This is a genomic window from Streptomyces sp. NPDC018045 (assembly GCF_044327445.1).
Taxonomy (GTDB): Bacteria; Actinomycetota; Actinomycetes; order Streptomycetales; family Streptomycetaceae; genus Streptomyces.
This window is the reverse complement of record NZ_JBIRFL010000013.1, coordinates 111527-169017: the sequence shown is the minus strand read 5'-3', so window position 1 is coordinate 169017 and position 57491 is coordinate 111527. Positions and strand designations below refer to the sequence as shown.

Annotated in this window: 48 protein-coding genes and 1 pseudogene (2 of these 49 running past the window's edge); 23 read left to right on the top strand and 26 right to left on the bottom strand. The window is 73.3% G+C overall.

The annotated features are described in order from the left end of the window. On the bottom strand, window positions 1-1092 hold the 5' portion of the coding sequence (locus tag ACH4EB_RS26085) for a cytochrome P450 (protein WP_398350146.1). The gene continues 147 nt to the left of window position 1, outside the view; only the first 1092 of its 1239 coding nucleotides appear in the window; its start codon is at window positions 1090-1092; the stop codon falls past the left edge of the window. Window positions 1093-1837: 745 nt separating this feature from the next. Between ACH4EB_RS26085 and ACH4EB_RS26080 the strand changes: the two genes are divergently transcribed. From ACH4EB_RS26080 to ACH4EB_RS26070, 3 genes are all read left to right on the top strand, one after another. Further along, entirely contained in the window at window positions 1838-3391 is a 1554-nt protein-coding gene (locus tag ACH4EB_RS26080) for an FtsW/RodA/SpoVE family cell cycle protein (RefSeq protein ID WP_398350125.1), read from the top strand. Then, the gene (locus tag ACH4EB_RS26075) at window positions 3388-4842 is read left to right on the top strand and encodes a penicillin-binding transpeptidase domain-containing protein (RefSeq protein ID WP_398350123.1); all 1455 of its coding nucleotides are present in this window, start codon (window positions 3388-3390) and stop codon (window positions 4840-4842) included. The genes ACH4EB_RS26080 and ACH4EB_RS26075 overlap by 4 nt, the downstream gene beginning before the upstream one ends. A gap of 269 nt (window positions 4843-5111) precedes the next feature. Continuing rightward, complete coding sequence (locus tag ACH4EB_RS26070; protein ID WP_398350121.1) at window positions 5112-5948, top strand: ABC transporter ATP-binding protein; 837 nt, start codon at window positions 5112-5114, stop codon at window positions 5946-5948. 95 nt (window positions 5949-6043) lie between these two features. Here ACH4EB_RS26070 and ACH4EB_RS26065 read toward each other — a convergent pair whose 3' ends face one another. Next, window positions 6044-7162, bottom strand: a complete 1119-nt coding sequence (locus ACH4EB_RS26065; protein WP_398350120.1) for a ferritin-like domain-containing protein — start codon at window positions 7160-7162, stop codon at window positions 6044-6046. A 171-nt stretch (window positions 7163-7333) separates the two neighbouring features. Between ACH4EB_RS26065 and ACH4EB_RS26060 the strand changes: the two genes are divergently transcribed. From ACH4EB_RS26060 to ACH4EB_RS26040, 5 genes are all read left to right on the top strand, one after another. Continuing rightward, window positions 7334-8281, top strand: a complete 948-nt coding sequence (locus ACH4EB_RS26060) for a diiron oxygenase (RefSeq protein ID WP_398350119.1) — start codon at window positions 7334-7336, stop codon at window positions 8279-8281. 164 nt (window positions 8282-8445) lie between these two features. Then, window positions 8446-9186, top strand: coding sequence for a TetR/AcrR family transcriptional regulator (locus ACH4EB_RS26055; protein ID WP_398350118.1), 741 nt, complete (start codon window positions 8446-8448; stop codon window positions 9184-9186). A gap of 84 nt (window positions 9187-9270) precedes the next feature. Next, a complete protein-coding gene (locus ACH4EB_RS26050) occupies window positions 9271-9534 on the top strand; it encodes a hypothetical protein (RefSeq protein ID WP_398350117.1) in 264 nt (87 codons plus the stop codon). 323 nt (window positions 9535-9857) lie between these two features. Continuing rightward, window positions 9858-11234, top strand: a complete 1377-nt coding sequence (locus ACH4EB_RS26045; RefSeq protein ID WP_398350116.1) for an NlpC/P60 family protein — start codon at window positions 9858-9860, stop codon at window positions 11232-11234. A gap of 148 nt (window positions 11235-11382) precedes the next feature. Then, window positions 11383-12957 (top strand): alpha/beta hydrolase, encoded by a 1575-nt coding sequence (locus tag ACH4EB_RS26040; protein ID WP_398350115.1) that lies wholly within the window; start codon window positions 11383-11385, stop codon window positions 12955-12957. A 153-nt stretch (window positions 12958-13110) separates the two neighbouring features. Here the strand turns inward: ACH4EB_RS26040 and ACH4EB_RS26035 are convergent, their stop codons facing one another. Genes ACH4EB_RS26035 through ACH4EB_RS26015 form a run of 5 tightly spaced genes read right to left on the bottom strand, consistent with a single transcriptional unit; the run spans window position 13111 to window position 19226 of the window. Further along, complete coding sequence (locus ACH4EB_RS26035; RefSeq protein WP_398350114.1) at window positions 13111-14361, bottom strand: styrene monooxygenase/indole monooxygenase family protein; 1251 nt, start codon at window positions 14359-14361, stop codon at window positions 13111-13113. 39 nt (window positions 14362-14400) lie between these two features. After that, window positions 14401-15060 (bottom strand): GTP-binding protein, encoded by a 660-nt coding sequence (locus ACH4EB_RS26030; protein ID WP_398350113.1) that lies wholly within the window; start codon window positions 15058-15060, stop codon window positions 14401-14403. 4 nt (window positions 15061-15064) lie between these two features. Further along, a complete protein-coding gene (locus ACH4EB_RS26025) occupies window positions 15065-15466 on the bottom strand; it encodes a DUF742 domain-containing protein (RefSeq protein WP_398350112.1) in 402 nt (133 codons plus the stop codon). Then, on the bottom strand, window positions 15463-15960 hold the full coding sequence (locus tag ACH4EB_RS26020; protein WP_398350110.1) for a roadblock/LC7 domain-containing protein: 498 nt from the start codon (window positions 15958-15960) through the stop codon (window positions 15463-15465). The genes ACH4EB_RS26025 and ACH4EB_RS26020 overlap by 4 nt, the downstream gene beginning before the upstream one ends. Continuing rightward, entirely contained in the window at window positions 15957-19226 is a 3270-nt protein-coding gene (locus ACH4EB_RS26015) for a nitrate- and nitrite sensing domain-containing protein (protein WP_398350109.1), read from the bottom strand. The genes ACH4EB_RS26020 and ACH4EB_RS26015 overlap by 4 nt, the downstream gene beginning before the upstream one ends. Before the next feature lie 667 nt (window positions 19227-19893). Between ACH4EB_RS26015 and ACH4EB_RS26010 the strand changes: the two genes are divergently transcribed. From ACH4EB_RS26010 to ACH4EB_RS26000, 3 genes are all read left to right on the top strand, one after another. Next, complete coding sequence (locus tag ACH4EB_RS26010) at window positions 19894-20739, top strand: protein phosphatase 2C domain-containing protein (RefSeq protein WP_398350108.1); 846 nt, start codon at window positions 19894-19896, stop codon at window positions 20737-20739. Window positions 20740-20889: 150 nt separating this feature from the next. Further along, on the top strand, window positions 20890-21600 hold the full coding sequence (locus ACH4EB_RS26005; RefSeq protein WP_398350107.1) for a TetR/AcrR family transcriptional regulator: 711 nt from the start codon (window positions 20890-20892) through the stop codon (window positions 21598-21600). Between the two features lie 36 nt (window positions 21601-21636). Then, window positions 21637-22998 (top strand): cytochrome P450, encoded by a 1362-nt coding sequence (locus tag ACH4EB_RS26000; RefSeq protein WP_398350105.1) that lies wholly within the window; start codon window positions 21637-21639, stop codon window positions 22996-22998. A 99-nt stretch (window positions 22999-23097) separates the two neighbouring features. Here ACH4EB_RS26000 and ACH4EB_RS25995 read toward each other — a convergent pair whose 3' ends face one another. The 3 genes and pseudogenes from ACH4EB_RS25995 to lon form a co-directional block, all read right to left on the bottom strand. Then, window positions 23098-23589 carry a MarR family winged helix-turn-helix transcriptional regulator gene (locus tag ACH4EB_RS25995; protein WP_398350144.1) on the bottom strand — a complete coding sequence of 164 codons (492 nt, stop codon included), beginning with the start codon at window positions 23587-23589 and terminating at the stop codon, window positions 23098-23100. A 287-nt stretch (window positions 23590-23876) separates the two neighbouring features. Further along, window positions 23877-24434: pseudogene (locus ACH4EB_RS25990) on the bottom strand (Uma2 family endonuclease). 170 nt (window positions 24435-24604) lie between these two features. Continuing rightward, window positions 24605-27049, bottom strand: coding sequence for an endopeptidase La (gene lon / locus ACH4EB_RS25985; protein WP_398350104.1), 2445 nt, complete (start codon window positions 27047-27049; stop codon window positions 24605-24607). Between the two features lie 306 nt (window positions 27050-27355). Here lon and ACH4EB_RS25980 point away from each other — a divergent pair, with 306 nt between their 5' ends. After that, window positions 27356-27625 carry a hypothetical protein gene (locus tag ACH4EB_RS25980; protein WP_398350103.1) on the top strand — a complete coding sequence of 90 codons (270 nt, stop codon included), beginning with the start codon at window positions 27356-27358 and terminating at the stop codon, window positions 27623-27625. A 114-nt stretch (window positions 27626-27739) separates the two neighbouring features. Here the strand turns inward: ACH4EB_RS25980 and ACH4EB_RS25975 are convergent, their stop codons facing one another. Beyond that, complete coding sequence (locus ACH4EB_RS25975) at window positions 27740-27883, bottom strand: hypothetical protein (RefSeq protein ID WP_398350102.1); 144 nt, start codon at window positions 27881-27883, stop codon at window positions 27740-27742. Between the two features lie 89 nt (window positions 27884-27972). Here ACH4EB_RS25975 and ACH4EB_RS25970 point away from each other — a divergent pair, with 89 nt between their 5' ends. Then, window positions 27973-28272 carry a hypothetical protein gene (locus tag ACH4EB_RS25970; RefSeq protein ID WP_398350100.1) on the top strand — a complete coding sequence of 100 codons (300 nt, stop codon included), beginning with the start codon at window positions 27973-27975 and terminating at the stop codon, window positions 28270-28272. An 87-nt stretch (window positions 28273-28359) separates the two neighbouring features. Here the strand turns inward: ACH4EB_RS25970 and ACH4EB_RS25965 are convergent, their stop codons facing one another. Both ACH4EB_RS25965 and ACH4EB_RS25960 read right to left on the bottom strand, forming a co-directional pair. Beyond that, the gene (locus ACH4EB_RS25965; RefSeq protein ID WP_398350098.1) at window positions 28360-28749 is read right to left on the bottom strand and encodes a VOC family protein; all 390 of its coding nucleotides are present in this window, start codon (window positions 28747-28749) and stop codon (window positions 28360-28362) included. A gap of 102 nt (window positions 28750-28851) precedes the next feature. Beyond that, the gene (locus ACH4EB_RS25960; RefSeq protein ID WP_398350097.1) at window positions 28852-29505 is read right to left on the bottom strand and encodes a rhomboid-like protein; all 654 of its coding nucleotides are present in this window, start codon (window positions 29503-29505) and stop codon (window positions 28852-28854) included. 498 nt (window positions 29506-30003) lie between these two features. Between ACH4EB_RS25960 and ACH4EB_RS25955 the strand changes: the two genes are divergently transcribed. The 4 genes from ACH4EB_RS25955 (at window position 30004) to ACH4EB_RS25940 (ending at window position 36803) form a co-directional block, all read left to right on the top strand. Continuing rightward, window positions 30004-30738 (top strand): spermidine synthase, encoded by a 735-nt coding sequence (locus ACH4EB_RS25955; protein WP_398350096.1) that lies wholly within the window; start codon window positions 30004-30006, stop codon window positions 30736-30738. 78 nt (window positions 30739-30816) lie between these two features. Beyond that, the gene (locus ACH4EB_RS25950) at window positions 30817-31557 is read left to right on the top strand and encodes a response regulator transcription factor (RefSeq protein ID WP_031001263.1); all 741 of its coding nucleotides are present in this window, start codon (window positions 30817-30819) and stop codon (window positions 31555-31557) included. Continuing rightward, window positions 31554-32771: a sensor histidine kinase gene (locus ACH4EB_RS25945; RefSeq protein ID WP_398350095.1), complete on the top strand. Its 1218-nt coding sequence runs from the start codon at window positions 31554-31556 to the stop codon at window positions 32769-32771. The genes ACH4EB_RS25950 and ACH4EB_RS25945 overlap by 4 nt, the downstream gene beginning before the upstream one ends. 237 nt (window positions 32772-33008) lie before the next feature. After that, window positions 33009-36803: a multifunctional oxoglutarate decarboxylase/oxoglutarate dehydrogenase thiamine pyrophosphate-binding subunit/dihydrolipoyllysine-residue succinyltransferase subunit gene (locus ACH4EB_RS25940; RefSeq protein ID WP_398350093.1), complete on the top strand. Its 3795-nt coding sequence runs from the start codon at window positions 33009-33011 to the stop codon at window positions 36801-36803. Window positions 36804-36883: 80 nt separating this feature from the next. Here the strand turns inward: ACH4EB_RS25940 and fxsT are convergent, their stop codons facing one another. From fxsT to ACH4EB_RS25905, 7 genes are all read right to left on the bottom strand, one after another. Next, on the bottom strand, window positions 36884-39889 hold the full coding sequence (gene fxsT / locus ACH4EB_RS25935) for an FxSxx-COOH system tetratricopeptide repeat protein (RefSeq protein WP_398350092.1): 3006 nt from the start codon (window positions 39887-39889) through the stop codon (window positions 36884-36886). A gap of 160 nt (window positions 39890-40049) precedes the next feature. Then, entirely contained in the window at window positions 40050-41204 is a 1155-nt protein-coding gene (locus ACH4EB_RS25930; RefSeq protein WP_398350091.1) for an FxsB family cyclophane-forming radical SAM/SPASM peptide maturase, read from the bottom strand. Between the two features lie 168 nt (window positions 41205-41372). Further along, complete coding sequence (locus ACH4EB_RS25925) at window positions 41373-41627, bottom strand: YxD-tail cyclophane-containing RiPP peptide (protein WP_398350089.1); 255 nt, start codon at window positions 41625-41627, stop codon at window positions 41373-41375. Window positions 41628-41708: 81 nt separating this feature from the next. Further along, the gene (locus tag ACH4EB_RS25920) at window positions 41709-45011 is read right to left on the bottom strand and encodes an SAV_2336 N-terminal domain-related protein (RefSeq protein WP_398350087.1); all 3303 of its coding nucleotides are present in this window, start codon (window positions 45009-45011) and stop codon (window positions 41709-41711) included. Window positions 45012-45017: 6 nt separating this feature from the next. Beyond that, the gene (locus tag ACH4EB_RS25915) at window positions 45018-46076 is read right to left on the bottom strand and encodes an AAA family ATPase (protein WP_398350085.1); all 1059 of its coding nucleotides are present in this window, start codon (window positions 46074-46076) and stop codon (window positions 45018-45020) included. 186 nt (window positions 46077-46262) lie between these two features. After that, entirely contained in the window at window positions 46263-48452 is a 2190-nt protein-coding gene (locus ACH4EB_RS25910) for a trypsin-like peptidase domain-containing protein (protein ID WP_398350083.1), read from the bottom strand. Continuing rightward, window positions 48452-48928, bottom strand: a complete 477-nt coding sequence (locus ACH4EB_RS25905; RefSeq protein WP_398350082.1) for a CU044_2847 family protein — start codon at window positions 48926-48928, stop codon at window positions 48452-48454. Before ACH4EB_RS25905 ends, ACH4EB_RS25910 begins: the two co-directional genes overlap by 1 nt. A 151-nt stretch (window positions 48929-49079) precedes the next feature. Here ACH4EB_RS25905 and ACH4EB_RS25900 point away from each other — a divergent pair, with 151 nt between their 5' ends. The 4 genes from ACH4EB_RS25900 to ACH4EB_RS25885 all read left to right on the top strand — a co-directional run bounded on the left by ACH4EB_RS25900 (window position 49080) and on the right by ACH4EB_RS25885 (window position 53211). After that, a complete protein-coding gene (locus tag ACH4EB_RS25900) occupies window positions 49080-49259 on the top strand; it encodes a DUF6104 family protein (RefSeq protein WP_030017204.1) in 180 nt (59 codons plus the stop codon). 740 nt (window positions 49260-49999) lie between these two features. Then, entirely contained in the window at window positions 50000-50974 is a 975-nt protein-coding gene (locus ACH4EB_RS25895) for a DUF4097 family beta strand repeat-containing protein (protein ID WP_398350080.1), read from the top strand. Between the two features lie 5 nt (window positions 50975-50979). Beyond that, on the top strand, window positions 50980-52122 hold the full coding sequence (locus tag ACH4EB_RS25890) for a helix-turn-helix transcriptional regulator (RefSeq protein WP_398350078.1): 1143 nt from the start codon (window positions 50980-50982) through the stop codon (window positions 52120-52122). 204 nt (window positions 52123-52326) lie between these two features. Then, complete coding sequence (locus ACH4EB_RS25885; protein ID WP_398350077.1) at window positions 52327-53211, top strand: hypothetical protein; 885 nt, start codon at window positions 52327-52329, stop codon at window positions 53209-53211. A gap of 76 nt (window positions 53212-53287) precedes the next feature. On the opposite strand, the gene ACH4EB_RS25880 is transcribed toward ACH4EB_RS25885, so the two are convergent. Together ACH4EB_RS25880 and ACH4EB_RS25875 are read right to left on the bottom strand one after the other, a co-directional pair. Next, on the bottom strand, window positions 53288-53851 hold the full coding sequence (locus ACH4EB_RS25880) for a Clp protease N-terminal domain-containing protein (RefSeq protein ID WP_398350075.1): 564 nt from the start codon (window positions 53849-53851) through the stop codon (window positions 53288-53290). Continuing rightward, window positions 53851-54060: a helix-turn-helix domain-containing protein gene (locus ACH4EB_RS25875; protein ID WP_398350074.1), complete on the bottom strand. Its 210-nt coding sequence runs from the start codon at window positions 54058-54060 to the stop codon at window positions 53851-53853. Before ACH4EB_RS25875 ends, ACH4EB_RS25880 begins: the two co-directional genes overlap by 1 nt. A gap of 125 nt (window positions 54061-54185) precedes the next feature. Between ACH4EB_RS25875 and ACH4EB_RS25870 the strand changes: the two genes are divergently transcribed. Continuing rightward, a complete protein-coding gene (locus tag ACH4EB_RS25870) occupies window positions 54186-54905 on the top strand; it encodes an antibiotic biosynthesis monooxygenase (protein WP_398350073.1) in 720 nt (239 codons plus the stop codon). 25 nt (window positions 54906-54930) lie between these two features. Here ACH4EB_RS25870 and ACH4EB_RS25865 read toward each other — a convergent pair whose 3' ends face one another. Continuing rightward, window positions 54931-55710 carry a TetR/AcrR family transcriptional regulator gene (locus ACH4EB_RS25865; RefSeq protein WP_398350072.1) on the bottom strand — a complete coding sequence of 260 codons (780 nt, stop codon included), beginning with the start codon at window positions 55708-55710 and terminating at the stop codon, window positions 54931-54933. Window positions 55711-55846: 136 nt separating this feature from the next. Between ACH4EB_RS25865 and ACH4EB_RS25860 the strand changes: the two genes are divergently transcribed. Then, complete coding sequence (locus tag ACH4EB_RS25860) at window positions 55847-56116, top strand: hypothetical protein (protein ID WP_398350071.1); 270 nt, start codon at window positions 55847-55849, stop codon at window positions 56114-56116. 25 nt (window positions 56117-56141) lie between these two features. Here ACH4EB_RS25860 and ACH4EB_RS25855 read toward each other — a convergent pair whose 3' ends face one another. The 3 genes from ACH4EB_RS25855 to ACH4EB_RS25845 form a co-directional block, all read right to left on the bottom strand. Continuing rightward, window positions 56142-56435, bottom strand: coding sequence for a hypothetical protein (locus ACH4EB_RS25855; RefSeq protein WP_398350069.1), 294 nt, complete (start codon window positions 56433-56435; stop codon window positions 56142-56144). 70 nt (window positions 56436-56505) lie between these two features. Further along, a complete protein-coding gene (locus ACH4EB_RS25850; RefSeq protein ID WP_398350143.1) occupies window positions 56506-57129 on the bottom strand; it encodes a HutD family protein in 624 nt (207 codons plus the stop codon). A 33-nt stretch (window positions 57130-57162) separates the two neighbouring features. Further along, window positions 57163-57491, bottom strand: the 3' portion of a protein-coding gene (locus tag ACH4EB_RS25845) for a zinc-binding dehydrogenase (RefSeq protein WP_398350068.1). Its footprint extends 634 nt past the window's final position; the window shows 329 of its 963 coding nt (coding positions 635-963); its start codon lies beyond the right edge, outside the window; it ends in the stop codon at window positions 57163-57165.

Below are 57491 nucleotides of genomic sequence, written 5' to 3'. Positions count from 1 at the left end.
CAGCTCGGCGCCGACGCAGCGGTGGATGCCGTAGCCGAAGGCGAGGTGCGAGGGCACGTTGCGGGACGGGTCGAAGCGCTCCATGTCGGGACCCAGCTTGCCGTCCCGGTCGGCGCCGCTCAGCGAGCACAGCACCACGTCGCCCTTGGAGATCGACACCCCGGCGATCTCCAGGTCCTCCCGCGCGAACCGGGGGAAGGCCACCTGTACGACGGTGAGGTAGCGCAGCAGCTCCTCGACGTAGCGCTCGGCCGCCTCGTCGTCGTCCTTGAGGGCCGCGAAGTGCGAGGGGTCCTGGAGGAGCACCAGCGCGCCCAGCGCCAGCATGCTGGCGGTCGTCTCGAAGCCGCCGGTGAGCACGCCGTCGGCCAGGCCCGCCAGCTCCTCGTCGCTGACCGAGTCGCCGTGCTCCTTGACGATCATGCCGAGCAGGCCGTCACCCGGATTCTGGCGCTGCTTCTTGACCACCTCACGGAAATACGAGAGCGATTCCGATATGGCACCGAAGGACGCGTTGGCGCCGCTGAAGAGGTCGAAACGCGCGGCGCTCAGCCGCTCGAAGTCCGCGCGGTCCTCGTACGGCACTCCGAGGAGTTCGCAAATGACCAGCGACGGAATGGGCAGGGCGAAGGTCTCGACGATGTCGACCGGGTCACCGGAGCAGCCGGCCTTCTCCATGGCGTCCAGCCGCTCCTCCACGATCTCGTGGATACGGGGCGTGAGCCGGCTGAGGCGGCGCATGGTGAATTCGGGCGTCAGCAGGCGGCGCAGCCGGGTGTGCACCGGCGGGTCGGCGAAGCCGAGGCCGCCGGGGTTCTGGTCGGTGCTGGCGCCGGCCTGTCCGATGAGGTTGGTGAAGTCGGAGCTGAAGGCGTTGCCCTTGCCCAGGACGGCCTTGACCTCGTCGTAACCGGTGACCAGCCACACGTTGGCGGCGATCGGCACCGGCAGCTTGCTGATGGGCTCCTGCTCACGCACCGTCGCCAGCTCACCCACCGGGTCCAGTCCGTCACGCCGCAACGGCATCAGGACGGACTCGGGCAAGAAAGACATCCGAGACAGGTCGAAGCCCTTCTTCCGCGTCCTTGCCATATACAAACGGCCGGCCCAGGCGATGATCCGGGAACGGAGAGTCGTCATGACGCTAATACTGCCTTTCGTCGAGGGGGACGGTCACCCGCCCTCGGCGGGCCCCGGTCAGGGCCGCCGAACGCCGGGACATCCGCTCGGCGTTCGCGGATGTGACGTGCGCCATGGACCGGTCGGCCGCATCCAGCGTGACGAGCTCAGCCTTGTACATATGTGTGCGCGTGGTCTGAGGGCGAGTTTACAAACTGCCATTGCGCGCAATCACGGAACAACCCTTGTTCGCCCCCTAGGGGCTCTCCCCGAGACGGCCGCGGCGCGGCCCCGTGCCCGCGAACCGGCCCCGCTCGCGGGCCAGTAGGCCACCGTGGCACGCCACGGCGCCGGAACTGTGGAGGTACCGGTCGTCATGGGCGAAAGCCAACCGTACGCGGGGAACGCGGCCCAGCGTTTCCGTCACGGGCGAACGAGGCAACCCGTACGCCGCCTTCCGCGTCCGCCCCCGCCGGCACCCCGCCCGGCCCGCCCGCCCGGAACGGCGCCGGGGCGCCGCGAGGGCCGTCCGGCGCCGCCCGGCTCCGGAAACCGTGCCCGCCCGACCCCGGAAGCCTGCCCGCCCGCCCCTCGGGCGGGGGCGGCAACCACCCCGTCCGCCCGGCGGCCGTACCCGTACGCCCCTTGCACCACACCGCCCACTCCGCTCACACCGACATAAAGGACATATGCCCCGACACTTGCTACGTTGCCTGTCATGACCGCATCCATGGCGGACGCTCCCCCACCGGGCCTGAGGATGCCCGGACGCCGGGGCACCGAACTGGCCCTCCTCGCCGGCGCCGTCCTCATCAGCGTCTGCGGGTACATCGACGTCGGGCTCGCCCGGCAGAACGCCGTCCCGGGCGACGCGGCGAGCTACGGGGCGGGCCTGGCCGCCCTGGCCCTCCTCGGCCACCTCGCCGTCAGGTTCCGCGCCCCCTACGCCGACCCCCTCTTCCTGCCCATCGCCATCCTGCTGAACGGGCTCGGGCTGCTGCTGATCTTCCGGCTCGACCTGGAGACGCCCAAGGACCAGGCGGCGCCCACCCAGCTCGTCTGGTCCGCGCTCGGCGTCGGGCTGTTCGCCGCCGTCGTCCTGCTGCTGCGCGACCACCGCATCCTGCAGCGCTACGCCTATGTCTCGGTCGCCGCCGGCCTCGCCCTGATGGTCGTCCCGATCTTCTTCCCTGCCGTGAACGGGGCGAAGATCTGGATCCGGGTGGCGGGCTTCTCCTTCCAGCCCGGCGAGTTCGCGAAGATCCTGCTCACCGTCTTCTTCGCCGCGTATCTGGCGGCCAACCGCAACGCCCTCGCCCACACGGGCAAGCGGATGTGGAAGTTCCACTTCCCCACCGGCCGGGTGCTCGGCCCGGTCGTCGCCGTCTGGCTGGTCAGCGTCGGCGTCCTGGTCATCGAGCGCGACCTGGGCACCTCGCTCCTCTTCTTCGGCGTCTTCGTCGTCCTGCTGTACGTGGCCACCGGCCGCACCGGCTGGATCGCGGTGGGCCTGCTGCTCGCCGCCGCCGGAGCCGCCGCCGTGGGCCTGCTCGAACCCCACGTGCACAGCCGGGTCGCCGACTGGCTGCACCCGTTCGCGAGCATCACGGCGGGCCGGGGCGCGAGCCAGCTCGCCCAGTCGCTGTTCGCCTTCGCCGCCGGCGGCCTGCTCGGCACCGGCCTGGGCGAGGGCCACTCCGCCCTCATCGGCTTCGCCATGAAGTCGGACTTCATCCTGGCCACCTACGGCGAGGAGCTGGGCCTGACCGGCCTCACCGCGCTCTTCGTCCTGTACGCGCTGCTGGTCGCCCGCGGCTACCGGGCCGGCCTGGCGCTGCGCGACCCGTTCGGCCGGCTGCTGGCCGTGGGGCTCGCCTCCCTGCTGGCCGTCCAGGTCTTCGTCATCGCGGGCGGGGTGATGGGCCTGATCCCGCTGACCGGCATGGCGATGCCGTTCCTCGCCCAGGGCGGCTCGTCCGTCGTCACCAACTGGGTGATCGTCGCGCTGCTCATCCGGATCAGCGACAGCGCCCGCAGGCCCCACCCGGACGCCGCGGAGACCGGGGTGATCGCGGCGGCGGGCCCCGGCGGCGCCCGCTCCGGGTCCTCGGCCCGGCCGTACGAGGAGGAGGACTTCCCGTACGGATACGGGGGCCCGCACGCGACCGGGGACGGAGGCGGCCCCGGCGCCCGCGGCGAACACGACACTCCCGGCGCCCCCGACGGCCACGGGACTCCCGGCACCCCCGACGGCCAGGGCGGGAGCCGGTGAACCGCTACATCCGCCGCGCCAGCGTCTTCTGCCTGGTCCTGCTCGTCGCGCTGCTCCTGAACGCCGCCCGCGTCCAGGTCTTCGAGGCCGACGGCTACGACGACAACCAGGCCAACCGGCGCTCCGCACTGATCCGTTACGGCCAGCCGCGCGGCGACATCCTGGTCAGCGGCGAACCGGTCACCGGCTCGCGCGACAGCGGCGGGCGGCTGCGGTACGAGCGGACGTACGCCGAGGGGCCGAAGTACGCGCCCGTCACCGGCTACGCCTCCCAGATCTACGGCACCACGCTCCTGGAGAACGCCGAGGACGACGTACTGTCCGGCACCGACCCCCGGCTCGCCCGGTTCCCGCTGTGGACGGACATCAGCCGCGAGCAGCAGCCGGGCGGCGACGTGGTCACCACCGTCGACGCGGCGGTGCAGCAGGCCGCGTTCGAGGAGCTGGGCGGCAAGAAGGGCGCGGTGGCCGCCGTGCAGCCGCGGACCGGCAAGATCCTCGCGCTGGTCAGCACGCCGTCGTACGACCCGGGCGCCCTCGCCGGCACCGGGCAGTCGGTGGTGAGCACCTGGAGCCGGCTCAACGGGAGCGACGGCCAGCCCATGATCAACCGAGCCCTGAAGCAGACCTACCCGCCGGGCTCCACCTTCAAGGTCGTCACCGCCGCGGCGGCGCTGGACCACCACAAGGTCACCGACATCGACGCGGACACCGACACCCCGAGCCCGTACACCCTTCCCGGGACGTCCACCCGGCTCACCAACGAGGCGGGTGGCTGCGCGAACGCGTCCCTGCGGCGCGCCTTCGAGATCTCCTGCAACACCGTCTTCGCCCACCTGGGCGTCGACGTCGGCCTCGGCGGCATGGTCGGGACCGCGGAGAACTTCGGCTTCAACGATCCGGAGCTCAAGGTCCCCTCCACGGCTGCCCGCAGCGTCTTCGACACCGACATGGACGCGGCGCAGGTGGCCCTCTCGGCCATCGGCCAGTACGACACCACCGCCACCCCGCTCCAGATGGCGATGGTCGCCGCCGCCGTGGCCAACGACGGCGTGGTCAAGTCCCCCTATCTGGTGGACAAGCTGACCGACGCGCACGGCCGGACGGTCTCCACCACCCGGCCGAAGACCCTGCACCGGGCCATGAGCCGCGGCACCGCGCGGCACCTGAAGGAGATGATGACCGGCGTGGTCACCCGGGGCACCGGCACCGGCGCCGCGATCGACGGCGCCACCGTCGGCGGCAAGACCGGCACCGCGCAGCACGGGGTGGACAACAAGGGCACGCCGTACGCGTGGTTCGTCTCCTGGGCGCAGAAGGACGGCGCGGACGATCCGGCGGTGGCCGTGGCGGTGGTCGTCGAGGACGCGGCCGCCCACCGCGCGGACATCAGCGGCGGCGGCAGCGCGGCGCCCATCGCCCGCGCGGTGATGCAGGCAGCGCTACGGTGACGTACGGCACGGCGCCGCGCAGGGGGACGCAGGGGACAGCCGGAACACGATCTCCGGGCCGGTGGCCCGGGGCTGCTGCCCCTCGCCGAGGCCGAGGCCGAGGCGCCGGCCCGGCGCGGCTCGCGGTGCCGGACGCGGCGGCGCGGGAGCGGCTGACCGTGAAGTACGCCCGGGTCCGCGGCCTGCTGGGGCTGCCGGGGCACGCCGGCCGGCGGTCCACACCCCGGACACCGCCCCACAAAGCTGCCCCGTACAGCTAACGTGCCGCCATGACGACCTCGGAGCCCTCGGACCCCACCGCCCCCGCGGCCCCTGGAAGCCGTGTGATCGCGGCCCTCCACGACGCGAGCGTCCGCCGCTTCACCACCGGGCAGGTCATCCTCGACAGCGTCGACTGGACCGTACGCACCGGTGAACACTGGGCGCTCCTGGGCGCCAACGGAGCGGGCAAGACCACCGTCCTGCGGCTGGTCGGCGCACTGATGTTCCCCACGACCGGCACGGTCGAGGTGCTCGGTCACCGCCTCGGCACCGTCGACGTACGCGAACTGCGCGCCGCGATCGGCCTGGTGTCCAGCGCGCAGAAGGTGCCCCAGGACGCGACCGGCCACACGGTGGTGCTGACCGGCGCGACCGGCACCGTGCAGCCGCTGTGGGGGAAGTACGACGACGCCACCCGCGAGCGCGCCCACGAGCTGCTGGCCGAGCTGGAGTGCAAAGAACTGGCGGACCGGCCGTACGGCGTGTGCTCCGGCGGCCAGCGGGCCCGCCTCCTCATCGCCCGTGCGCTGATGGCCGATCCGTCACTGCTCCTGCTGGACGAGCCGTTCAACGCGCTCGACCTGCCGTCCAGGGAGGATCTGATCGACACCATGCACCGCCTGGCCGAGGGCCGCCCCGGCCTGTCGACGGTGACCGTCACCCACCACCTGGAAGAGCTGTCCCCCGCCATCGGCCACGCGCTGCTGCTGCGCGAGGGCCGCGTGCAAGCGCTGGGCGCGGTGGCGGACGTCCTCACCGGCGAGCGTATGACGGCCTGCTTCGGCCGGCCCATCGAGGTGACCCGCCACGACGGCCGCTGGCTCGCGCGCTCGGGGCGCCGCTGACCGTCCGGCCGGCCTGGCAGGGCGCACCCGGCCTGGGCAGGACGTACGAGCGAGCGGGGGGACGGGCGCGCGGCCCGGGGCTCGGGCGCAGGCGCTCAGGCCGGCTCCCCGTCCTCCGTCCCCGCCGCGATCGTCTCCGCCACCTCCGCCGTCCGGGCGCGCTCCTCCCGCGCGAAGCGTTCCGCGTCGAGCTGGTCGGCCAGTTCCTCGTCCTGGGCCATGAGCCGGTCCAGGCTGGAGTCACCGAGGTCGAAGACGCCCATGTCCACGTACGCGCGCTGGAGGCGTTCGCCCCACAGACCGATGTCCTTCACGCACGGGACGATGCGGCTGAAGAGCAGACGGCGGAAGAGGTGCAGGAATTCGGAGTCCTCGGTGATCTCGGCGGCCTCCTGGCGGGGGACGCCGAAGTTCTCCAGGACCTCCAGGCCGCGCAGCCGGTCGCGCATCAGGTAGCAGCCCTCGATGACGAACTCCTCGCGTTCGCGCAGTTCGGCGTCGGAGAGCTGTTGGTAGTAGTCGCGCAGCGCCAGCCGTCCGAAGGCGACGTGCCGGGCCTCGTCCTGCATGACGTAGGTCAGGATCTGCCGGGGCAGCGGCTGGGTGGTGGTGTCGCGGATCATGCCGAAGGCGGCCAGCGCCAGCCCCTCGATCAGGACCTGCATCCCGAGATAGGGCATGTCCCAGCGGGAGTCCCTGAGGGTGTCCCCCAGGAGCGCCCGGAGGTTGTCGTTGACCGGGTAGAGCATCCCGATCTTGTCCTTGAGGAAGCGGCTGTAGATCTCGGCGTGCCGGGCCTCGTCCATGGTCTGGGTCGCGGAGTAGAACTTCGCGTCGAGGTCGGGGACGGTCTCCACGATCCGCGCCGCGCACACCATCGCGCCCTGCTCGCCGTGCAGGAACTGGCTGAACTGCCAGGCCGCGTAGTGCTGCCGCAGTTCGCCGCGCTCCTTGTCCGACATCCGGTCCCAGTACGGCGTGCCGTACAGGGAGACCGACGCGTCCGGGGTGCCGAGCGGGTCGTACGGGTCGACCTCCTGCGCCCAGTCGATGCGCAGATTGGCGTCCCACTGCTTGTCCTTGCCCTTCTGGTAGAGGGCCAGCAGCCGTTCCCTGCCGTCGTCGTACTCCCAACTGAGGCGGGCCGGGCTGCCCGCCGGCACGGTCCATGCGTACGCGCCCGGATCCTGTGTGTACAGCTCACGGCTCGACACCAGCGCCTCCTCGCCTCGCACCCGATCCCCGTACCGGAGACGGTCGTTGGCAGGCTCACACGGGACTTACCGGCGGGTCAACATTTCGCGCGCAGGGGATTGACGAGCTTGCTGACAAGCAGTCTCATAAGACGTGACCGCGGGTAACCCACGAGCGAGGTAACCACAGCCATGACGACCGTGACGACAGCGACGACCGTGACGGAGCCGGAAGTCCTCCGGGACGCCCTCGGGCTGCTCAAGGACCGCGAGCAGGTGGCGGAACGACTGCTCGACTCCTCCGCCAAGCACTCCTTCGACCCGGACACCGAACTCGACTGGGACGCACCCCTGGAAGAGGGCAAGTGGTTCTGGCCGCCGGAGCTGGTGTCCCTCTACGACACCCCGCTGTGGAAGAAGATGTCCGAGGAGCAGCGGATGGACCTGTCCCGGCACGAGGCCGCCTCCCTGGCCTCGCTGGGCATCTGGTTCGAGATCATCCTGATGCAGCTCCTGGTCCGGCACATCTACGACAAGTCCGTCACCAGCGCGCACGTTCGCTATGCCCTCACCGAGATAGCCGACGAGTGCCGGCACTCCAAGATGTTCGCGCGCATGATCCAGAAGGGCGGGGCGCCCACGTACCCCGTCTCCCGCCTCAACCACAACCTGGCGCGCGTCCTCAAGACGGTCTCCACCACACCCGGTTCGTTCGCCTGCACGCTGCTCGGCGAGGAGATCCTGGACTGGATGCAGCGGCTGACCTTCCCGGACGAGCGGGTCCAGACGATCGTGCGCGGCGTCACCCGCATCCACGTCGTCGAGGAGGCCCGCCACGTCCGGTACGCCCGTGAGGAACTGCGCCGCCAGATGGTCACCGCGCCGCGCTGGGAACAGGAACTGACCCGGGTCAGCAGCGGGGAGGCGGCCCGCGTCTTCTCCATCGCCTTCGTCAACCCGCAGGTGTACACGAACGTCGGGCTGGACCGGCGGGAGGCGGTCGCCCAGGTGAAGGCCAGCGGCCACCGCCGCGAGGTGATGCAGTCCGGCGCGGGCCGGCTGACCGAGTTCCTGGACGACATCGGCGTACTGCGCGGCGTCGGCCGCAAGCTCTGGAAGAGTTCGGGGCTGCTGGCGTAACCGGCGGAACGCGGGTGCGAGCCGGGCCCGGAGCGTCCGGCTCGGCACCGTCCGGGGCCGGACCCGGGACGCACCGGCGCAGCGCGGGGTCCGTGCGCACGTACGCGCCCCGGGCCCCCGAACCCGCCCCGGCGCTTTCCCGGCAGGCCGGTTACGCTGCTGGGATGAACGGCAGCGGCACCGCCCCAGCAGTACCCCGACCCGCCTATCGCAGGCTCAGCGTCGAGGAGCGCCGCTCCCAACTCCTGACCGCGGCCCTGGGGCTTTTCGCCCAGCGCGCTCCCGAGGACGTCTCGCTGGACGACGTCGCGGCCGCCGCGCAGGTGTCCCGGCCACTGGTCTACCGCTATTTCCCCGGTGGCAAGCAGCAGTTGTACGAGGCCGCCCTGCGCAGCGCGGCCGACATACTGGAGGGCTGCTTCGACGAGCCGGAGGACGGCCCGCTGACCCAGCGCCTCGGCCGGGCGCTCGACCGCTACCTGGCGTTCGTCGACGAGCACGACGCGGGGTTCAGCGCCCTGCTCCAGGGCGGCAGCGTCGTCGAGACGGCCCGTACGACCGCGATCGTCGACGAGGTGCGGCGCACCGCCGCCGAGCAGATCCTGCACCACCTCGGCGCCGCCGCCCCGTCCCCCCGGCTGCGGATGGCGGTCCGTACGTGGATCACGGCCGTCGAGGCCGCCTCCCTGATCTGGCTGGACGAGGACAAGCAGCCGCCGCTGGACGAACTGCGGGACTGGCTCGTCGACCACTTCGTCGCGCTGCTGACCGCCACCGCCGCGACCGACGAGCAGGCCGCGCAGGTGGCGCGGGCGGCGCTGGCGATGGAGACCTCCGAGGGTCCGGTCGGCGTGCTGGCCCGGCGGATCCTGCCGGTCGTCGCCGACGCGGCCCACCTCCTGTGACCCGGGCCCGCCCGGCCCCCCTCCCGGCCCGAGTGGCCTGACCTGCGCTTTCGCCCCACTGTGTATCGATGTGAGACTGATGGGGTGAGAAGCGAGAACACCCCGTTCGTCGGCGGCCCGCTGGACGGGCGGGTCCTGCCGGTCCTCGTCGGCGCGACCGGTCAACCGCCGAAGACGTACGAGATCCCGGTGCCGAACGACGACGGCAGGCCGCCGACGGTGCATCTGTACCGGCGGGCCCCGGGCCGCGTGGGGCGGCTGGGACTGCCCCGCGGCTGGAAGTACGAGTACGACCCGGAGGGCAGGCCGCGGAGCGGCCCGAAGTGGCCGTGGCCGAAGCGGCGTTGATCACCCCGGCGCGAGAACCGGCATGCCGCTGACCGGCTTCCCGGACACCGGCAACCGGGACAACGCCTTCCCGGCACTCAGGCCGACCCGGGTCGCCGCCGGGGGAACTCCGACGCGTGGCACAGGAGGTGACTGGGCCTCAGCAGCACGACGGGGCCGCCGGCGGGTGCCGGGACACGCCCCCGGCCGCCGATCGGGTGACCGTACCGCTCCGGTGGCCGCACCCCCACGGTGAAGATACGACCACCGTGGCACGATCCGAACGAACCGGGCGGCGGACCGCGGGTCCGCCGAGGCCGTAGCTGTCCGTCGGAGGTGGGTTCGTGTCGCAGCGGTGCACGCCGGGTCGGTCCCGGCCGGGGCGGATCGTACGGTCGGTCTGCGCGACGGCGCTGGCGGGTGCGGTCACCCTGACCCTGCCCGCCGGGTTCGTGCACGCCGTCCCGGAACCGGACCCGGCCGCGACCGGGGCGCTCCGGCTGCCGGACGGGCCGGACGGGTCCGGCCTGCCCGACGGGTCCGGGCTCCCTGACGGATCCGGACTCCCCGGCACGGACGACCCCGGCGTCTCCGACAGCACCGACAGCACAACCGATACGGCTGACGCGGGTGGCCCCGGCGACGGCCCGGCCGCGGCCTCCGGTGACGCGCCCGGTTCCGGTGACGCCTCCCTCCGCCGGCTGCTGGCCCGCCTCCAGGACCTCTACCGGCGGGCCGAGCAGGCCACCGAGGCGTACAACGCCACCGAGGAGGACCTGAAGGCCCAGCGCGCCACGTCACGGGACCTCAACCTCCGGCTGGCCCGGGCCCGGACCCGGCTCGCCGACGGGCAGGCGGACGCGGGGCGGCTGGCCCGCCTCCAGTACCAGGGCGGCGGCGCCGCCGGGCTCTCCACGTACCTGCGCATGCTGCTCTCCGCCGACCCGCGGGCGGTACTGGAGGAAGGGCACCTCCTCAAGGAGGCGGCCGGCAACCAGGCCGCCACCGTCGCCCGGCTCACCGGCAACGAGAAGCGGGCCGGCGAGCTGGCGAAGGCGGCACGGGCCGCGCTGGACGAGCAGCAGGTGCTCACCGAGCGGCGCCGGCAGCAGCGGGACGCGGTCGAAGCCCGCCTCAAAGAGGTCGAGGAGCTGCTCGCCACCCTCTCCGAGGAGCAGCTCGCCGAACTGGGCCGGCTGGAACAGCGGGGCATGGACGACGCGCAGCGCGGCCTACTGGCCTCCGGCGAGCTGAGCGGGTCCCGGGCGCCTTCGGCGAGCGGCGACCGGGCCGTCCGGTACGGCCTGCGGCAGGTCGGCAAACCGTACGTCTGGGGCGCGCAGGGGCCCGGCTCCTTCGACTGCTCCGGCCTGACGTCGCAGGCGTGGTCACACGCCGGGCGGCCCATCCCGCGCACCAGCCAGGAACAGTGGCGGCGGCTGCCGCACGTGCCGCTGCGGGCGCTGCGCCCCGGTGACCTGGTGATCTACTTCCCCGGCGCCACGCACGTCGCGATGTACCTCGGGTCCGGCATGGTGGTCCAGGCGCCCCGCCCCGGCGCCCGGGTCAAGGTCTCCCCCATCGCGGCGAACCCGCTGCTCGGAGCCGTCCGCCCGGACCGGGACGCCACCTCTCTGCGCGGCTACGTCCCGCCACCGCTGCCGGACGACGCGACGGCGGGCGCCGACACGGGCTACGGATCGGCGGCGGGCCCGGCGTGACCGGGGTGGTCCTGGTGCCACCCCCACAAGTGAAACCTGGGTGATCGATTCGCCCGGCCCCGCACCGCAGCATCGTTCCCGTACGGCCACACGGCCACACGGCGTACGGCACACGGCCGTACGCACGCCTCGGGGAGGAACGACGACGATGCGGATATGGGCGAAGCGGCGGCGCGGATGGGCCGTCGCGGGACTGGTGACCGCGACGGTGGCGGCCCTGCTGCCGGCGGCCGGCGGACCGGCGGCAGCGACGACGGGGACCGCGACGGCGGCAGGCGGTACCCGCCTGCCCGCCCGCTACACGGAGCAGCGGCTCGCCTGGCAGCCCTGCGCCGGTGCGCCGTCGCTGGAGTGCGCGACGATGACGGTGCCGCGCGACTGGCACCACCCCGCCGAGGGGCCGGACCTCAGCGTCTCCGTGTCCCGGCACCGGGCGGCCGGCCCGGCGGGGGCCCGGCGCGGCGTCCTGATGACGGCGGCGGGCGGGCCGGGCGGCCAGGGCCTGTCCAGGCCGGCGAGCTTCGCCGAGGACTCGCCCGCGGTGGCCGCCGCCTACGACATCGTGGGCTTCAACCAGCGCGGACTGCCCCAGAGCACACCCCTGACCTGCCAGACCCCGGCGGAGTTCGACGCGTTCTTCGGCGCCGACGCGCGGGACCGCTCGCCCGCGGCGGTGCGCGGCGTCGTACGGCGTGCCCGGAAGCTGGCCCGCGCCTGCCAGGAGCGCGGCGGCGGCCTGGCGCCGTACATCACCACCGACCAGACCGTGCGCGACATGGACCTGTTCCGCGCGCTGCTCGGCGCCCGCACGGTCTCCTTCTACGGCCCCTCGTACGCCACCATGATCGGCGCCTACTACGCGACGGAGTTCCCGCGCCGCGTCGACCGGCTCGTCCTGGACAGCCCGGTCGGCTTCGACGGCACCTGGCAGACCTTCGAGGAGGGCCAGCCGCGCAGCTTCCAGCGCCGGTTCGAGCAGGACTTCCTGCCCTGGCTCGCCGCTCGCGACGGCACGTACCACTACGGGCGTACCGCGGCGGCGGCGCGGGCGAAGTGGGAGGCGCGCCGCCGGGCCCTGCGCGACCGCCCGGCCGACCTGGGCGACGGGCGGCAGGTGACCCCCAACCGCCTGGACTTCGGCACCAGCCAGGCTCTCTACGACGCGGCCCAGGGCTTCGCCCCGCTGGCCACCGCGCTCGCCGCCCTCGACCACTGGGACACCGCCACGGCGGCCGAACGCGGCATGGCCGGGAAGGTCTTCGGCGGCTACCTCAGCCCGGGGTTCCTCGCCGAGTTCACCGCGGTGACCTGCAACGACACTCCCTGGAGCCGGGACATGGACGCCTGGGTCCGCCGCACCGCCAGGTACACCGCGAAGTACCCGCTGCTCGGGGCGCGCTCCCTGGCCTTCTCGGCCACCTGTGCCGCCTGGCCCGCCTCGCGCGCCCCGCGCGTCCACGTCACCGGCAAGGGCCTGCCGACGACGCTCATGCTCGCCTCCCGGCACGACCCGGCCGCCCACTATGAAGGCGCCCTGCGGGCCCACCGGGCGCTGCGCGGCTCCCGTCTGGTCACCGTCGGCGGCGGCGACCACGGCCAGTACCGGAACGCCAACCCCTGCGTGGACGCCCTCGTGGACCGCTACCTGCTCACGGGCGCGGCCCCGGCGGGGGACGTGAGCTGCCCGCAACCGGCCCGTCCGGCGCCTGAGACCGACCAGTGAGCTGTCCGGCCGCCACCGGCCCGTCCGCCGTTCGAGGACAACCGGCGCCCCGCCCACACCGGGATCACGCCTCCCGCACAACGAACGGCCACACGCATCCGGCCCGTCCGGCCCTTGAGGACAGCGCGCCCCTGGGCGCACCAGGACCACCGGTTAACCGAGCGAAGCGAGATACGCCTCCGCCTTCTCCGCCTCGAAGAAGAAGTTCTCGAAGTCCGCCGGATCGTCGAAGCCGTTGGCGAACCGGTCGGCAACCGGCTGGAGCTGCCCCGCCGCCCCGATCAGGTTCAGGACGTGCTCGGGCGGCGGCGCCAGCATCGCGTTGGTCCACTTCGTGACGTGCTGGGCGGTCTGCCAGTAGCGGTCGAAGGTGGAACGCATCCACTCCGCGTCGAAGGGCCGGTCGCCCCGCTCGACGATGGAGGCGAGGTAGGAGGCGGCGCACTTGGCGGCCGAGTTGGAGCCCTGGCCGGTGACCGGGTCGTTGGCGACGACGACGTCCGCGACGCCGAGGACCAGCCCGCCGGAGGGGAGCCGGCCGATGGGGTGGCGCACGGTCGGGGCGTAACGTCCGGCCAGGGTGCCGTTGGCGTCGGTCAGCTCGACCTTCGTGGCGCGCGCGTACTCCCAGGGGGTGAAACGTTCCATGAGCTCCAGCGTCGTCGCCAGGTGCTCGTCGGGATCCCTCATGCCCGCGAAGACGTCCAGCGGGCCGCCGGGTATGCCCTCCCAGAAGAGGATGTCGGCCCGGCCGGAGTTGGTCAGCGTCGGCATGATGAACAGTTCGCCGACGCCCGGCACGAGGTTGCAGCGCACCGCGTCGAAGTCGGGGTGCTCCGGGCGCGGGTCCAGGCCGTGCACATACGCGACGGCCAGCGCGCGCTGCGGGGCGTCGTACGGGGAACGGGAGGCGTCCCGGCCGAACATCGACACCAGTTCGCCCTTGCCGGCGGAGACCAGCGTCAGGTCGTAGCGGCTCGCGAAGAAGTCGAGGTCGGAGACGGCGGCGCCGTGGATGACGAGCTGCCCGCCGCGCTGCGCGAAGGTCTCCATCCAGCCGGCCATCTTCAGCCGCTGGTCGACGGACTGGGCGTAGCCGTCCAGCCTGCCCACCCAGTCGACGGCCCGCCGGGTGCCGCCGGGCTCGGCGTGGCTGCCGGGCTCGGCCACCGAGACGCCCAGGCCCTCGATGCGCGGGGCCTGGTTCTCCCAGAAGTTCAGGGCCAGGTCACGCTCGTGCTGGAGGGCGGTGTGGAACATGCACTGCGTGGACATGACCCGGCCGGAGCGGATCTCGTCCGCGGTGCGGTTGGACATGAGGGTGACCTCATAGCCCTGCGACTGGAGCCCGAGGGCGAGCTGGAGACCGGACTGGCCGGCCCCGACGATGAGTATCTTCCGCATGGTGGTGCTCTCTTCCCAGGTACGGGGGGCGGCTCGGGGCTATTCGGGAGTGGCGTCGAGGGCGTGGGCGACGAGCGCGAGCAGCGACTCGATGACCGTGAACCGGCGGCGCGCGTCCATGATCACGACGGGCACGTGCGGCGGCACGGTCAGCGCCTCGCGTACGTCCTCGACGGCGTACTCGGCCGTCCCCTCGAAGTGGTTGACCGCGACGATGTACGGCAGGCCGCAGCTCTCGAAGTAGTCCAGCGCCGGGAAGCAGTCGTCCAGCCGCCGGGTGTCGGCCATGACGACGGCGCCGATCGCGCCGCGCACCAGGTCGTCCCACATGAACCAGAAACGTTGCTGCCCCGGCGTGCCGAACAGGTACAGCACCAGGTCGGAGTCGAGGGTGATCCGCCCGAAGTCCATCGCGACCGTGGTCGTGGTCTTCTCCGGGGTGGCGGACAGGTCGTCCGTGCCCTCGCTGGCCTGCGTCATCACCGCTTCGGTCTGCAAAGGGGTGATCTCGGAGACCGAGCCGACGAAGGTCGTCTTGCCCACGCCGAAGCCGCCCGCCACGACGATCTTGGTCGCGATGGGGGCCCGGGAACGATCCGTCTGCCAGCTCTGCAGCCCCGCTTCCTCGGCGGCCGCCGGCGCCCCGGCGTCGGCGGACCCGTGAGGCGCTCCGGCCACCCCGGCCGTACCGGCCGTCATCGTGTCAGAGCCTGCGAAGTCCACCCAACACCCTTTCGAGCAGCGCGCGGTCGGGCCGACCGGTGCCGTGCCCGGTGCCGTAGACGCGGATCTTTCCTTGGTCGGCGAGGTCGCTGAGCAGGACGCGGACCACGCCCAGCGGCATCTTGAGCAGCGCGGAGATCTCCGCCACCGAACGCATCCGGCGGCACAGCTCCACGATCGCCCGCATCTCCGGCATCACCCGGTCGCCCCAGCCGCCGGACGTCAGCTCCCGCCGCTCCTCGGGAGCGTCCAGCGCCGCCACGAACGTCTCCACGAGCAGCACATGGCCGAAGCGGGTGCGCCCGCCCGTGAGGGAGTACGGGCGCACGCGCGAGGGTTTCCTGTCCCCGCCGCGTACGGGCAGCTCGGGTGCGGTGCTCACTGGGCGCTCTCCATCGACTTGCGCAGCTCGCTGCGGAGTTCGGGGGTCAGGACATGGCCGGCCCGGCCGACGAACAGCGCCATGTGGTAGGCGATGACGCTCATGTCGCAGTCCGGGGTGGCGTGCACCCCGAGCAGCGAGCCGTCGCTGACCGACATGACGAAGAGACTGCCCTCGTCCATCGCGACCATCGTCTGCTTGACCGTTCCGCCGTCCATCAGCTTGGCGGCACCCGTGGTGAGGCTGCCCAGCCCGGAGACGATGGTGGCGAGGTCCGCGCTGGACCCGCGGGGCCCCGCCGGCGCGCCGGGCCGCCCCGCCGGGGCCGCCGCGGCGACCGCTCCCGGGTCGGAGGAGAGCAGCAGCAGCCCGTCGGAGGAGACCACGGCCACCGAACGGATGCCTGGCACCTCGTCGACCAGGTTGGTCAGCAACCAGTGCAGATTCCGTGCCTCACTGCTCAGTCCGTAAGCAGTGGGCGCTTGCGCCTTCAATCGCGTGCCTCCTCGACAACGTGGCTCTGTCCCGGGGCCCCCGCTCCGTCGGTGTCCGTCTGTGGGATGGTCTGCTCCGCTGTACGTTCCGCGATCTCGGCCTCGACGTCGCGCCGGCCGTCCCGCGCCCCCTGCTGGAAGCCGCCGAGCCGGGCCCGCAGCGACTCGGCGGTGGCCGCCGCGTTGCCCGTACGGGGTGTGGCGGGCGGCTTCTGCGCCACGATCCGGGGCGTGCGCTTGGGCAGGCCCTGGTCGGTCAGCCGGGGCCGGCGCGGCGCGTCGGCGCCTTCGTCGGCGGGCGCCGCGGCGCGCTCACCGGCTCCGGCGGCGTACGGCCCCGCGGCGTACGGCCCGGCCGCGCCGGGTCCACCGGTCGTGTCCGCGGTGGGAGCCGCCGCTCCGGGTACGGCGGGGCGCGCCGAGTCCCGGGAGCGGGCGTGCTCGTCGGTGTCCGGGGCGCCCTTGGCGTACGGGCCGGGCGACTGGGGTCCGTACGGGCTCGGCTGACCGGCGGCCGGGGCCTCGGCCACGTCCGTACCCGTGTCCGTTCCCTCGCCCGTTCCCGGCGTGGCGGTGCCCGCCGCGCCCACGGCGCGCTCCGCCGCCGCCACCAAGGGGTCGCCGACCGGGTCCGGCGCGGCCGGCCCCGTACCGACGGCCGCGCCGTCCGCCGCGGCCGGTTCCGGGGACGCGTCACCGGGCACCCCCGGGCCCGCGCCCGGGACGCCGTCCGCGTCCTCGTCCGCGTCCCCGTACCCGTCCGTGTCTGTGTGCACGGACGGCGGCTCGGCGTCCGCCTCGCCCCGCTCCAGGCGCGGCAGCCGCGTCTGGAGCGTGTTGGAGTTGGCCTCGGCGACCGAGCCGGGCAGGTTCTGGACGCCGCTCCCGCCGGGCGGCGAGGGCGCGACGGAGCCCGGCGCGGGGCGGGTGGGCAGCAGGGCCGCGGGCAGCACGACGACGGCCGTGATCCCGCCCTGCTTCTGGTCCCGTAGCTGTACGCGCACCCCATGGCGGGCGGCGAGCCGTACGACGACGTACAGACCGAGCCCGAGGATTTCGTCCGCCGTGTCCAGGCTGTCGTCGCTCCCGGACGCGTCCGCGAGGCGGTCGTTCAGCTCCGCCAGCCGCTCCGCGGTCATCCCTATGCCCTCGTCCTGCACGGAGAGCATGACCTCGCCGCTCTCCAGCAGCCAGCCGGACAGCTCGACGTGGGAGTCCGGCGGGGAGAACGCGGTGGCGTTCTCCAGGAGTTCCGCGACGAGGTGGCTGATGTCGTCGGCGGCGAATCCGGCGACCTGGGAGTGCGGCGGCAGCGACTGCACCCGGACCCGCTCGTACCGCTCGATCTCGCTGATCGAGGCCCGCAGCACGTCCAGCAGCGGCACCGGCCCCGGGTGCCCGGCGCCGTGCTCGGTACCGGCCAGCACCAGCAGGTTCTCGCTGTTGCGCCGCATCCGGGCGGCGAAGTGGTCCAGCTTGAAGAGGGTCTCCAGCCGGTCCGGGTCCTGTTCCTTCTGCTCCAGCGACTCGATGACGGTCAACTGGCGCTCCACCAGGTTCAGCGTGCGCAGCCCCAGGTTGACGAACCGGCCGTGCACGCCGGTGCGCAGCGCCGCCATCCGCTCGGTGAGGACCGCGACCTCCTGGCGCAGCGACTCCCGCTCCTCCTGGAGCACCTCGCGCTCGGCGGCCAGCCGCCGGCGCCCGCCGATCAGTCGGCCGCGTTCGCCCTCCAGTTCGGCGACCCGGCGCGTGACCTCGCCCACCTGGGCGTGCAGGGCGTTGACGGACCGTACGGCGTCGGCGAACTCGTCGTTGCGGCCCTTGAACGCCACCGGCGCCTCGCCCGCCGGGTCGGCCGCCACCCGCGCGGCGCCCAGCCGCAGCGCCGCGAGCGGCCGGGTCACCGAGCGCCACGCGGAGACGCTGGCGCCGACCGCCAGCAGGAGGCAGACGCCGACCAGGGCGATACGGATCTCCAGCGCCGTCACGTCGTCGTCGCGCAGCGCGCCCAGCCGGTCGATGTCGGCGGTGGCCATCGACGCCTCGACGCCGCGCATCAGGCCGAGCCGGGCGGTGAGCGCGGTCTTCACGCGCGCGCTGCTCAGCCGCTGGTCGTCGAGGTCCAGGCGCGGCTGGTCGGTGAGCTTGGCGAGATATCCCTCGGCGGTGGCCACGTCGCCGCCGTTGACGGTGCGGTCGTAGGCGTCCCGTCCCTTGGGGCTCGCGGACTGCTTGAAGGCGGCCAGCGCGGCCTGTTCGCGGACGACCGCCTGCTGTGCGGCGGCGGTCAGCCGGGCCTGCGGGCCGCCCGCGGCGAGGGCCGGGACGAGCAGGGCGCGGGCCGCGGCCGCCTGGTCGGTGGCGCGGCCGAGCTGCGGCAGGGCCCGTACGTCCGGGGCGACGTCGCTCGCGCGGGCGGGCAGGTCGCGGGCGATGGCGTCGGAGAGCGCGCCGAGCGCCTGCACGGCGGCCGTATAGGCGTCGAAGGTCTCGGTGACCTGGCCCGGTCCGGACAGCGCCTTTTGGCGGGTCCGCGGCAGCGCGGTGAGAAGCCGGTCGGCCGCCCGGTACGTCTCGGTGGCGCCGGCGGCACCGTGCGACGCGGCGCGCAGTTCGCTGATCTGTCGGTCCACGCGGGCCCGCTGGGACTCCGAGATCCCGGCGCCGCCGGACTTGGCGGACCGCCCGCCCGCGACGTACTCGGTCATCGCGTCGCGCTCGTCGGCGAGGGAGTGCGCGAGGGTGACCGCGTGCGCGTTCAGCCCGGCCAGGTCGACGAGCTGCTGGGAGTCGTGGACGTCGTCCAGGGCGGAGACGACGGCGGGCGCGCCGGCCCCGAGCACGGCGAGCGCTGCCACGGCCACGGCACCGACGAGCCGGTTGCGCACCCGCGCGCGACGGCCGGTGGGGGCGGCAACGGGCGGGGGCGGCGCGGGGGTGGACTTCGGGCCGCGCTCCGGAGGGTGCTCGGCGCTGGTCTCGGGGCCGGCCTCGGGGCTGCTCTCAGGGCCGGCCTTGGGGCTGCCCTTCGGGGCGGCCTTGGGGCTGCTCTTGAGGCCGGCCGTGCCGGGAGCGGGTGCCGGGCCGGTGTCGGGGGTGGGCTTCGGACCGGTTGCGGGGGCAGGCGTCGGCCCGGTCCCGGCCTCGGCTCCGCCCGGGTTCTGCGTACGGGGGTGGGGAGCGGCGCCGTCGGGGGCGTTCCCGGGCGCGGGCGTACCGGACGGGGCCCCGAACGCGGTGTTGCCCGGCACGGCACCGGTCATGAGAGGAGCACCGGCCTGGAAGGCGTCACGGCCCCCTGGAGCCGTACCGGCGACCGGAGGCGTACCGGTGCCCGACGGCAGGCCCGCGGCCGGCGGCGCACCGGCCCCCGGTGGCACGCCCGGAGCCGTACCCGAAAACGAACCGGCCGGTGATCCCGGCCCGACCGCGCCGTCCCGAAGCCGCTTCTTCCGCACCGCTGCTCGCATTCCTGTCTCGCCTGCCCACACCGTGTGGTCCCGCGGACCCGGTTCGCTCTCGCTCGCGGCGCGTACCTGTGCGAAGACCGCAGCATTCACACGTCCGCGAGGGAAGCAGCCCGGCTCTGCGCGTCGCGACGAGTGTTCAGGCGCCTCCCATGATCCGGGCCACGACCATTCCACCGGCATCGCGCAGCGGCCCGGCAACGTACACCCGGCCACTCGAATGAGTGAACATCAATCGGAAGTTGACCATCAACTTCCGATCAAGGCCGCTCGGCGATGCAACCCCGCGCAACCCCCGAGCGGGTTTGGAGAACCGTGCGGCTCCTGGAAAGATGCGCGCCCGCACGTTCGGCGACCGCGATTTCCAGCCCCGTCGCGCGCCTCTGACCTGCCGATACGTCCCCGAGCCCGGCGAAGTCCGCACACCGCGGGAAACCGGACGCGCTGCGGCAGACTTGCCGTCATGCGCATCGAACTGGCCACCGAGCCGGGAGACCCCCAACACCCGAACGAGGACTACACGTCCGTCGCCCTGCCCGCCTCCGGCCAGGGCGGGACCCTGGTCCTCCTGGACGGCGTGACCCCGCCGCCGGACGACACCGGCTGTACGCACGACGTGCCGTGGTACACCGCGCGGCTCGGGGGCGCGATGCTGGAACTGTCCGGTTCATTCCGGGATATGACGCTCCCTGAGGCACTTTCGGCCGCCATCTCCCGGACGGCCGAAGTTCACCGCTCCACCTGTGACCTTTCTCACGTCCGCACGCCCCAGGCAACCGTGGTGGCCGTCCGGTGGTCGCCGGCCACCGTCGAGTACCTGGTCCTGTCCGATTCCGTACTGCTCGTCGAGCACCCGGACGGTACGGTGCGGCCGATTCTGGACACCCGCCTGGACGAACTGCCGCCCACCGTGCGGGCCCTGCGCGACGCCGTACGGGCCCTGCCGCGCGGCTCCGCCGAACGCGTCGCCGCAGGCCGCGAGTACGGAGCGGCGGTCGAGGCGCTGCGCAACACCGAGGGCGGCTTCTTCACCGCGGCGGCCGACCCGGCGGTGGCCGCACGCGCGGTCACCGGCTCCCTGCCGCGCGCCGAAGTGCGGGCGGTGGCCGCGCTCAGTGACGGCGCGTCACGGTGGGTCGAGGTCTTCGGCGAGGGCTCATGGGCGGACTGCCTCGCGGTGGCGCGCAAAGAGGGGCCACAAGCCCTGGTCGACCGGGTGCGGACCCTGGAGGACGCCGACCCGGCGGGGGTGCGGTTCCCGCGCGGCAAGTCCCACGACGACGCGACGGTGGTCCTGGTCGAGCCGTAACCCGGCGTGGTGGGGCGGCAGTTGGCGGGCAAGCGTGGCCGGAAACGCGGCGTACGGCTGGAAACCGCGTTGTCCGACAGTCTCCGCCCGGCCTAGCTTTGACTCTGTGACCAGATTCGACATCTGGTCACAGAGTCAGGGGGAGGAACCGTGCACGCCGACGAGCGTACGGAGCGGGGCGAACGCATCCTGGACGCCGCGTGCGAGCTGCTGCTCGCCTGGGGCTACCGCCGCGTGACCGCGGACGAGATCGCCCGCCGCGCGGACGTCGGCAAGGGCACCGTCTACCTGCACTGGAAGAACAAGGACGCGCTGCTGCTCGCCGTGGTCCTGCGGGCCAAGGCGGCCGACCACCGCAGACAGTCGGAACGGATGCGGGCCGACAGCCGCAACATCCTGCCCAGCCGGGGCCTGCGCGCGTCGCTCCTGGACTTCATGGACGACCCGGTGCTGCGCGCCCTCCACCTCGACGATTCCGACATCCTCGGGCGCCTGAACGACATCGCCAAGAAGGAACTGGCCGAGCTGGTGGTCGCGAGCACCGAGACCCTGCGCTCACAGTTGTCCACCCTGCGCGCCCACGGCCTGGTGCGCGAAGACCTGGGCGTCGACCAGCAGATGTACATCTGCATGGCGGCGGCGACCGGCTTCTTCCAGGCCGAGGTGCTGTTCTCCGAACGCGCCCCGTCCTGCCCGGAGGAGCGGGCCGACCTGCTGTCCCACACGATCCGCACCGCGCTGGAGCCGCACGGCGAGCCCGACCCACGGAGCACCGCCGCGGTGGCTCCCGCCATCATCACGCGCTACGAGCGCCTGGAGGAGCTGAGCCGGCAGGAACTACGGCGCCAGCTCCGCCAGTGACCCCCGGTCACACCCTGATCAGGAGGAGAACGCACGATGACCACATCGCCCACCGGGTCCGCAGCGGCCACCCCGCCCGGCTCCACCGCCTCCGCCTCGACCACCACCGCCCCGCTGCCCACCTACGTCGGCCTGCACCCGGGCGAGCCGAGCCTGATGGAACCGGACCTGCTGGACAACCCGTACACCGGCTACGGCCGGCTGCGCGAGCAGGCCCCGCTCGTCCGCGCCCGCTTCCTCGACGACTCGCCCATCTGGCTGGTCACCCGCTTCGACGTGGTGCGCGAGGTCATGCGCGACCCCCGCTTCCTCAACAACCCGTCCCTGGTGCCCGGCATCGCCGAGAACGAGGACCCGCGCTCCCGGCTGCTCAAACTGTTCGGCATCCCCGAGCACCTGGCCCAGTACGTGACGGGCACCATCCTCACCAGTGACCCGCCGGACCACACCCGGCTGCGCCGCCTGGTCTCGCGCGCCTTCACCGCCCGCCGCATCCAGGACCTGCGGCCCCGCGTCGAGCGGATCACCGACGAGCTGCTGGACCGGCTGTCCGCGCGCGCCGAGGACGGCGTCGTCGACCTCATCGAGCACTTCGCGTACCCGCTGCCCATCACGGTCATCTGCGAGCTGGTCGGCATCGACGAGGAGGACCGGGCGCTGTGGCGGCGCTTCGGTGCCGACCTCGCCTCGCTGGACCCCAAGCGCATCGGCGTCAGCGTGCCGGACCTGATCGGACACATCCACGAGGTGATCGCCGAGCGGCGCGCGGCCCTCCGGGACGACCTGCTCAGCGGGCTCATCCGGGTGCAGGACGACGACGGCGGCAAGCTGAGCGACGTCGAGATGGTCACCATGGTCCTGACGCTGGTACTGGCCGGTCACGAGACCACCGCCCACCTCATCAGCAACGGCACGGTCGCCCTGCTCACCCACCCCGACCAGCGGCGTCTGCTGGACGAGAACCCGGCGCTGCTGCCGCGCGCGGTCCACGAGCTGATGCGCTGGTGCGGGCCGATCCAGGCCACCCAGTTGCGGTACGCCTCCGAGGACATCGAGGTCGCCGGTGTCCAGGTCCGCCAGGGCGACGCCCTGATGTTCAGCCTCGTCGCGGCCAACCACGACCCGCGGCACTACACCGAGCCGGAGCGGCTCGACCTGACGCGGCAGCCGGCGGGCCGCGCCGAGGACCACGTCGGCTTCGGGCACGGGATGCACTACTGCCTGGGCGCGTCGCTGGCCCGGCAGGAGGCCGAGGTCGCCTACGGCAAGCTGCTCGCGCGCTACCCGGGCCTGGCCCTCGCCGTCACCCCGGAACAACTGGAGGAACAGGAACGCATCCGGCAGCCCGGCGCCTGGCGTCTGCGCCGCCTCCCGCTGCGGCTGCACCCGAAGGCGTAGCCGTACGGAGCCCGTCCCTGCCGGAGCGGAAGCGGCCGCCCGCGGAGGAGGCGGCCGCCTCTCTCCGGAAGTGGCGGGAGGCCCCCGGCCCGGGGGCTCTCAGCCCCTCCCGCAGCCCTTCCCGCAGCCCTCTTCCGCGTCCTGCTCCGCGTTCAACCGGTGCAGCAGGCGGGCCAGTTCCGCGACCTCGCGGCGGTCCCAGGAGGCGAGCCGCCGCGCGTACTGGGCGCGTCGGCTGTTGCGTACGCGGCCGAACCGTTCGCGCCCCTCGTCGGTGAGGCGGACCAGCACGGCCCGCCCGTCGGCCGGGTCCGGCTCGCGGTCGATCAGGCCGAGGTCCTCCAGGGCGCGCAACTGCCGGCTCATCGTCGCCTTGCCCACACCGAAGTAACCGGCGAGTTCGGTGGCCCGCTGCTGCCCGGCGTCGGCGAGGCGTACGAGCAGGCCGTACGCGGCCGACTCCAGCTCCGGGTGCACCTCGCGTGCCAGCTCACCGGAGGTGGCGCGGGCACGGCGCAGGAAGACCGCCAACTCCCGCTCCAGGGAGAGGAACACCTGGTCCACACCATGGGGCTCGTCCGCCCCCGCCATGCCGTCGGGTCTGGTGTTGTGCACGTCAGCGCCCTCTCCCGCTTTCCGGACCGTGAAAGTTTCCACCGGCGGCGGCCGAAGCCGCAGCTTGTCCAGTATTTCGCAGGATGAGACCAACGGACGCCCGGCTCCCCTCTTTGCCCCCTCCGGCCGCTACGCGCGGACCGTCGTCGCCGCGTCTCCGGCAGGGCCGGACCGGACATGTCGGCATGGGCACGTCTCTGCTCTGGGGGGCGACGGCGGGGCCCCGGCGCGGAGTGCGCCGGGGCCCGGATCAGCGTGCGCCGTCACTCGCGGCCGAAGTCCGCCGTCTCCAGCGTCGGGCCGACGGCCGTGCCGGTCAGATCCACCGGATCGCCGAACCTGATGGCCGGGCCGAGCCGGTACGTACCGTCCTTGGGGTCCGTGAAGAGGTGGCACTGACCGAGCTACGGATCCACGACGAGGTAGACGGGCACGCCCGCCAGCGCGTAGGCGTCCCGCTTGGGGCCGTGGTCGTTGCGCGCCGTGTTCCTGGAGACGACTTCGGCGACGAATTCGATGTCCTGGTACCGCCGGCGCCCCTTGTCGTCTTCCTCGGCGCCGCCCCGCAGTGCGATCACATCGGAGGCGAAGCCGTTGAGGTCGCGGGGGAAGTCGAAGCGCACGTCCGACACGATGTGCTTCTTCGGGTACCTGGCATGTGGCTGCATGACGAGATCGAGGATGATGTGCCAGTGGTTGGCCCGTTGCGGCGACAGGAAAATGTTCCCCTCGACAATCTCTGGCTTGTAGCCCTCGGGGACGGGCATCCGCTCCAGCCAGTCGAACATCATGTCCGGGCTGAGCTTGTCGCTGTCGGCCATCTCGATCTCGATCCTGTTGCCGATCCGCTCGATGGTCACCGTGCGCTCTCCCCCGCCGCCGCGATGTGCGGGCAGGCGCGCAGGACAACGATACGCACGGTGACAGGGCCACGCGCGGCCCGGAGCCCCCGTGTCAGGGGGCGCCGGGCCGCCGTGGCCGACCGCGTCCGTCACGCCGCGGCCGGGACCTCCGGGTCGGCCGGGACCTCCGGAGTGACCGCGGCCGCCGGGGTGGCCGCGGCCCCGGCCGGGGTCAGGGCCAGGTCGAGGACCTGGCGGACGTCGGAGACCGGGTGGACGTCCAGCTTCTCCAGGATCTCGGCGGGCACGTCGTCCAGGTCCGGCTCGTTGCGCTTGGGGATGACCACGGTGGTGATGCCCGCCCGGTGCGCCGCGAGCAGTTTCTGCTTGACGCCGCCGATCGGCAGCACCCGCCCGGTCAGCGAGACCTCACCGGTCATCGCCACATCCGGGCGCACCTGCCGCCCGGAGAGCAGCGAGGCCAGTGCCGTCGTCATCGTCACACCCGCGCTCGGGCCGTCCTTCGGGACCGCGCCCGCCGGTACGTGCAGGTGGACGCCGCGCTCCTTCAAGTCGCCGACCGGAAGCTCCAGTTCCGCGCCGTGCGAGCGCAGGAAGGACAGCGCGATGTGCGCGGACTCCTTCATCACGTCACCGAGCTGGCCCGTGAGCTGGACCCCCGACGCGCCGGTCTCCGGGTCGGCGAGCGAGGCCTCCACGTACAGCACGTCGCCGCCCGCGCCGGTGACCGCGAGACCGGTGACCACGCCCGGCACGGACGTGCGCCGCTCGGCCGGGTCCTGCGCCGACTCCGGGGTGTGGTGCGGCCGCCCGATCAGCGGACGCAGCTCGTCCACGCCCACCGTGAACGGCAGCGCACGCTCGCCCAGTTCGCTCTGGGCCGCGACCTTGCGCAGCAGCCGCCCGACGGCCCGCTCCAGATTCCGTACGCCCGCCTCGCGGGTGTACTCACCCGCGAGCTTGTGCAGCGCCCCGTCCGTGAGCGTGACCTCGCCGGGCTCCAGACCGGCCCGCTCCAACTGGCGCGGCAGCAGGTGGTCCCGGGCGATGACGACCTTCTCGTCCTGGGTGTAGCCGTCCAGCCTGACCAGCTCCATACGGTCGAGCAGCGGCTCCGGGATGGCCTCCAGGACATTGGCCGTGGCCAGGAAGACCACGTCGCTCAGGTCCAGCTCGACCTCCAGGTAGTGGTCCCGGAAGGTGTGGTTCTGCGCCGGGTCGAGGACTTCGAGGAGGGCCGCGGCCGGGTCGCCCCGGAAGTCCGAGCCGACCTTGTCGATCTCGTCCAGGAGGACGACCGGGTTCATCGAGCCGGCCTCCTTGATGGCGCGCACGATGCGGCCGGGCAGCGCGCCGACGTACGTACGCCGGTGGCCGCGGATCTCCGCCTCGTCCCGTACGCCGCCGAGCGCGACCCGGACGAATTCGCGGCCCATGGCGCGGGCCACGGACTCGCCCAGCGAGGTCTTGCCGACGCCGGGCGGGCCGACCAGCGCCAGCACGGCGCCTCCCCGGCGGCCGCCCACCAGGCCGAGGCCGCGGTCCGCGCGCCGCTTGCGCACGGCCAGATACTCGGTGATGCGCTCCTTGACGTCCTCCAGACCGGCGTGGTCGGCGTCCAGGACCTCCTTGGCGCCGGGAATGTCGTACGCGTCCTCCGTGCGCTCGTTCCACGGCAGCTCCAGCACCGTGTCCAGCCAGGTCCTGATCCAGCTTCCCTCCGGGCTCTGGTCGCTGGACCGCTCCAGCTTGTCGACCTCCTTGAGCGCCGCCTTACGGACGTCCTCGGGCAGCCGGGCCGCCTCCACGCGGGCGCGGTAGTCGTCGCCCTCGTCCTCCGGGTCGCCGTTCAGCTCGGCCAGCTCCTTGCGGACGGCCTCCATCTGGCGGCGCAGCAGGAACTCGCGCTGCTGCTTGTCGACGCCCTCCTGGACGTCCTTGGCGATGGCCTCCGCCACGTCCTGCTCGGCGAGGTGCTCGCGCAGCGCCTCGGTGGCCTGCTTCAGGCGGGCCACCGGGTCGGTGGTCTCCAGCAGCCGCACCTTCTGCTCGGTGCTCAGGAACGGTGAGTAGCCGGAATTGTCCGCGAGCTGCGAGACGTCCTCGATCTGCTGGACGCGGTCCACGACCTGCCAGGCGCCGCGCTTCTTGAGCCAGTCGGTGGCCAGGGCCTTGTACTCCTTGACCAGCTCGGTGACCGCGCCGGGCAGGGGCTCGGGCACCGTCTCCTCGACGGTGGTGCCCTCCACCCACAGGGCGGCGCCGGGGCCGGTGGTGCCCGCGCCGATACGGACCCGGCCGAGGCCGCGGATCAGCGCGCCGGGGTCGCCGTCGGACAGCCGTCCGACCTGCTCGACGCGGCCCAGCACGCCGATCGCCGCATACGCGCCGTCGACCCGCGGCACAAGGAGCACCCGCGGCTTGTTACCCGGTGAGGCAGCGGACTGCGCGGCCTCCACGGCGGCCCGCACGTCCGCCTCCGAGAGGTCCAGGGGGACCACCATGCCGGGCAGGACGACCTCGTCGTCGAGGGGCAGTACGGGCAGAGTGAGCGAGGTGGACGTCGAAGCCATGATCTCCCCTTCGGCAGGCAAGTTGAGCTGTACTCACTCAATGCGTGTGAGGTGGGAGATGTTCCCCCGCGCCTGTTCGCTGTGAGCGATCACCCACCGGCGGCTGTTCGGCTGTCCGGCCGCTGGGGGCGGGGCTCCGGTGCCCTCAAGCGCCGGACGGGCTTGTGCCGGCGCTCGGGATGGGCGGGGCTCACCTGGCAGGGGCGGCGTCCGGCGCCTTCGGCGCGGCTCGCCCCGTGGGGAACGAGGTCGTGCGGCCAGGGGCCACGGCCCTGTTCCCGTACAGCCAGGGCGCTTGATGCCTGATTGGCGAGACACATCCACCTGGCGGCGCGGAACCCGTTGCGGCGGTGGTCCGTCGCCGTGGTCGCCGCCCTGGCGGCACTCGCCGTGAACGTGACGGTGGCCGCCCCGGCGGCGCAGGCCGTCGACAACGACGGCACCTCGCCGTTCGCCACGTACAACATGCACGGCTCAGACAACGACCTGACCTGGCGATCGGAGATCGAGTCCCTGGCCGCGAACCACGCGGCGGTGGCGCTGCAGGAGGTCGGCGCCGGGCCCCTATGCCGGTGAACGAAAACCGGAACAATTACTGCCATACCCGGCTTTCTCACGACCGCGCCCCCAGCCCAGTTCCGTCACGGTGGTCGCCTGGCCCATCGGCAACAACGTCACCCACTACGTGTACTAGAGGACGTGGTCCGGCGAGGTGACCGCTCCGGGCCGCTCGACCAGGTCCGCGACTTCGCGGCCAGGGACCGCCGGGATGCGGCCTCCCGGATCGTCGCCGGCACGTGCGACGACCCGCGGGCGCAGTGGACGGTCAGCCACCTTCCGATGTCGGGACCCGAGCAGGGGAGGAACTCGCCACCGGGACCTGGCACGGTACGGAGGTCCTGGAGCTCCAAGGGGAACGCGACGTGAGCATGCGGGAAGCCGTGGGCGTGATCGCGAACGCTGTGGGTGCGGACGACTTCACCTATGAGCGGACCAGCCTCGCCGACTTCCCTGCGGCACTCCGCAGCAAGGGGGTGTCCGTCAACGTCGCGGACATGATGGCCGAGGTCGGCGAAGCCGTTAACTCCCGTCACATGCGTATGGAGCAGCCGCGTACCGCCCGCACATCCACCCCCACCTCCCTCGAACGGTTCATCGAGGAAGAATTCGCTCCCCGGTACCGCGCAGGGGCAGGCCATTACTCAGCGCTACACGCCACCTGACCGTAGCCGTACGAGGACAGTGCCGCTACGCGAGGCGTGGTTGCGGAAGGCCGGAGCGTGGGCGGCTGTTCCGCCGCTGTGGGGTGCTCAGGTCCGGGTCATGTGCATGAGTTCCCAGACGTGGCCGTCGGGGTCCTGGAAGCTGACGCCGTACATGGGGCCCTCTTCCATGGGCGGCTTCCAGGGGCTCGCGCCGGCCGCCAGCGCCTTGGCGAGGATGTCGTCGGCTTCTTCCCGGCTGTCACAGGACAGGCAGGTGAGGACTTCCTTCGTCTTCGCGGCGTCGCTGATGTCGCCGTTGATGAAGTCCCGGAAGCGGTTCTCCTGGAGGAGCATGACGCAGATGTTCTCCTCGACGACCATGCACAGCGTGTGCTCGTCGGAGAAGTCGGGGTTGAACGCGAAGCCGAGGCGGGTGAAGAACTCGCGGGAGACGGCGATGTCCTTGACCGGCAGATTGACGAAGATCATTCGCATGGTGGGTGCCTCTTCCTGACGGAGCGGGGCCCCGGCCTCCCGAGCCGGGTGCAACCCTCGCTCCACCTCCCCGTGAAGCCATGGAGAAGCGTGTTCAAGAAGCTAGCAACGGCCACTGACAATCGCCGCCGGACGAGGCCCGCGGGGGCGTCGCAGGAGAGGCCCGGCGAGCGTCCCGAGGATCAGGGCGAGAAGGTGGCCCGAGTCGCTGACGGGGTCCTCGGAGACCAGCAGGTTGTTGACGGCGAACCAGGTGACGCCCATCAGGAGCGGCCACCGGGCCCAGGCCGGCAGCAGGCCCGCCAGCGCGCCGGTGCAGGCCATCACGCCGAAGCTGATGCCGTAGTCGAGGCGTTGCAGGGAAGCGGCGGGGAGGTGGCCGAGGGCCACCGCGGCGCCGACCGGCAGTTCGGTGGCGAGGGTCGCGAGCGTGTGGCCGCCGAAGAAGACCGCCGCCGTCCGCAGCGCGCCGGCCCGGCGTTCCAGGGCCGTCAGGACGAACAGGAAGGCGACGGCGTACGCGGAGGTCAGGCCGCCGGCGATCCACAGGGCACTGGCGACGAGCACCCGCAGCGGCGCGTGCGCCAGGTGCTCGACATCCGTACTGGAGCCCCGGAGCAGGGCGTGGACCAGTTCGGGGTCGGCGTGCTCGGCGAAGATCGAGGTCGCGGTCAGGAGGAGGGTGTAGGCGAAGGTGAAAGGGGTGCTCAGGGGGCCGGGGAGCAGGCGCCAGGGCCTGGGGCAGCGACGCCGCACCGACCGGAACCCCCGTACCGGCCATGCCGGATGGATCGGCCGCGCCGGACGTATCGGCCGAGCTGCCGGTACGGGGCCGAGAGCCGGGGGCGGGGCCGGGGCCGGGGCCGGGGCCGGGTTCGGTGCGACGTCGAGGGCCGGGGCGGGCGCCCCCTCGGCCTCGCTCTCCCCGCCCCGCGTTCCCGCGCAAGAGACCGTTCGGGTGAGGAGGGCTCCCCCGTCGGGTGTGGCGTTCGCCGTGTTCGGCCGGCTCACTGGTGCCTGGTTCCTTCCGCTCGTGGCGCCGAAGGCGCCGGCCGGCACGTCCGCCCCCTCGGTCGTGTGTGCCCGCGTGGCGTGCCGGCCGCTCGGACGCCGGCGGTCCACTGAGGATCTACGTGGGGAACAGCCTGCACGCTCAACCCATGAGCGAGCTGTGTCCGTGACGTGCGTCACGAGGCGGTGGGCGGTCGCCGGGCGGCTGGACCCGTCCCGCATCGTTTGGTCAGGATGGCCGCCATGACTCACCCCGCGCACGCCATGCCTGTCTCCGTGCACGTACCCGGCCCGCCCGAGCCCGGCAGTGGGCCGCGGGTGCTCGACCGCCGTGAGGGCCCGTACGGCGAGGTCGTCCTGCGGCAGCGGGGCGAGCACTTCGAGATCATCGCCAACGGGTGTTTTCTGATGGACACCTCGGACGGGCGGTCCGAGCGGCTGCTGGTGGATGCCGCGCTGGCGGAGCTGGAGGACGAAAGGCCGCTTCCCGGTGTGCTGATCGGCGGGCTGGGGGTGGGGTTCTCTCTGGTCAGGGCGGTGGAGGAGGCCCGCTGGGGTCGGGTGACGGTGGTGGAGCGGGAGGCCGCGGTCATCGACTGGCACCGTGCCGGGCCGCTGTCCGCCGTGTCGGGGGCGGCGCTCGCCGATCCCCGTACCGAGGTCGTCGCCGCCGATCTGGTCGCGTACGTGCGGGACGGCGCGGGGCCGCGCACGTTCGACGCGCTGTGTCTGGACATCGACAACGGCCCGGAGTGGACCGTCACGGAGGACAACGGCGGTCTCTACTCCCCCGCCGGTCTCGCGGCCTGCCGGGACCGGCTGACGCCCGGGGGCGTGCTCGCCGTGTGGTCGGCGCAGCCGTCGTCCGTGTTCGAAGAAGCTCTGCGAAATGCCGGGTTCACCGGCGTACGTACCGAAGAGATCCCCGTTGTCCGAGGCGTCCCCGACGTGGTGCACCTCGCGCGCAAGGGCGCGTAGCCGAGGGTCATGGCCTGCCCTTACGCTGCTGCCCAGCAGTACGCGACCATGCAGCACGGGGACACGCAGGGGCGGGCGATGGATCAGACGCAGACCACCCAGGGCGGCACCGCCGCGGCCACGCCCGGCGCCCAGCGCCGGATCCTCGTCGTGGAGGACGACCCGACGATCGTGGACGCCATCGCGGCCCGGCTGCGCGCCGAGGGCTTCCAGGTGCAGACGGCCACCGACGGCCCGGCCGCGGTGGACACCGCCGAGGCGTGGCAGCCGGACCTGCTGGTCCTGGACGTGATGCTGCCGGGGTTCGACGGGCTGGAGGTGTGCCGCCGGGTGCAGGCGCGGCGTCCGGTGCCCGTCATGATGCTCACCGCGCGCGACGACGAGACGGACATGCTGGTCGGCCTCGGTGTCGGCGCGGACGACTACATGACCAAACCGTTCTCCATGCGGGAGCTGGCGGCCCGGGTGCATGTGCTGCTGCGGCGCGTGGAGCGCGCCGCGCTGGCCGCGCACACGCCGCGCAGCGGCATCCTGCGCCTGGGCGAGCTGGAGATCGACCACGCGCAGCGCCGGGTGCGGGTGCGGGGCACGGACGTGCATCTGACGCCGACCGAGTTCGACCTGCTGGTGTGCCTGGCCAACACGCCGCGCGCGGTGCTCTCCCGCGAGCAGTTGCTGGCGGAGGTGTGGGACTGGGCGGACGCGTCCGGCACCCGTACGGTCGACAGCCACATCAAGGCGCTGCGCCGCAAGATCGGCGCGGAGCGCATCCGTACGGTGCACGGCGTCGGGTACGCGCTGGAGACCCCGCCGGTATGACGGCCCCCGCCCGCCGCCGGCCGGCCGCCGAGCAGGAACGGGCCGGCCGCCGGGCCCGCGGCCGGGCCGGGGAGCGCCCGTGGGACGGGCTGGGCGGTCTGCGGGAGCGGGTCTGGACCCCGTTCTGGCGGCGGGTCTGGGAGGGGCTGCGCCCGCTGGACCCGTACCGCTCGGTCAAGGCGGCGCTCGGCGCGCTGGTCATCGTCTCGGTGATCATCACGACCCTGCTGGTGTTCGTCGCCATCCACTCCGACACCGAGCTGCGGGTCATCACGGTCTTCTCGATCATCGCCTCGCTGCTGGTCACCCAGTTCGTCGCGCAAGGTCTGACGGCGCCGCTGGACGACATGACGGACGTGACCCGGGCGATGGCGGACGGCGACTACACCCGCCGGGTGCGCGGCGGGCGGCGCGACGAGTTCGGCGACCTGGCCGACGCGTTCAACCGGATGGCCGCCGACCTGGAGGCGGTGGACACCCACCGCAAGGAGCTGGTGGCCAACGTCTCGCACGAGCTGCGCACCCCGATAGCGGCCCTGCGCGCCGTCCTGGAGAACGTGGTGGACGGGGTCTGCGACCCCGATCCGGAGACGATGCGTACGGCCCTGAAGCAGACCGAGCGGCTGGGGCGGCTGGTCGAGCACCTCCTCGACCTGTCCCGGCTGGACAACGGGGTGGTACCGCTGCACGCCCGCCGTTTCGAGGTGTGGCCGTACCTGTCGGGGGTGCTCAAGGAGGCCAACATGAGCCGCGGCGCCGCCACGCTCTCGGGGCCGGCCGGCTCCGGCACCCACACCCGTACGGACGTCCATCTGCATCTGGACGTCTCGCCGCCGGAGCTGACGGCGTACGCGGACGCCGAGCGGCTCCACCAGGTCGTGGCGAACCTGATCGACAACGCCGTCAAGCACAGTCCGCGGCACGGCCGGGTCACGGTGCTGGCGCGGGGCGGCGAGACGCCCGGTGGCCTGGAGCTGGAGGTGCAGGACGAGGGCCCGGGCATCCCGGAGGCCGAGTGGCACCACGTCTTCGAGCGGTTCAACCGGGGCGATCCGGCGACGTCGGGGCCGGGCAGCGACGGCGGTACGGGGCTGGGCCTGGCGATCGCGCGCTGGGCGGTGGATCTGCACGGGGGCCGGATCCGGGTGGCCGAATCACCTCGCGGCTGCCGCATCCGCGTCACTCTTCCGGGGAGTGATTCCGCCCGGGGCTGACGCCGGGTGTCGTAGGGTCGGTGGTGGAAGCACCCGGTCCGGTGTGCGCCGGCGATGCCGCGTACCCGAGTACAGGCGAACCTGGTGTGTTTCCCGCCCCGTCATGCCCCGAAACCCACGGCCGAATGTGACGTGCACGACGACTGACGGCCCCGGACTGCACCAGAGGTCCGGAGAGGCGTAGCCTTTATTCCCGCTGTCCACCACCTTAGGAAGCGGAAGAGGGCGGTTGCCGCCGTGTCGCCACAGTCCCCCAACAGCTCGAGCACTTCGACTGACCAAGAGGGGCAGGGAAAGAACCCTGCTGCCGCGTTCGGTCCGAATGAGTGGCTCGTCGATGAGATCTACCAGCAGTACCTCCAGGACCCGAACTCGGTAGACCGAGCCTGGTGGGACTTCTTCGCCGACTACAAGCCAGGAGCGGGCGCCACCGCGCCGGCCCCGGCGAGTGACGGCAGCCCCGCCACTCCGGCCGCCGGGACGGCCCAGGCCGCCCCCGCGGCACCGAGCGCGCCCGCGGCCCCCGCCGCGCGGCCCGCCGCTCCGGCCCAGCCGGCCGCGCACGCCCCGGCGCCCGCCAAGGCCGCCCCGGCGAAGGCCGAACCCGCGAAGACCGCCAAGCCCGCTGCCAAGAAGGACGATGTGAAGGCCGACGAGGCGCCCGCAGGCCCGGAACTGGTCACCCTCCGTGGCCCCTCCGCCGCCGTGGCGAAGAACATGAACGCCTCTCTGGAGCTGCCCACGGCCACGTCCGTGCGCGCCGTCCCGGTGAAGCTGCTGTTCGACAACCGCATCGTCATCAACAACCACCTCAAGCGCGCCCGGGGCGGGAAGGTCTCCTTCACCCACCTCATCGGGTACGCGATGGTGCAGGCCCTCAAGGCCATGCCGTCGATGAACCACTCCTTCCAGGAGAAGGACGGCAAGCCGACGCTGGTCAAGCCCGAGCACGTCAACCTCGGTCTGGCCATCGACCTGGTCAAGCCCAACGGTGACCGCCAGCTCGTCGTCGCGGCCATCAAGAAGGCGGAGACGCTCAGCTTCTTCGAGTTCTGGCAGGCGTACGAGGACATCGTCCGCCGCGCCCGCAACAACAAGCTGACGATGGACGACTTCACCGGAGTCACCGCGTCGCTGACCAACCCGGGCGGCATCGGCACCGTCCACTCCGTGCCCCGCCTGATGCCCGGCCAGGGCCTCATCATCGGCGTCGGCGCGATGGACTACCCGGCGGAGTTCCAGGGCACCTCGCAGGACACCCTGAACAAGCTGGGCATCTCCAAGGTCATGACGCTGACCAGCACGTACGACCACCGCGTGATCCAGGGCGCCGCCTCCGGCGAGTTCCTGCGCATCATGAACCAGTTGCTGCTCGGCGAGAACGACTTCTTCGACGACGTCTTCAAGTCGCTGCGCATCCCCTACGAGCCGGTGCGCTGGCTGCGCGACATCGACGTCAGCCACGACGACGACGTCACCAAGGCGGCCCGGGTCTTCGACCTGATCCACGCCTACCGGGTGCGCGGCCACGTCATGGCCGACACCGACCCGCTGGAGTACGAGCAGCGCAAGCACCCCGACCTCGACATCATCGAGCACGGGCTGACGCTGTGGGACCTGGAGCGGGAGTTCGCCGTCGGCGGCTTCGCCGGCAAGACCATGATGAAGCTGCGCGACATCCTGGGCGTGCTGCGCGACTCGTACTGCCGCACCACCGGCATCGAGTTCATGCACATCCAGGACCCCAAGCAGCGCAAGTGGATCCAGGACCGGGTCGAACGCGGGCACTCCAAGCCGGAGCGCGAGGAGCAACTGCGCATCCTGCGCCGGCTAAACTCCGCCGAGGCGTTCGAGACGTTCCTCCAGACGAAGTACGTCGGCCAGAAGCGGTTCTCCCTGGAGGGCGGCGAGTCCGTCATCCCGCTGCTGGACGCGGTCATCGACTCGGCCGCCGAGTCGCGCCTGGACGAGGTCGTCATCGGCATGGCCCACCGCGGCCGGCTGAACGTCCTCGCCAACATCGTCGGCAAGTCGTACGCGCAGATCTTCCGCGAGTTCGAGGGCAACCTCGACCCGAAGTCGATGCACGGCTCCGGCGACGTGAAGTACCACCTGGGCGCCGAGGGCACCTTCACCGGCCTGGACGGCGAGCAGATCAAGGTCTCGCTGGCCGCCAACCCCTCGCACCTCGAAGCGGTCGACCCGATCGTCGAGGGCATCTCCCGCGCCAAGCAGGACATCATCGGCAAGGGCGGTACGGACTTCACCGTCCTGCCGGTCCAGCTCCACGGTGACGCGGCCTTCGCGGGCCAGGGTGTCGTCGCCGAGACGCTGAACATGTCGCAGCTTCGCGGCTACCGCACCGGCGGCACGGTGCACATCGTCATCAACAACCAGGTCGGCTTCACCGCCGCCCCGGAGTCGGCCCGCTCCTCCATGTACGCCACGGACGTGGCCCGCATGATCGAGGCGCCGATCTTCCACGTCAACGGTGACGACCCCGAGGCCGTCGTCCGCGTCGCACGGCTGGCGTTCGAGTTCCGCCAGGCGTTCAACAAGGACGTCGTCATCGACCTGATCTGCTACCGGCGCCGCGGTCACAACGAGACCGACAACCCGGGCTTCACGCAGCCGCTGATGTACGACCTGATCGACAAGAAGCGCTCGGTGCGCAAGCTCTACACCGAGTCGCTGATCGGCCGCGGCGACATCACGCTGGAGGAGGCCGAGCAGGCGCTCCAGGACTTCCAGGGCCAGTTGGAGAAGGTCTTCACGGAGGTCCGCGAGGCCACCACCGCCCCGGCCACCCCCGAGGTGCCGGAGCCGCAGGCCGAGTTCCCGGTCGCCGTGGACACCGCGATCTCCCAGGAGGTCGTCAAGCGGATCGCCGAGTCCCAGGTCAACATCCCCGAGCGGGTCACCGTCCACCCGCGCCTGCTGCCGCAGCTCCAGCGCCGCGCCGCCCAGGTCGAGGACGACACGATCGACTGGGGTACGGGCGAGACCCTCGCCTTCGGCTCGCTGCTGATGGAGGGCACCCCGGTCCGCCTGTCGGGCCAGGACTCCCGCCGCGGCACCTTCGGCCAGCGCCACGCGGTGCTGGTGGACCGGGAGACCGGCGAGGACTACACCCCGCTGCTCTACCTGTCCGAGGACCAGGCGCGCTTCAACGTCTACGACTCGCTGCTGAGCGAGTACGCGGCGATGGGCTTCGAGTACGGCTACTCGCTCGCCCGCCCCGAGGCGCTGGTCCTGTGGGAGGCGCAGTTCGGTGACTTCGCCAACGGCGCGCAGACCGTCGTCGACGAGTTCATCTCCTCGGCCGAGCAGAAGTGGGGCCAGACCTCCGGCGTCACCCTGCTGCTGCCGCACGGCTACGAGGGCCAGGGCCCGGACCACTCCTCGGCCCGTATCGAGCGCTTCCTCCAGCTCTGCGCGCAGAACAACATGACCGTCGCCATGCCGACGCTCCCGTCGAACTACTTCCACCTGCTGCGCTGGCAGGTGCACAACCCGCACCACAAGCCGCTGGTCGTCTTCACCCCGAAGTCGATGCTGCGTCTGAAGGCGGCGTCGTCGAAGACGGCGGAGTTCACCACGGGCGGCTTCCGGCCGGTGATCTCGGACGACGCGGCGAAGGCCGCGGACGTCACCAAGGTCATCTTCTGCTCCGGCAAGGTCTACTACGACCTGGAGGCGGAGCGGGTCAAGCGCGGCGCGTTCGACACGGCGCTGGTCCGTATCGAGCGGCTGTACCCGCTGCCCGGCAAGGAACTGCAGGCGGAGATCGCCAAGTACCCGAACGCGGGCAAGTACCTGTGGGTGCAGGAGGAGCCGGCGAACCAGGGTGCGTGGCCGTTCCTGGGTCTGAACCTGATCGACCACCTCGACCTGTCCGTCGGCGCCGACGTGCCGCACGGCGAGCGCCTGCGCCGCATCTCGCGGCCGCACTCCTCGTCGCCGGCCGTGGGTTCCGCCAAGCGCCACCAGGCCGAGCAGGCCGCGCTGATCGCCGAGGCGTTCGACGCGTAGTCCGCAGGACACCGGTGTGACAGCCAGGGGCCCCGCCGCGAACGACCGACGTTCGCCGCGGGGCCCCTGGCCGTTCGCGGTCAGACCGGCTGGGGCTCGAAGTCCCAGTACGGGCGGCGCCGGCGGCGCGCGGAGAGGGTGTGCGGGTGTTCGGCGCCCAGCGTCTCGGTGAGCTGCTGCACGGCCTGCTGCTCCAGCTTGGACGCCTCCTGACCGCGCCGTAGCGCCCGCAGGTCGTCGGCGAGCGCCGTCTTGGCGGAGAGCGTCAGCGGGTGGGTCTCGCCGAGCACCTGCTTGGCGCGCTCCAGGGTCTCCCGGCTCAGCCGCTCGGCGCTCTCCTCGTCGTCGACGCGGTTGCGCGCGCCGGCGGCGTTCAGGGCGCAGCCCAGCGTCCAGGGGTGGTCGGGGCCCACCGCCCGGGTCATGCCGCGCAGTGCCTCCTCGGCGATGGCCAGCGCGTTGTCCCGCTCGCCGAACTCCCAGCACACCAGGCCGGTGTTGCCGAGCGCGCCGACCGTGTACGGGTGGGCCTCGCCGACCAGGGTGCGGTACCGCTCGGCGGCCTCCTCGCCCAGTTCCCTGGCCTGCCCGAGGTCGCCGTGCTCCCGCAGGAACGTGGCGTAGTTGGCCTGCATCATGAGCGTCTCCGGATGCCGGGGACCGTGCACCCGGCGGGAGCGCTCCACGACGTCGCCCATCAGCGCGTCGGCCTGGGCCACGGCGCCGGAGCGGCGCAGGCACAGCGCGAGGTTGTGCTCGGCCCGCAGGGTCAGCGGGGTGTGCTTGCCCATGACCTGGTGGTAGAGCCGTACGTTCAGCTCCTGGCGGGACAGCGCGTCGGTGTAGCGGCCCAGCAGGCGCAGCATGCGGGCGTAGGAGTAGGCGGCGCCGAGGGTGAGGTGGTGCCGGGCGCGCAGTTCGCGCTCCCAGACGAGCAGGACCTCGCCGAAGAGTTCGAGCGCTTCCTGGTAGCGGCCCAGGGCACTGAGCGCGGAGGCGAGGTTGCTGCGCGAGGAGAGCGTGAGCGGTGCCTCCGCTCCGAGGAGTTCCGTACGGCCCCGGACGACCGACTCGAAGATGTCCAGCGCCTGCCCGTAGGCGCCCAGCGCCATCAGGGTGCCGGCGAGACCGTCCTGCGCGCGCAGCAGCGCGCCGTCGCCGGACTCCCGTTCGGCGGACAGTTCCTCGACGATGGCACTGCCGACCGCCTCGGCCTCCCGGTAGCGCCCCAGCCTGCGCAGCATGTTGGCGTGCTGGTGGGTGACGACGAGCATGGTGCGCTGGGTGGGGGCGATGCGGGTACGCCAGCGGGACAGGAACTGTTCGCACAGCCGCAGGCCGATGCGGTACTCGCCGCGGACCCGGAGGTACTCGACGCAGTTCAGCAGCAGTTCCTGGACGGAGGTCTCCGGGCTGTCCAGGACACCGGCCGGCTCCAGGTGCGGGATGAGGGCGGCGTACTGTTCCCAGGTCCGGGTGTCGGAGGGGCTCTGCGGGTCGGCGGTGGCCAGCACCCGGCAGGCGGTGGCGGACATCGCGTCCCGCTCGTCCTCCGCCATGTCGCTGCGCAGGAAGCGGTGGTAGAGCCGGTGCATCTGCGCGGTCTCCACGGCGGGGTCCGTCGTGGTCTGCGCGATCTGGTAGTCCAGGCGTACGGCGGTGGACTCGGTCAGCCGGCGCAGGGCGGTGTTCCAGGCGATGGGCTCGGCCGCCAGGTCGGCCAGGTATTCGGGCAGGTCGCCGCGGCGGGCGCGGGCGAGCATCGGCACGGGGATCGCGTCGGGCGCGAAGAACGCGAACAGCTTGAGCAGTTCGACGGCGGCGGGGCTGCGTTCGCGCAGCGTGTTGAGCGTTATGGCCCAGCTCGTCTGGAAGGCCATCGGGTAGTCGGTGGAGATGCGGATGCCGACCAGGCTGGGCTCGCCGCGGCGGATCAGTTCGATGTACTCCTTGGGCGCCATCGGGTTGGCGTCCAGCCAGGCGGCGGTCTGGGCGAGCAGCAGCGGCAGGTCCTGCACGGCGTCGGCGAGCAGGTCGGCTTCCATGTTGGTCAGCCGCGGGGCGCGCCGTCGCGCATAGGCGACGGACTCGATACGGGTGAAGGGCAGCACCTCGATCTCCTGGGCGCTGCCGGACCCGGACCAGTCCCGGGTGAGGGTGGTGATCAGGACGTGCCCGCGGCCGTCCGGCACCAGGTCCTCGATCTGCTCCATGTCGTCGGCGCTGTCGAAGATCAGCAGCCAGCGGCGGTACGGACGGCCGACCCGCAGCGCCTCGTGGACGGCGCGGATGCGGTCGCCCAGCTCCTGGCCGACCGGCAGGCCGAGGCGGGTGGCCAGCTCGGCGAGCTGTTCGCGGGCCGCGCCCCGGTTGGTGGCGCTGATCCACCAGACCACGTCGTAGTCGTTGCCGAAGCGGTGGGCGTACTCGGCGGCGATCTGGCTCTTGCCGACGCCGGAGATGCCGTACAGGGCGATCCGGGTCTCCAGCGGCTGGCCGAGGCCGGGCACCGGGCCCGCCAGCTTGCCGTGCAGCTCCTCCAGCGCGGTGTCGCGGCCGGTGAAACGGTTGTTGCGGCGGGGGATGTTCCAGATCTCGGGCGGGTCGTTGGGGAAGCGCGGCGCGTTGGCCGCGGGCTCGGCGGGCCGCCGGCCGGCGGCCGGGACGCCGAGGCGGTTCAGGACGCGGCGGTTGGCCTCGACGGCGTCCAGGTCGCGCAGGTCGGCGGGGCGCAGCACGGAGGCGGTGGCGGGCAGCCGCTGGGTGGCGACGCTGACGGCGGCGAACCGGTCGGCGTGGTCCGGCACGACCTCCTGGAGGGCGGTCGTCCACTCGTCGTGCGTCTTGGGGCCGAGTTTGAAGTACCAGTCGTCGAGCACCATCAGCAGGCGGCCCTCGGCCGCGAGCAGGCCGGCCAGCTCCTCGGTGAGCGGGCTGTCGGCCGGGGGGTCCCAGCGCAGCATGGTGGTGCCGTGGCCGAGCTGCTCCAGTTGGTGCGAAATCCACGCCGCCCACGGCCGGTTGAACCCCGCGTAGCTGATGGTGATGTGTTCTGCGGAGCCGGTGGTAACGGACTGATCGACCATGCGACCGCCTCCTCGGTGTGCGGTGGTTCGCGCGGGCGCGAGCTGGCTGTTCGGCACGATAGCCCAAGTATCCTCCCGCGCGCCGACGCCACGTCAGGTCGTATTCACAGTAAGCCAGTTGACGTACGGCGAGGTCAGGGCGCGGACCGGCCCGCCGTGGTCACCGCATGTGGACCTCGGCGTCGAGCCGGGCGGCGATGTGCCGGATCACCCGTTCCAGGTCGGCGCAGTACACGGACGGGTTACGGAAGCCGCTGCCGCCGGCCCGGTAGCGGTGGGCGTAGTTGCCGCCGCCGCAGACCGTCATCAGCGCGCAGGCGCGGCACCGGTCGCACAGGCCGTCCGCGCCGAGCCGGCGGGCGGTCATCCCGGGGTGGCGGAGCGCCTCGTCGAAGCTGTTGCGGAAGACGTCCAGGCCGGTGGCGGCGGCGCCCTCGTACGCCGATTTGAGGGAGTCGACCTGCTCGATGGCGCCGTCGGTGTCGACGACGAGCGCGACGACGGGCGACAGGCCGACCGCTTCGCTGGTGCTGGGGCGGCCCAGCAGCAGGCCGATGATCTCGGTGAAGAGGCGGACCCGGGGGGCCGGCTCCCGCTCGGCCCACCACAGGTCGAAGACGGCGCACAGCCAGTCGCCGTACGGGGTGCGGCCCGCCGGGCCCGGCGGCAGCGGCGGGCGGCTCGTCCAGTTGGCGTGCGGAAGGAGGAAGTCGAGCATCGGCGGGCCGAGGGCGCGCAGGGAGCCGTAGACCCGGGCGGGGTCGGAGGTGAGGTCGATGGTGCACAGGATGCCGGCGAAGACGCCGGGGCGGCCGGCCAGCAGCCGGGCGGCGCGGGACGCCGCGGGCCAGGAGGCGCGGCCGGCGTGGTCCAGGCGGCGGCGGTTGAGGCCGGGGGTGCCGCCGTCCAGGCTGAGGCCGACGCGGAAGCCCGCGCCGGCCAGCGTGTCGAGCGTCGCCGGGGTGAGGAGGGTGCCGTTGGTCTGGACGCCCAGGTGCGCGCGGCAGCCCGCGGGGAGTTCGGCGCGCAGCGCGGCCGCCTGGTCGAGGAGCGGCCCGGGGCCGGTGAGCAGGGGTTCGCCGCCGTGCAGGTCGACGCGTATCTCGTCGAGGCGGTGGGCGCGTACGTGCTCCGCGATGCGCCGCGCGGTCTGGCGTACGGTGCCGGGCGGGGCGTGCGGCGGGCGGTCGCGCCAGCTCCGGTCGGGGCCCGTGTAGATGTAGCAGTAGGTGCAGGCGAGGTTGCAGCGGCTGTGCGTCTTCAGGACGAACTGCCGGAAGGGGAACACGGCCCGGTCCGGGCTCTGGCACACCACGACGTCGCCCCCTGCCTGCGTCCGACGTCCGGGCACCCCGGTGACGGCCCGCTGCCGCCATACATGGCTCGGCCACCGGGGAACATGCACACGGCAACGGCAACTGGCCGGATCCGCTGCCCCCCTTGCCCAAAAACCGTCGCCCGGTCCGGGCCGGCGCCCTTGGGGTCAGCGGTCGGCCGGCTCCGGGACGGCGCCGGGATCGGTCGGTCCCGGCCCGTCGTCGTAGTACGCCACCGCCCGCTCGGCGGGGACCCAGGTGCGCAGCAGGAGGGCCGCCACCTCCCCCAGCACCGGGTGGCCCGTCCGTGCGGCCACCGCGGCCACATCGACACCGCCGAAGTCCGGCAGCGGCTCGGCCGACGGGCCGGACGGCTCGGCCGGTGCGGCCGGGGCCGTACCGGTGACGGGGACTGTCGCCACGCTGTTCTCCTCTGGGCCGGGTGCACGGGTGTTTCCCGCGCGCCCGAGCACGGAAACCCCCGGACCGGCCGGGTCAGCCGTTCATTCGGACGGGTCCAGGGCGCGCATCCGCTCCCTCGTACGCCGGGCCTCGGGGCCGTTCTCCTCGGACGCGCGCTGCCACTGCTCCCAGCTCTCCCGGTACGCCACCAGCGCCGCCTGCGGCCCCGCCGTGTCCTCCAGGACCCCGGCCCGCCGGTGGTGGGCGCGCGCCGCCAGCAGCGGGCTGCCGGCGCGCTCGGCGTCGGCCGCGGCCCGGCGATAGCACGCGGCGGCCCGGTCGTGCCGCTCCCGGGAGCCGAAGCGCCGGTCGAGCGCGAGCTGGACGTCGCCGACCTCCAGCCAGGCCTCCGCGGCGACGGCCGGGCCGGGCGAGCTGCGCGCGGCCAGCTCCAGGACCCAGTCGGCCTCGTGCAGGTCGGCCAGCGAGGGCTGGCGGTCATGGCGCAGCCGCAGGGCGCGCCCGAACAGCAGGCGGTGGGCGCCCAGTTCGGGGTCGTTCGGCGCGACCCGGCCGAGCGCCTCACGCAGCACGTGCACGGCCTCGTTCGCCAGCCGTTTGCCCTGCTCGCCGGGGGGCTCCAGGCGTGCGCGCAGCAGCAGGGCCGCGCCGCGCCGGGCGAGCAGGGAGCTGTGCTCGGGCGAGTCGGGGGTGGTCAGGCGCAGGGCGGCGGCCAGCGCCTCGATCGCCTTGTCCAGGGCGCCGGGGTCGCCGGTGCGGGTGTGTACGGCGCGGTGCGCGGCGGCCGTACGGCTCAGGCTCTCCGCCTCCAGGGCCGGGTCGCGCAGCTCGCGGGCGAGCGCGCGGGCCCGTTCCAGGACGGGCAGCACGGCGTCCGGGCCGGGGCCGGCGCCGAGCAGCGAACGGGCCTGGGCCAGTTCCAGCAGCGTCTCGCAGATCTTGCGGTCGGCGGAGCCGCCCCGGCGGCGCAGCAGGACCGTGGCGGTGTCCAGGTCGGCGGTGGCGCGCAGGGCGAGCGCTCCGGTGTGCGCCTCGGCGCCCGTCTCCTCGCCGGCGGCGCGGCGGGCCTGGTCCAGCAGGACGCCGCCGCGTGCGGCGTAGATCTCGCCGGGTACCTGTTCGCCGCTGGGCCACTGTTCGAGGAGGGTGGTCAGCGCGTGTTCGGCCTCGTCGAGCGGGTCGTCGGGGCGGCCGCCGTCGGCCCCGGGGGCCGGGGACAGCGCGGCCAGCCGCCGCAGCACTTCGGTACGCAGCACCATGCTCTCCAATACGCGGGGGTCCAGCAGGCTCATCAGCCCGCACGCGGTGTCCAGGTGGCGCGCGGCGTCCTCCAGCGCGCCCCGTTCACCGTCCGGGTACCCCGCGGCGCCGCGTTCCTGCGCGCCGGCGTGGCGCACCCGGGCGAGCACGATCAGGGCTCTGACGCGTGCCTCGCCGTCCCCGTCCGGCGACCGCGCCGGATCCCCGCCGACGGCTTCCGCCGCCGCCCGGACCGCCCGTTCCGCCTCCTCCAGGGCGTCCGGCTGCCGCCACTCCGCCCAGCCGTGCAGCAGCGCGCGGGCGAGGTCGGTGCCCGCGGCGGGCAGTTGCCGCGCCGCGGCGCGCAGCAGGCGTACCGCTTCGATCAGATCGCGTACCGCGCCGCCCTGTTCGTAGCGCTCCAGCAGGGCGGCGCCCTCCGCGGCGGGCCCGTCGGGTGCGTACGGGAGCTGGACGGGCGCCCTGAGGGCCGGTTCGAACCGGCGCAGCACCCGCTCGGAGATCCGCGCGAACGGCTCGGGCACGGCACGCTGCCCCGTGGCCGGTTCGCGGCCGCTGCCGGAGAGCATGGCGACCGCCACGGCCGGGAAGTTGCGGGCGCTGCGGCCGAAGGTGCGCTCGATGTACAGGGAGCAGTGCTTGAGGACGAGGGCGGCTTCTCCGGCGCTCAGGCGGCCCAGCAGCTCGTCCCGTACGCCGGGCACGAACTCGTACCAGGGGCCGCCGGCCGCGCCCTCCCGGCCGGGCGCCGCCGGGTCGGGCACCTGCTCGACCAGGCCGCTGAGCAGCACCTCCGCCAGCTCGGCCGGGCCGGTCTGGGGCAGCATGGCGCGCTGGACGAGCTGGATGACGGGCAGCGCGAGCGGGACGGCCGACAGGTGGACGGCCAGGTGCCGGGCGTCCGGAGAGGCGATCTGCTCGAACTCGCGCACCAGGCGGTCCGGTTCGGTGTGCTCCACGCGGCGCGTGAGGTCCGTACCGAGGCCGTGGTCACCGCGTACGACGGCGGCGGCGCCGCGCAGCGAGAGGCCCGCCTCGGCCGCGGCCAGCCGGGCCCAGGAGCCGAGGGCGGCGGGCGCGGCCGACAGGACCGGCACGGCGCGCTCGCGGGCGCCGTCCCGCGGACGGCCGGACGCGGGCGGGGTACGACGGCGGCGGGCGGGCTCGAAGTCCAGGGCGCTGTACGGGCCCTGGCGGCGTACGAGCGTGCCCGCGGCGGCCGGGAGCAGCGTGCGCGCCCACATCCGCTGCGGCAGCGGCTGCACCACGGCGAGCGGCGCGTCGGCCGCCCAGCGGTACAGCAGCCGCTGGAGGCGGCCGTCCCGCCACAGCGGGCCCGCGCAGTCGCTGACGACGAGGGTGAGGTGGTGGCCCGTGGGGTCGTGGAGCTGATCGGCGGGGCGCAGCGGGGCGTCGCGCCCGGGGCCGGCGGCGACGCCGACCTCGTCGCCGTGCGGGTGGAGGTAGTGCACCGTGACGTCGCGGAAGGCACCGACCCGTTCGCAGACCTGCCGCAGGTCGTGCAGCATCTGCTCCCACACGGCCATGGAGGAGGAGCCGTCCATCAACAGGCGCAGGCTCGCCGCGCGGCGGCGGACGCCGCGCAGCACCGGGATGATCAGTTCGGCGTGGGCGGAGAGGTCGGCGGTGGCGTCCTCGTCGAGCTCCTGGACGGCCGGGGTGACCGGCGGGTGGTAGCGCTGGACCGGCCGCAGGGCGCGCTGGAGCGGCAGCAGTCCGGGGAAGGCGGAGGCGACGGGGAGGCCGACCTCGCCCAGCCGCCCCTGGCCGGGGCCGAGGGCGCGGTCGTCCTGCGCGGGCAGCAGGTCCACCTCCGGCCGGCGGGGGCGGTCGCGCGCGGCGGGCTCCGTACGGGACGGCGTGTCGCGGGCCGGCTCACGGCTGCGGGGGTCCACGGAGAATGTGGCCGGTTTTGGCCTCTGCCCGGCGGCCGGAACGGTCCCGTCGGTGGGTTCCCCGTCGTCCCCGGAGGGCGTGGGGGTGATCCACCGGGCCAGCCACAGCGCGTCCGCCAGGGAGCGGGCGTCGGCGGGCAGCCCGGCCGCGCGCAGCCGCGCGACGATCTCACCGAGAGGGCCGAAGCCCGGTCCGCCGGCCGGCACCGCGGGTCACCTGGTCCGATCCAGAGGCCGCAGCAGTTCGGCCGTCAGGCGCCGCCGCGTCTCCTCCTCGTCCTCGTCCGCCCAGCCGGCCTTCTGCGTCAGGTGGATGGCGTTGAGCAGTTGGTCGACGGCGCGTACGTCGCCGGGCTCGCGGTCCAGGAAGCGGTCGATCAGCGACTCGTAATCGGCGGCCGCGCCCTCGCCGAAGTGCGCCCGGACCATGTCCGCGAGCCGCTCCTTGTCCGGCGTGGGGATGTTCAGATGGATGCAGCGGCGCAGCAGCGGGGCGGGGAAGTCCCGCTCGCCGTTGCTGGTCAGCACGATGAACGGGAAGGCGCGACAGCGCACCCGGCCGTCGCGCACGGTGACGTGGCCGCCGTCGTCGCTGAGCACCGGAACCTCGGGGGCGGATCCGGCCAGCCGTTCCAGCTCCGGAATCCGGAACTCCCCTTCCTCCAGTACGTTGAGCAGGTCGTTCGGCAGGTCGATGTCGCTCTTGTCCAGCTCGTCGACGAGCAGCACCCGCGGCTTCGCGGCGGGCAGCAGGGCCGTGCCGAGCGGACCGAGGCGCACATAGCGGCCGATGCCGCCGCCCGGCTCGTCCTGTGGCTCCGGGCGCCCCTCCGCCGGGCCCGGGCCGGGCCGCGGCAGGGACGCGCGGGCGATCTGGAGGTCCTGGAGGCGGCCGATGGCGTCGTACTCGTACAGCCCGTCGCGCAGCGAACTGCGGCTGACGATGGACCAGTTCAGCACCCGGCCCAGGCCCAGCTCGTAGGCGACCGAATGCGCGAGGGTGGACTTTCCGCTGCCCGGTGCGCCGGTGACCAGCAGCGGGCGGCGCAGGTAGAGCGCGGCGTTGACCAGCTCGCGCTCGGTCTCGCCCGGCCGGTGGTAGCTGGCCTCGCGGCGCTGCACGCCGAGCCTGCGCTCGGAGGCATGATCGAGGGCGGCGGGCGGCGCCACCAGCGGGCCGCCGTCGAAATCCCGCCACGGAGGGGGCGGCGGTAACTGCTCGATGCCGTCGTGCGGAGCCCCCGCGCCACGGTAGATGAGCCAGTCGCTCACGTCGGAACTCCTCGTCGCCGGCCGGCCATCGGGCAGGGGCGAAGGGGCCGCGGAAGAGCATCCCCGGCAAGCGTCGGCATCCGCTTCCCGCCCTCCCCGGACCCGTCCCCCTAGCAATCTCTCACGACGCTAGGACAGTAGCCAGCCGGACGGAAGGATACGGGGCGTTTTCCGGTCTCGGGGGCATCACGGAGGCGACAATTGCAGGGAACCGGAGAAGAGTTGGGGTATCGGGTTGCCCGGGTCGTCGTAGAGGAGGACGAGGTCGCGGGCCCAGGAGACGCCGCCCTCCGCGGCCTTGGCACGCAGCTCCCGCACCAGTTCGGGGATCTCGGCCACCGACTTCGGTGCCCCGAGGAGCTGCGAGACCTCCCGGTGGAACTCGTCGCACACCCGGTCGCAGTCGCGCTCGTCGTGCCCCCGCGCGAGCCACAGCGCCACCGGATGGCCGGTGTCCAGGGTCCAGCCCACGGCCTCCAGCCCCGTCCCGCCCGCCACCGACCGGCACAGCGCCGGCACCGCGCCCTCGTCCGCCTCCTCCAGCAGCCGCGACAGCCCCGACACCGACGCACGGGCCCCGGCCGGCACCCGCAGCGCGGTCAGCCGCCCCGCCGCCTTCAGACCCTGCCAGCGCCGCAGCCAGGCCGGGTCCACCTCCTGGCGGCGCCCCTGGTCGCGCAGTACCACCGCGCGCGCCGGGCCCAGCGGGCGCAGCCGGGCGGCACGGCGCGTCGAGGCCGGCACCCGCCAGCGGTCCGCCGGCGTGTGCCAGCGCTCCTCCGGCACCGCGACCTCCAGGCGCACCCGGGCGCCGCCCGCCGCGTCGTCGGCCCGCAGCAGCCGCGGACCGAGCCGCCGCAGGACCTCGTCACAGGCCTGCTCGAACGTCATCCCGTCCCGCGACTCCTGGATCTCCACCCGCTGCCACTGGCCCTGCCCGTACCCCTCGCTGACCGACCAGTTGAAGAGCTGCCGCCCGCCGGCGTCGTCGTAGAACAGCGGCTCGAACTCCACCAGCAGCGCGTCGGGGCGGCGCCGTACCGGGCCGATCCGCTCCCGGTCCCTGGGCAGCAGCACGACCGCCTTGGCCGTCACGAACAGTTCCAGCCGCTCGGCCGCCGCGCGCATCGCGGCGCCCTCGTCCCCGGGGGCCTCCCGCGCCTCGTCGACCGTGCGCTGCGCGACGATGCGCAGGTAGTGCACGAAGGCACACAGCTCGGTGTACGGGTCGCTGCCCTGGTAGAGCGCGCCGTGCCCGTCCCGCCAAGTCCGCAGCGTCCACGGCCCGGCCCGGCCGGTACGGCCCTCCGGATCCGCGCGGCCCAGCGCCTCGGCGACCGCGGCGGCCACCACCAGCGGGTCGCGCGGCGCGGGCAGCGCCGCCAGCAGATCGAGCGCCTGCAACCGCTCCTGTACGCCCCACAGCCGGCCGCGCCCCGCCATGATCGCGTGCTGCGCGTCGAACCACGTGGGCTCGCCCGGACCGCCCAGGTCCTGGCCGGTCCAGTGCCAGCGGTCGTGCAGGCTCATCAGCGCGTGATACGGATCGTCACCGAGACCGGTGGCGCCCGGCACGAGGTGGTGCGGCGCCAGCCCGCGCAGCTCGGTGACCGGCACCGCCAGGCCGAGCCGGTCCTCACGGTGGCTGCCCTTGACGATGCCGACGACCTCGCCGCGGTCGCAGTCCAGCAGCGGCCCGCCGGACGCGCCCGGGGTCACGCGGACGTCGGTGCCGAACTGGAGGCCGCGGGCGTCGCGGGCGCCGAAACGGACGGCGATGAAGGGGTGCACGGACGCGGAGCCGCTCTCCGCCCCCGCCGCGGTGGCCCCGCCGGGGTGCTCGTGCCCGCGGAAGATGAACGCGTCCTCCAGGAGCGCGGCCGGCTGATCACTGATCCAGGCGCACGGGTGTGCCGTGCCCGGATCGAGCAGCCGTAAGAGCGCGAGGTCGACGCGGGCGGCCGGGTCGGGGGCGGGGACCGGGTCCGGGAAGCTCCCGGGGGCCTCACGGGTGTCGTCGCCCGGGTCCGGTCTCTCCTCCCCCGCCGCCTCGTAGGGCGGGGTGGCCGCCCGTACGGGGGCCGGGCGGCTCAGGTCGTACTCCAGGCGCGCGGCGACCACCCGTCCGCCGAACGCCACGCCGACCTCCCCGCCCGGGCCGGTGGCACGGCGCCGACCGTCACCGCCGGCGAGCACGTGGGCACAGGTCAGCACCCACCCGGGGGCGACGAACACCCCACTGCCCCACAATGGCGCCGGCCGCACACCGGGCGCCGGACGGATGGCGACGGTGGCCCGGCCCGCATGGCCCAGGATGTGCGCGTACCGCTCACGCTCACCCCGCCCGGGGCCGTGACCGTCTTCCGGGGCCGCCATCACACACCCGTATCGCGCGGCCCTCGGCGGTCACGCCGCCCGGCACCCGGCCCGGGGGCGCCACCCCGACCGTCGCCCGGCGCGAGGCCGCCGCTCTCGGGGTCGTCCGGGGTCCGGTTCCGGCTCCCGTCCCCCTCCCCGGGCGTCCGGTCCCTCCGCCACGTGAGCGTCACCGACAGGTTCGCCTTGGCCTCGCCGTCCGCGAGCAGCGCCACCGCCCGGCCGGGCTTGGCGGACACCTCCACGCCGAAGCTCACACTGGTCTCGTCCGGCGCCACCCGCTCCGTCGCCTCGCGCAGGCTCGCCGCCACCCCGCCGACCAGCTCCCGCAGACCCTCGACGCGCGCCCCGAGCGCGTCCCACGCCCCCACGTCGTCAAATTCCTCGTCCGGCGTCCCGGCGACGTCCAGCCGGGAGACCCGGGCCCAGACCGCCGTCCCGTCGGGCAGCTCGATGAGATGTGCGCGATCGCGCATCACGGCCTCCTGCTCCCCCTGAGCGGCACTGTCGCACTGCCCCAGGGCCGTTGACAGGTGATCAGGTTATCCCCAGGGTGCGAGTGACGCGAGGGGTCGCGGCGCCTGCCTATCCTGGCCGGGAATGTCCCGAGAACCTGGTGGAGAGCACGTGTATTTCACGGATCGCGGTATCGAGGAGCTGGAGAGCCGGCGCGGCGAGGAAGAGGTCACCCTCGGCTGGGTCGCCGAGCAGCTACGCACCTTCGTCGACCTCAACCCCGACTTCGAGGTCCCCGTCGAACGCCTGGCCACGTGGCTGGCCCGCCTGGACGACGAGGACGACGACTGACCTTTGGCGCGCTACGCGCGCTGGGTCCCGGGGCGGCCTGGTGGGGGTGTGCGTTGTGCGCCTTTGGCCCGGTGGGGGTTGCGTTGTGCGCTTTGGGTCCGTGGGTGGGGGCTCGGGGCCACTCCGGGGTCACTCTCCCCCAGCCTCCGGCCGGGGGTGCCCCCACAGCACCCTTGAGGCGACGTGAGGTCATCCGTGACCCCTGGCGCCGGGCTGCCGGGCTGCCTGCGGGGAGACCCCGGAATGTCCCCGAGCCCGCGCCGTGAGCGGCCATCCCGCCATCGTGGGTCACTCACCGACACCACGCCCCCTCGCGCGCAGCGCGAGGGGGCGCTTCCTTTTCCCGCGCGCAGCGCGGGAGGGCGCTTACGCGACGCGAGCCTCACCACTTGGTGGGCGCGCACCAGGGTGATCGGCCCCCTGCTGTCCCGGACTCGCCAAACCGGCCGGAGGAGGCGCGTAGGGGGCCCTCCCCGCAGGCAGCCGGGCGCCAGGGTTCACGAATGCCAACCCGCTGCCTCAACGGTGCCGTGGGGGCCCCGGCCGAAGGCTGGGGGAGAGTTGGCCCCCTGCGCGCCCCGACCCACGCACCCAGCAATGCGATCCGCGCGACAGCGCAATCCCGCGCGCGAAGCGCGCCCCCGACACGCGACACCTGGCACAGAACACGAGCGCGATATATCGTGAAGTCAGAGATACGCGATATGTTGCGTCGCCATCAGGCCAGGGGAGGCCAGGACATGCCAGAGCGGACCGAGTGGTCGGTCTCCGACCCCCGCACGCTGGAGATCGACGAGACCATCACCGCACTGCACGTGCGCATCGTCGGCGGAACCGTCAACATCGTCGGCGCAGCCGACACCGGCCCGGCCCGCGTGGAGATCAGCGAGGTCTCCGGCCCACCGCTGACCATCCGCCGGGAGGCGCAAACACTCACCGTCACCTACGACGACCTGCCCTGGAAGAGCTTGTTGACCATGGTCGGCCGCGAGACCTGGAACCGCACCGCGGTCATCTCGGTGACCGTACCCGCCGCGACCCGCGTCGAGGTCGGCGCGGTCGGCGCGAGCGCGGTGGTCTCGGGGATCTCCGGGCGTACGGAGCTGCGCGGCGTCACCGGCGACAGCACACTCGTCGGCCTGACAGGCCCCGTGCGCGCCGAGACGGTCTCCGGCCGGGTCGAGGGCCAGGCCGTCACGGGCGACCTGAGCTTCCACTCCGTCTCCGGCGATCTGACGCTCCTGGAGGGCGCCGGCAGCTCCGTGCGGGCCGATTCGGTCAGCGGCGACATGGTCCTGGACCTCGATCCGGCGGCCAACGGCTCGGACGTACGGCTGACCACGGTCTCCGGCGAGGTCGCCATCCGGCTGCCCGCGCCGGGTGACACGAGGGTCGACGCGAACACCGCCGGCGGTACGGTCGCCAACGCCTTCGAGGACCTGCGCGTCAGCGGCCGGTGGGGGGCCAAGCGGATCACGGGCCGGCTCGGCTCGGGCAGCGGCACGCTGAAGGTCACCACGGTCTCCGGGGGCCTGGCCCTGCTGCGGCGCCCGCCCTCCGAGGAGCACCTCGGGGACGGGGAAGCGGGCGGGCAGCGGTCCGCGCGGCGGACGCCCGGCGCCGCCGCCCCGAACGACAACGTCACCGCGAACGGCGGCGCAGCCGCCCCCCGCGAGCCCCAGGACGACTCCCCCGCCGACGAGAAGGTGCTCTGAACCCCATGCCCCCCGTCTTCGCCCACGGCCGCCTCCGCCTCTATCTGCTCAAGCTGCTGGATGAGACCCCACGGCACGGTTACGAGATCATCCGGCTCCTGGAGGAGCGTTTCCAGGGCCTGTACGCGCCGTCCGCCGGCACGGTCTACCCGCGGCTGGCCAAGCTGGAGGCCGAGGGCCTGGTCACCCACGCCACGGAGGGCGGCCGCAAGGTGTACGCGATCACCGCCGCGGGCCGTGCCGAACTGGCCGACCGGGGCGGTGAGCTGGCCGACCTGGAGCTGGAGATCCGGGAGTCGGTGGCGGCGCTGGCCGCCGACATCCGGGAGGACGTGAGCGGCTCGGCGCGGAACCTGCGCCGCGAGATGCGCGCGGCGGCCCAGCAGGCGCGCGAGGCCCCGCGGGGCGGCGAGGAGCACGGCTTCCCGGACGCCTCCGACTGCTTCGAGGGCCGCTTCGGCGACAAGGAGTCCTGGCGGCAGGCGAAGGAGGAGTTCCGCCGCGCGAAGGAGGAGTGGAAGGAGCAGGCCCGGCGGGCCAAGGAGGAGAGCCGGCGGGCGAAGCAGGACGCCCAGCGGGCCCGTAAACAGGTTCGGGACGCCCAGCTCTTCGTACGGGACGAGGTGCAGCAGGCCATCAAGCGCGTACAGGAACAGGCCCAGGAGCACGTACGTACCGGGGACTGGGCGGGAGCGCTGCGCGAGGCGCTGTCGGAGGTCTCGCGCGAGATGGGCCGCTTCGGCACGGGGGCGGGGCCGGCCGAGGGCGAGCCGGCGGACGCGGACCGGGCCGGCGGCCCGGGCGGGCAGGGGCCGGTGCGTGGCGTACGGGTCGGCCTCACCAAGGAAGACGCCGCGGCGGGGGCCGGCGGGGCGGGCGGCTCCGGGGCGGTGCGGCCGGAGGCCGGTGACCGGGTGCCGCCCGAGCCCGCGTGGGCGTCGGAGCCCGGTTCGGGCGATCCGGCACGGGACTTCGACCGGCTGCTGGACCGCTTCCGGGACGACCTGCGGGACGCGGCCCGCGACCACGGCGTCACCGCCGAGCAGGTGGCGGACGTACGCCGCCGTCTGTCTTCGGCCGCCGCGCACGTCGGAGCGCTGCTGCGTGACCCGGAGGCATATGCGGCGGAGCAGGAGCCGCCGCGCTGACCCCTTTGGAAGATCACCCGTCGGTCACGCAGAGTTGCCGGGGAGGGTCTGGATTCACCGCCCGTAATCGGGGAACTCAGACCCTCGCACGGCTTTTTGCCCGACGACGGGTCCTGCCGGAAGAAATCGCAGACCTGTGGCCGTGTCCGCCTTTACAGTCAACTCTCCTTGTCTGAACGGATCTTGAAGGCCAAGAGGTAAGCGATGTCGGAATACCCTGCCGTGGCCCGCCGGATGTGGCGCCAACTGGAGCCCGTCCACGCCATTCTCTACTTCGCACCCGAGGCGTTCGAGGAGGCGGCGGCGCTCGGTTACGACACCGGTTCCCGCTGGCCCAGCTACTTCGCGTGGCGCACGGCGCCGCTCGGCGCCGCGGGCCCCGAGCTGGTGGCCGCGACGTTCTACAGCTTCAGCCCGCGGATGATCGCCCGGTACGTGCCGGCGATCTGGTCGACGGCGGCGCCCGGCAAGGTCCTGGACGCCCGGATGCAGGCGGTGGACCGCATAATGACCGGCCTGACGAGAACCGCCCGGATGTCCGCCGCGCAGACCGCCGAGGCGGCCCAACTGGCCCGCCAGGCCGCCGAGAACGCCTCCACGGCCGCCCGCCCGCTGGCCGCCGCCAACCGCGACCTGCCCTGGCCGGACGCCCCGCACCTGGCGCTCTGGCACGCCATCACGGTGCTGCGCGAGCACCGTGGCGACGGACATCTGGCGGCCCTGCTGACCTGCGACCTCGAACCGTGCGAGGCGCTGGTGTCGTTCGCCGCGATCGGCGCCGCGCCGAAGGCCAACTTCAAGGGGCGCGGCTGGACGTCGCAGGAGTGGAGCGCCGCGCACGACCGGCTCGCCGCGCGCGGCTGGATCGACCCGGCCGGCCGGCCCACGGACCGGGCCCGCGAGGGGCGTGACGAGGTCGAGCGCATGACGGACCGGCTGGCCGCCGCCCCGTGGCGGGCGCTGGGCCGGTCCCGCGCGGAGCGGCTCGCGCAGTTGCTCAACCCGCTGCTGGGGGCGGTCTCGGAGTCGGGACTGCTGCCGCGGCACGGGACGTTGGGGATCGGGGCGGTGAAGGTCGCGTATCCGTGACGGCGTACCGGCCCGCCCCGTTCCCGTACGCCCCGCCGGCATGGCGGACAGGCGCCCGCCACCGGCGGCCCGCCCTTCAGTCCGCCGCGGCCCGCTCCCCCAGCACCCGGACGACATCGGCGTGCGTGACCCCGTGTTCGGCCAGTACGGAGGCGGCGAGTCCCGGCTTGGCCACCATGGCGAGCAGCAGGTGCTCGTCGCCGATGTACTTGTCCCCGCGGCCCAGTGCGACGCGCAGCGAGCGTTCCACCACGGACTTGGCCTCCGGGCTGAACGGGCCGCGCAGGGAGCGTCCGCGCCGCGCGGGCGGTACGGACGCGGCGTCGAGCGCGCCGGCGCCGTGCGCCCGCTCCACCCGGTCGACGATCTCCGTCACGTCGATGCCGAGCCCGGCCAGCGCCTCCGCGTCGGTGGCCGTCAGGCCGCCCCGCCGGCGGGCCTCGTCCAGGGACCGCTGCACCGACGCCCGGCGCTCGCGCACCCCGAGGGCGGCGAGCGCCTCGGCTCCCGGCGACTCCTGGCCGTCCAGCAGGGCGAGCAGCAGTTCGCCCTCGCCGACCGTGCCGGGGCCCGGCCGTACCGCATAGGCGGTGGCGCCCCGCACCACGTTCCGGGCGCTCACCGTGAACCGTTCGAACATCAACGCCTCCCGTGCTTCTTGTGGACCGCCTGCCTGCTGACGCCCAGCTCGGCGGCGATGTCCTGCCACGACCAGCCCTTCGCGCGGGCGCTGCGCACCTGTACGGCTTCCAGTTGCTCCAGCAGCCGACGGAGCGCGGCGACGGAGCGCAGGCCGATCCGGGGGTCCTGGTCGCCCGCCCGTTCGGCGAGCTTCGTTGCTTCGCTCATGGTGTCAATGTAGGTTGACGCGACGGCGGGTGTCAATGGCGGTTGACACGAGAGCCTTGACCTCAAGCGCGCTTGACGACGAAGGCTGCGTGCCAGGAAACCGGCCCGAACCGTGAGGAAGCCCGATGACCAGCACACCCGCCTACCCCGACGCCCGCCGCCCGGACGCCGGTACGGTTCTCGTCAGCCCCTGGATCGTGCCCACGCCGGGACTCCAGCGCCGCGCGGCCGACGCCGTCATCCACGCGTGGGAGCAGCAGGCGCGCCCCGCGGCGATGCTCTCCCTCAGCACCTTCCTGAGCGACGACGGCAGCCACGTCCTGAACTACGCCCAGTGGACGGACGACGACGCGCACCGGGAATGGGTACGCCATCAGCGGCCCGCCGCCATCAGCCGTATCGACGAGTCGATTCCCGGCATCCGGCGGCCCGGGGTGACCCGGTACGCGCGCTACCGCAGCTACGCACCCGAAGGTACCCCCGGGCGACGCCCCGCCCTACTGGTCACTCCGACATTCGCCACCGCCGGCCCGGCGGCGCAGCGCGCGCTGGCCGACACGGTGCTCGACGCGCTGGAGCGGGCAGCGGCACCCGGCCTGCTCGGCGCCCACCTCCACCTCTCCAAGGACGGCGGCCGCGTCCTGAACTACGCCGAGTGGGAGGGGTTCGACGCCTGGCGCGCCTTCGTCGCCGGTGGAGCGGCGGACCGCCTGCGGGCGGCCGCCGAGGGCGTCGCCGGCGTGACGGCCTTGGCGGCCTTGGCGGCCGCACCCGCGTTCCCGGTGCAGTCCAGCGTGCCGCACTACCGGTTGCACCGGAGCCTGGTGAACGTCCCGGCGCCCTGAGCGTCCGGGCCGTGGCCGGGTGCCGTCAGGCGAAGATCCGGTCGAGGTGGTAGTCGATGGTGTCCTGGACCTCGGCCATCGTGCGGCGCCCGTGCAGCACGTCGAGGCCCAGCCCGGAGACGCCCGACACCAGCAGGTCCGCCTCGCGTGCGGGGTCGACGCCGGGCCGCGCGCCGCCGGCCTCCCGGATCAGGGTGGCGACCAGCTTCTCCACCGCCTGCTCGCCGTGCAGGAACACCGCGGCCATCGCCGGATCGGTCAGACTGCGGACGTAGTACGCGGTGAACACACGCAGCGCCAGGGCGCGTTGCGCGTCCAGCGGGAGGAACTCGACCAGGACGGCGCGCAGGACGGCCCGCAGGTCACCGGCGTCGTACAGGTCCGCCATGCGCGCACGGGCGCGGCGGTCGTTCTCCTCGTGCAGCATCCGCAGCGACTCGACCAGCAGCCGGTGCTTGCTGCCGAAGTAGTACTGCACCACCCGCAGCGACACCCCGGCCGCCGCCGCGACCTCGCGCATGCTCGCGGACTCCAGGCCGCGGCCGGCCGCGATCCGCCAGACCGCCTCGGCGACCTGGCGCCGACGCCGTTCCCGCGCGCTGTCGGGCAGGGGCCGGGGTGACGGGGACTGCTGCCCGGGTCCGGCCGCGGCGCTTCCGTCAGGGGCCGCCGTACGGGCTTTCTGCCGCCGCCGGTACGCCTTCGCCCGGCAGCTCCGCGAGCAGTACGCGGGGGGCCGCCCGCGGACCGCCATGGGCAGCCCGGCGCCGCAGACCCGGCACTCGGTCGTCTTTTCGTCACGCACGGGTTCAGGATATCGCGCCACGTACGGCGTGACGAATATCAGATGCCGCGCACCAGGTCAAGGCGAGCGATCGAAAATCTTGGTACGGTTGTATCCAGCGCACGGCATTCGGCCGGCACGTAACGGGGAGACGACCATGAATGAAGGCTGGTACCGGCTGCTGTCCGTCCTGACGTTCGTCGCGGGCTTCTGGGAGGGGCCGGCGGCCATCCTCTACCGGGTCATCGGCGACGACGACGGCACGGTGATGCGGGCCGCCAACTACCTCGACGAGCCCTGGAACTACGTCGCCTCAGGGGCGGTCATCGTGGTCAGCGCCGCCCTGCTCGCCGTACTGGACAAGGGGCGCACGAAGGCGCTCGCCCGCGAGCGCGGTGCCGGGGCCGCCCGCGCCCAGGCGGACTGAGCGGGGCCCCGGCGGCGCCCGGCCGTCACACCGGCTCGTGGACCTGCCCGGTCCGCCCGCCCTCGACCGGCCGCACGTACGCCGCGGCCACCTGCGCCAGGCCGACCGGCCTGACGCCGGGGAAGAAGTCGCCGTGGTCCGCGAGGGATTCGGTGACCACGGCCGGGCTCACGGCGTTCACGCGCTGCGGGGCGATGCCGATCGCGGCGGCCCTGACGAACGACTCCACCGTGCCGTTGACCATCGCCGCGGCGCTGCCGGCGGGTATGGGGTCGCGGGAGAGCACCCCGGTGGGCAGCGCCCCGGTCACGGGCGGCACGACGGCTCTCCCGGCCCGCCGGCGGGGTAGCGGCCCCGGTACGGGCCGGCGGTCATAGGTGCCGGGCGGTTCAGCCCGTGCGGGTGCCGGCCGTCGCCGTCCGTACGGTGAGGGTGACGACGGCCGCGACGCCGTCGGTGCGCAGCGAGACACCGTGGTCCGCCGGGAGCAGGGCCGCGTCGTGGCGCTCCAGCGTCAGCCCGGTCGCGGGCGCGGGCCCGTTCAGTGCCGTACGGCCGGACAGCGCGACAACCAGCCGTTCTCGCCGCACCCCCGGCGTCTGCGCGATCTCCGCCGGCCGGGGTTCGGCGGCGTGCCGCCCGCGTACCGTCTCCACGGTCGCCGTCGAACGGCCGCGCCGCAGCATCACGTTGAGGTTGATGACGGGGCCGTCCAGGAGGCGGCATGCGGTCGTGGCGTCGCCGGGGAAGGCGAACGGGCGGTAGGGGCCCGGCAGTACGTGCCGGACCCCGTCGACGGTCAGTTCCAGCCCGGCGCCCTCGGCCACCGTCAGGACGCGGTCCACGCCGGGCAGCGCGGAGTACGGGCCGTCCCGGCCCACCTCGGCCAGGCTCACCCGCCAGTCGAACGCGTCCCAGCCCGCGCCGGGCGGCGCGGCGGCGATCTCCCGCGTCACCCCGCCGCCGTTGCTCCAGGCCGACGCCGTACGGCCGGCCGCCCGCAGGACCCGCACCACTGCCCCCGCTCCCCGGTCCGTCCGTCCGCCTCAGACCGTCAGGACGACCTTGCCGAACATCTCGCCCTCGGCCAGCTTCGCGAAGCCCTCGCGCGCCCGGTCCAGCGGCAGCGTGCTGTCGATGACGGGCCGGACGCCCTTCGCCGCGCAGAAGTTCAGCAGCGAGGCCAGTTCGTCCTTGCTGCCCATGGTCGAGCCGACGACCTTCAGCTCCAGGAAGAAGATGCGGTTGAGTTCCGTGCGCTCCGGGTTGAAGCCTGAGGTGGCGCCGGAGATGACGAGCGTGCCACCGGGCTTGAGCGACTTGACCGAGTGCGACCAGGTGGCGGCGCCGACCGTCTCGATCACCGCGTCCACCC

Bases quoted from the DNA above. Each gene is read 5' to 3' on its own strand.
- ACH4EB_RS26080 (WP_398350125.1), top strand. From the start codon at position 1,838: ATGACCGCATCCATGGCGGACGCTCCCCCACCGGGCCTGAGGATGCCC.
- ACH4EB_RS26070 (WP_398350121.1), top strand. From the start codon at position 5,112: ATGACGACCTCGGAGCCCTCGGACCCCACCGCCCCCGCGGCCCCTGGA.
- ACH4EB_RS26060 (WP_398350119.1), top strand. From the start codon at position 7,334: ATGACGACCGTGACGACAGCGACGACCGTGACGGAGCCGGAAGTCCTC.
- ACH4EB_RS26055 (WP_398350118.1), top strand. From the start codon at position 8,446: ATGAACGGCAGCGGCACCGCCCCAGCAGTACCCCGACCCGCCTATCGC.
- ACH4EB_RS26040 (WP_398350115.1), top strand. From the start codon at position 11,383: ATGCGGATATGGGCGAAGCGGCGGCGCGGATGGGCCGTCGCGGGACTG.
- ACH4EB_RS26035 (WP_398350114.1), bottom strand. From the start codon at position 14,361: ATGCGGAAGATACTCATCGTCGGGGCCGGCCAGTCCGGTCTCCAGCTC.
- ACH4EB_RS26030 (WP_398350113.1), bottom strand. From the start codon at position 15,060: ATGACGGCCGGTACGGCCGGGGTGGCCGGAGCGCCTCACGGGTCCGCC.
- ACH4EB_RS26015 (WP_398350109.1), bottom strand. From the start codon at position 19,226: ATGACCGGTGCCGTGCCGGGCAACACCGCGTTCGGGGCCCCGTCCGGT.
- ACH4EB_RS26010 (WP_398350108.1), top strand. From the start codon at position 19,894: ATGCGCATCGAACTGGCCACCGAGCCGGGAGACCCCCAACACCCGAAC.
- ACH4EB_RS26000 (WP_398350105.1), top strand. From the start codon at position 21,637: ATGACCACATCGCCCACCGGGTCCGCAGCGGCCACCCCGCCCGGCTCC.
- ACH4EB_RS25995 (WP_398350144.1), bottom strand. From the start codon at position 23,589: ATGGCGGGGGCGGACGAGCCCCATGGTGTGGACCAGGTGTTCCTCTCC.
- lon (WP_398350104.1), bottom strand. From the start codon at position 27,049: ATGGCTTCGACGTCCACCTCGCTCACTCTGCCCGTACTGCCCCTCGAC.
- ACH4EB_RS25965 (WP_398350098.1), bottom strand. From the start codon at position 28,749: ATGCGAATGATCTTCGTCAATCTGCCGGTCAAGGACATCGCCGTCTCC.
- ACH4EB_RS25955 (WP_398350096.1), top strand. From the start codon at position 30,004: ATGACTCACCCCGCGCACGCCATGCCTGTCTCCGTGCACGTACCCGGC.
- ACH4EB_RS25950 (WP_031001263.1), top strand. From the start codon at position 30,817: ATGGATCAGACGCAGACCACCCAGGGCGGCACCGCCGCGGCCACGCCC.
- ACH4EB_RS25945 (WP_398350095.1), top strand. From the start codon at position 31,554: ATGACGGCCCCCGCCCGCCGCCGGCCGGCCGCCGAGCAGGAACGGGCC.
- fxsT (WP_398350092.1), bottom strand. From the start codon at position 39,889: ATGGTCGATCAGTCCGTTACCACCGGCTCCGCAGAACACATCACCATC.
- ACH4EB_RS25910 (WP_398350083.1), bottom strand. From the start codon at position 48,452: ATGGCGGCCCCGGAAGACGGTCACGGCCCCGGGCGGGGTGAGCGTGAG.
- ACH4EB_RS25905 (WP_398350082.1), bottom strand. From the start codon at position 48,928: ATGCGCGATCGCGCACATCTCATCGAGCTGCCCGACGGGACGGCGGTC.
- ACH4EB_RS25895 (WP_398350080.1), top strand. From the start codon at position 50,000: ATGCCAGAGCGGACCGAGTGGTCGGTCTCCGACCCCCGCACGCTGGAG.
- ACH4EB_RS25890 (WP_398350078.1), top strand. From the start codon at position 50,980: ATGCCCCCCGTCTTCGCCCACGGCCGCCTCCGCCTCTATCTGCTCAAG.
- ACH4EB_RS25885 (WP_398350077.1), top strand. From the start codon at position 52,327: ATGTCGGAATACCCTGCCGTGGCCCGCCGGATGTGGCGCCAACTGGAG.
- ACH4EB_RS25880 (WP_398350075.1), bottom strand. From the start codon at position 53,851: ATGTTCGAACGGTTCACGGTGAGCGCCCGGAACGTGGTGCGGGGCGCC.
- ACH4EB_RS25875 (WP_398350074.1), bottom strand. From the start codon at position 54,060: ATGAGCGAAGCAACGAAGCTCGCCGAACGGGCGGGCGACCAGGACCCC.
- ACH4EB_RS25870 (WP_398350073.1), top strand. From the start codon at position 54,186: ATGACCAGCACACCCGCCTACCCCGACGCCCGCCGCCCGGACGCCGGT.
- ACH4EB_RS25860 (WP_398350071.1), top strand. From the start codon at position 55,847: ATGAATGAAGGCTGGTACCGGCTGCTGTCCGTCCTGACGTTCGTCGCG.